This is a genomic window from Nocardioides sp. NPDC000445 (assembly GCF_040300245.1).
Taxonomy (GTDB): domain Bacteria; phylum Actinomycetota; class Actinomycetes; order Propionibacteriales; family Nocardioidaceae; genus Nocardioides.
The window spans coordinates 169391-223707 of record NZ_JBEPDH010000004.1; the positions used below are offsets into that span (position 1 = coordinate 169391).

Annotated in this window: 63 protein-coding genes and 3 tRNA genes (2 of these 66 running past the window's edge); 32 read left to right on the top strand and 34 right to left on the bottom strand. The window is 68.4% G+C overall.

Annotated elements, in window-relative coordinates:
* A protein-coding gene (locus ABT304_RS07220) for an FAD-binding oxidoreductase (protein ID WP_350714007.1) crosses the window boundary here: on the bottom strand, positions 1–540 show its 5' end (the start). 822 nt of this gene lie to the left of the window's left edge; 540 of the gene's 1362 nt are visible here — the first part of the coding sequence; its start codon is at positions 538–540; its stop codon lies off the left edge, out of view.
* A gap of 179 nt (positions 541–719) precedes the next feature.
* Here ABT304_RS07220 and ABT304_RS07225 point away from each other — a divergent pair, with 179 nt between their 5' ends.
* A complete protein-coding gene (locus ABT304_RS07225) occupies positions 720–1502 on the top strand; it encodes a class I SAM-dependent methyltransferase (RefSeq protein ID WP_350714009.1) in 783 nt (260 codons plus the stop codon).
* A 9-nt stretch (positions 1503–1511) separates the two neighbouring features.
* Here the strand turns inward: ABT304_RS07225 and ABT304_RS07230 are convergent, their stop codons facing one another.
* Entirely contained in the window at positions 1512–2525 is a 1014-nt protein-coding gene (locus ABT304_RS07230; protein ID WP_350714010.1) for a tyrosine-type recombinase/integrase, read from the bottom strand.
* Positions 2526–2609: 84 nt separating this feature from the next.
* Here ABT304_RS07230 and ABT304_RS07235 point away from each other — a divergent pair, with 84 nt between their 5' ends.
* A complete protein-coding gene (locus ABT304_RS07235) occupies positions 2610–3608 on the top strand; it encodes an alpha/beta fold hydrolase (RefSeq protein ID WP_350714011.1) in 999 nt (332 codons plus the stop codon).
* Here ABT304_RS07235 and ABT304_RS07240 read toward each other — a convergent pair.
* Both ABT304_RS07240 and ABT304_RS07245 read right to left on the bottom strand, forming a co-directional pair.
* Positions 3589–4011 carry a DUF1304 domain-containing protein gene (locus tag ABT304_RS07240; protein WP_350714013.1) on the bottom strand — a complete coding sequence of 141 codons (423 nt, stop codon included), beginning with the start codon at positions 4009–4011 and terminating at the stop codon, positions 3589–3591. The two genes, ABT304_RS07235 and ABT304_RS07240, sit on opposite strands and share 20 nt — an antisense overlap.
* Before the next feature lie 38 nt (positions 4012–4049).
* The gene (locus tag ABT304_RS07245) at positions 4050–4352 is read right to left on the bottom strand and encodes a DUF1330 domain-containing protein (protein WP_350714014.1); all 303 of its coding nucleotides are present in this window, start codon (positions 4350–4352) and stop codon (positions 4050–4052) included.
* Positions 4353–4380: 28 nt separating this feature from the next.
* Between ABT304_RS07245 and ABT304_RS07250 the strand changes: the two genes are divergently transcribed.
* Positions 4381–4587 (top strand): hypothetical protein, encoded by a 207-nt coding sequence (locus tag ABT304_RS07250; RefSeq protein ID WP_350714016.1) that lies wholly within the window; start codon positions 4381–4383, stop codon positions 4585–4587.
* Here ABT304_RS07250 and ABT304_RS07255 read toward each other — a convergent pair.
* Positions 4584–4940: a TraR/DksA family transcriptional regulator gene (locus tag ABT304_RS07255; RefSeq protein WP_350714018.1), complete on the bottom strand. Its 357-nt coding sequence runs from the start codon at positions 4938–4940 to the stop codon at positions 4584–4586. The genes ABT304_RS07250 and ABT304_RS07255 overlap by 4 nt on opposite strands.
* A gap of 134 nt (positions 4941–5074) precedes the next feature.
* Between ABT304_RS07255 and ABT304_RS07260 the strand changes: the two genes are divergently transcribed.
* Positions 5075–6031 (top strand): SMP-30/gluconolactonase/LRE family protein, encoded by a 957-nt coding sequence (locus ABT304_RS07260; protein WP_350714020.1) that lies wholly within the window; start codon positions 5075–5077, stop codon positions 6029–6031.
* Positions 6032–6033: 2 nt separating this feature from the next.
* On the opposite strand, the gene ABT304_RS07265 is transcribed toward ABT304_RS07260, so the two are convergent.
* Both ABT304_RS07265 and ABT304_RS07270 read right to left on the bottom strand, forming a co-directional pair.
* On the bottom strand, positions 6034–6549 hold the full coding sequence (locus ABT304_RS07265) for a putative immunity protein (protein ID WP_350714022.1): 516 nt from the start codon (positions 6547–6549) through the stop codon (positions 6034–6036).
* On the bottom strand, positions 6546–6947 hold the full coding sequence (locus ABT304_RS07270) for an MmcQ/YjbR family DNA-binding protein (RefSeq protein WP_350714024.1): 402 nt from the start codon (positions 6945–6947) through the stop codon (positions 6546–6548). Before ABT304_RS07270 ends, ABT304_RS07265 begins: the two co-directional genes overlap by 4 nt.
* A gap of 81 nt (positions 6948–7028) precedes the next feature.
* On the opposite strand from ABT304_RS07270, the gene ABT304_RS07275 reads away from it, so the two are divergent.
* Both ABT304_RS07275 and ABT304_RS07280 read left to right on the top strand, forming a co-directional pair.
* Positions 7029–7643, top strand: coding sequence for a GyrI-like domain-containing protein (locus tag ABT304_RS07275; protein ID WP_350714026.1), 615 nt, complete (start codon positions 7029–7031; stop codon positions 7641–7643).
* Positions 7644–7760: 117 nt separating this feature from the next.
* Entirely contained in the window at positions 7761–9134 is a 1374-nt protein-coding gene (locus ABT304_RS07280; RefSeq protein ID WP_350714027.1) for a lipase family protein, read from the top strand.
* On the opposite strand, the gene ddaH is transcribed toward ABT304_RS07280, so the two are convergent.
* The gene (ddaH, locus tag ABT304_RS07285) at positions 9125–9895 is read right to left on the bottom strand and encodes a dimethylargininase (protein ID WP_350714029.1); all 771 of its coding nucleotides are present in this window, start codon (positions 9893–9895) and stop codon (positions 9125–9127) included. The two genes, ABT304_RS07280 and ddaH, sit on opposite strands and share 10 nt — an antisense overlap.
* A gap of 13 nt (positions 9896–9908) precedes the next feature.
* The gene (locus tag ABT304_RS07290; protein WP_350714031.1) at positions 9909–10403 is read right to left on the bottom strand and encodes a GNAT family N-acetyltransferase; all 495 of its coding nucleotides are present in this window, start codon (positions 10401–10403) and stop codon (positions 9909–9911) included.
* A gap of 74 nt (positions 10404–10477) precedes the next feature.
* Between ABT304_RS07290 and ABT304_RS07295 the strand changes: the two genes are divergently transcribed.
* Positions 10478–11104: a class I SAM-dependent methyltransferase gene (locus ABT304_RS07295; RefSeq protein WP_350714033.1), complete on the top strand. Its 627-nt coding sequence runs from the start codon at positions 10478–10480 to the stop codon at positions 11102–11104.
* Here the strand turns inward: ABT304_RS07295 and ABT304_RS07300 are convergent.
* The 5 genes from ABT304_RS07300 to ABT304_RS07320 form a co-directional block, all read right to left on the bottom strand.
* Positions 11101–11571, bottom strand: coding sequence for a VOC family protein (locus ABT304_RS07300; RefSeq protein ID WP_350714035.1), 471 nt, complete (start codon positions 11569–11571; stop codon positions 11101–11103). The two genes, ABT304_RS07295 and ABT304_RS07300, sit on opposite strands and share 4 nt — an antisense overlap.
* A gap of 39 nt (positions 11572–11610) precedes the next feature.
* Positions 11611–12135 (bottom strand): DUF6069 family protein, encoded by a 525-nt coding sequence (locus ABT304_RS07305; RefSeq protein WP_350714037.1) that lies wholly within the window; start codon positions 12133–12135, stop codon positions 11611–11613.
* Between the two features lie 125 nt (positions 12136–12260).
* A complete protein-coding gene (locus tag ABT304_RS07310) occupies positions 12261–14621 on the bottom strand; it encodes an ATP-binding cassette domain-containing protein (protein ID WP_350714039.1) in 2361 nt (786 codons plus the stop codon).
* Positions 14622–14673: 52 nt separating this feature from the next.
* Positions 14674–15096, bottom strand: a complete 423-nt coding sequence (locus ABT304_RS07315) for a VOC family protein (protein ID WP_350714040.1) — start codon at positions 15094–15096, stop codon at positions 14674–14676.
* 5 nt (positions 15097–15101) lie between these two features.
* Entirely contained in the window at positions 15102–15566 is a 465-nt protein-coding gene (locus ABT304_RS07320) for a helix-turn-helix transcriptional regulator (protein WP_350714042.1), read from the bottom strand.
* A gap of 129 nt (positions 15567–15695) precedes the next feature.
* Here ABT304_RS07320 and ABT304_RS07325 point away from each other — a divergent pair, with 129 nt between their 5' ends.
* The gene (locus ABT304_RS07325) at positions 15696–15866 is read left to right on the top strand and encodes a hypothetical protein (protein WP_201451019.1); all 171 of its coding nucleotides are present in this window, start codon (positions 15696–15698) and stop codon (positions 15864–15866) included.
* A 17-nt stretch (positions 15867–15883) separates the two neighbouring features.
* Here the strand turns inward: ABT304_RS07325 and ABT304_RS07330 are convergent, their stop codons facing one another.
* Both ABT304_RS07330 and ABT304_RS07335 read right to left on the bottom strand, forming a co-directional pair.
* Positions 15884–16555, bottom strand: a complete 672-nt coding sequence (locus ABT304_RS07330; RefSeq protein WP_350714043.1) for a response regulator — start codon at positions 16553–16555, stop codon at positions 15884–15886.
* Complete coding sequence (locus tag ABT304_RS07335) at positions 16552–17736, bottom strand: sensor histidine kinase (RefSeq protein WP_350714045.1); 1185 nt, start codon at positions 17734–17736, stop codon at positions 16552–16554. Before ABT304_RS07335 ends, ABT304_RS07330 begins: the two co-directional genes overlap by 4 nt.
* A 133-nt stretch (positions 17737–17869) precedes the next feature.
* Between ABT304_RS07335 and ABT304_RS07340 the strand changes: the two genes are divergently transcribed.
* The 5 genes from ABT304_RS07340 to ABT304_RS07360 all read left to right on the top strand — a co-directional run bounded on the left by ABT304_RS07340 (position 17870) and on the right by ABT304_RS07360 (position 22428).
* On the top strand, positions 17870–18778 hold the full coding sequence (locus ABT304_RS07340) for an ABC transporter ATP-binding protein (RefSeq protein ID WP_350714046.1): 909 nt from the start codon (positions 17870–17872) through the stop codon (positions 18776–18778).
* A complete protein-coding gene (locus ABT304_RS07345) occupies positions 18775–19626 on the top strand; it encodes an ABC transporter permease (RefSeq protein ID WP_350714048.1) in 852 nt (283 codons plus the stop codon). Before ABT304_RS07340 ends, ABT304_RS07345 begins: the two co-directional genes overlap by 4 nt.
* A 149-nt stretch (positions 19627–19775) precedes the next feature.
* On the top strand, positions 19776–20711 hold the full coding sequence (locus tag ABT304_RS07350) for a MetQ/NlpA family ABC transporter substrate-binding protein (protein ID WP_350714050.1): 936 nt from the start codon (positions 19776–19778) through the stop codon (positions 20709–20711).
* The gene (locus ABT304_RS07355; protein WP_350714052.1) at positions 20708–21754 is read left to right on the top strand and encodes a methionine ABC transporter ATP-binding protein; all 1047 of its coding nucleotides are present in this window, start codon (positions 20708–20710) and stop codon (positions 21752–21754) included. Before ABT304_RS07350 ends, ABT304_RS07355 begins: the two co-directional genes overlap by 4 nt.
* Positions 21754–22428: a methionine ABC transporter permease gene (locus tag ABT304_RS07360; RefSeq protein WP_350714054.1), complete on the top strand. Its 675-nt coding sequence runs from the start codon at positions 21754–21756 to the stop codon at positions 22426–22428. Before ABT304_RS07355 ends, ABT304_RS07360 begins: the two co-directional genes overlap by 1 nt.
* Positions 22429–22444: 16 nt before the next feature.
* Here ABT304_RS07360 and ABT304_RS07365 read toward each other — a convergent pair whose 3' ends face one another.
* From ABT304_RS07365 to ABT304_RS07385, 5 genes are all read right to left on the bottom strand, one after another.
* A complete protein-coding gene (locus ABT304_RS07365; RefSeq protein ID WP_350714055.1) occupies positions 22445–23236 on the bottom strand; it encodes a class I SAM-dependent methyltransferase in 792 nt (263 codons plus the stop codon).
* A 47-nt stretch (positions 23237–23283) separates the two neighbouring features.
* On the bottom strand, positions 23284–23583 hold the full coding sequence (locus tag ABT304_RS07370) for a hypothetical protein (protein WP_350714057.1): 300 nt from the start codon (positions 23581–23583) through the stop codon (positions 23284–23286).
* 89 nt (positions 23584–23672) lie between these two features.
* Complete coding sequence (locus tag ABT304_RS07375) at positions 23673–24449, bottom strand: SDR family oxidoreductase (protein ID WP_350714058.1); 777 nt, start codon at positions 24447–24449, stop codon at positions 23673–23675.
* Positions 24450–24456: 7 nt separating this feature from the next.
* On the bottom strand, positions 24457–24954 hold the full coding sequence (locus ABT304_RS07380; protein WP_160023517.1) for a DUF4919 domain-containing protein: 498 nt from the start codon (positions 24952–24954) through the stop codon (positions 24457–24459).
* 119 nt (positions 24955–25073) lie between these two features.
* Positions 25074–26078, bottom strand: a complete 1005-nt coding sequence (locus ABT304_RS07385; protein WP_350714060.1) for an LLM class flavin-dependent oxidoreductase — start codon at positions 26076–26078, stop codon at positions 25074–25076.
* A 729-nt stretch (positions 26079–26807) separates the two neighbouring features.
* Between ABT304_RS07385 and ABT304_RS07390 the strand changes: the two genes are divergently transcribed.
* Positions 26808–27506 (top strand): alpha/beta fold hydrolase, encoded by a 699-nt coding sequence (locus ABT304_RS07390; protein WP_350714061.1) that lies wholly within the window; start codon positions 26808–26810, stop codon positions 27504–27506.
* 25 nt (positions 27507–27531) lie between these two features.
* Entirely contained in the window at positions 27532–28470 is a 939-nt protein-coding gene (locus tag ABT304_RS07395) for a lytic transglycosylase domain-containing protein (protein ID WP_350714063.1), read from the top strand.
* Between the two features lie 142 nt (positions 28471–28612).
* Here the strand turns inward: ABT304_RS07395 and ABT304_RS07400 are convergent, their stop codons facing one another.
* Complete coding sequence (locus ABT304_RS07400; protein ID WP_160023509.1) at positions 28613–29116, bottom strand: GNAT family N-acetyltransferase; 504 nt, start codon at positions 29114–29116, stop codon at positions 28613–28615.
* A 57-nt stretch (positions 29117–29173) separates the two neighbouring features.
* Entirely contained in the window at positions 29174–30202 is a 1029-nt protein-coding gene (locus ABT304_RS07405; RefSeq protein ID WP_350714065.1) for a zinc-dependent alcohol dehydrogenase family protein, read from the bottom strand.
* 139 nt (positions 30203–30341) lie between these two features.
* Here ABT304_RS07405 and ABT304_RS07410 point away from each other — a divergent pair, with 139 nt between their 5' ends.
* The 4 genes from ABT304_RS07410 (at position 30342) to ABT304_RS07425 (ending at position 34847) form a co-directional block, all read left to right on the top strand.
* On the top strand, positions 30342–31868 hold the full coding sequence (locus ABT304_RS07410) for a UDP-N-acetylglucosamine 1-carboxyvinyltransferase (RefSeq protein ID WP_350714067.1): 1527 nt from the start codon (positions 30342–30344) through the stop codon (positions 31866–31868).
* Positions 31869–32011: 143 nt separating this feature from the next.
* The gene (locus ABT304_RS07415; protein ID WP_350714069.1) at positions 32012–32869 is read left to right on the top strand and encodes a glycerophosphodiester phosphodiesterase family protein; all 858 of its coding nucleotides are present in this window, start codon (positions 32012–32014) and stop codon (positions 32867–32869) included.
* Positions 32866–34218, top strand: a complete 1353-nt coding sequence (locus ABT304_RS07420; RefSeq protein WP_350714070.1) for an MFS transporter — start codon at positions 32866–32868, stop codon at positions 34216–34218. The genes ABT304_RS07415 and ABT304_RS07420 overlap by 4 nt, the downstream gene beginning before the upstream one ends.
* Before the next feature lie 242 nt (positions 34219–34460).
* Positions 34461–34847, top strand: a complete 387-nt coding sequence (locus ABT304_RS07425) for an RNA polymerase-binding protein RbpA (RefSeq protein ID WP_008359714.1) — start codon at positions 34461–34463, stop codon at positions 34845–34847.
* 98 nt (positions 34848–34945) lie between these two features.
* On the opposite strand, the gene ABT304_RS07430 is transcribed toward ABT304_RS07425, so the two are convergent.
* The 6 genes from ABT304_RS07430 to kdd all read right to left on the bottom strand — a co-directional run bounded on the left by ABT304_RS07430 (position 34946) and on the right by kdd (position 40436).
* Positions 34946–35422: an FxsA family protein gene (locus tag ABT304_RS07430; RefSeq protein ID WP_350714072.1), complete on the bottom strand. Its 477-nt coding sequence runs from the start codon at positions 35420–35422 to the stop codon at positions 34946–34948.
* Entirely contained in the window at positions 35419–36171 is a 753-nt protein-coding gene (locus tag ABT304_RS07435) for a polyprenol monophosphomannose synthase (protein ID WP_502890301.1), read from the bottom strand. Before ABT304_RS07435 ends, ABT304_RS07430 begins: the two co-directional genes overlap by 4 nt.
* Before the next feature lie 545 nt (positions 36172–36716).
* Positions 36717–37103, bottom strand: coding sequence for a 3-aminobutyryl-CoA ammonia lyase (gene kal / locus ABT304_RS07440; RefSeq protein WP_350714075.1), 387 nt, complete (start codon positions 37101–37103; stop codon positions 36717–36719).
* Complete coding sequence (kamE, locus tag ABT304_RS07445; RefSeq protein ID WP_160023493.1) at positions 37100–37840, bottom strand: lysine 5,6-aminomutase subunit beta; 741 nt, start codon at positions 37838–37840, stop codon at positions 37100–37102. The genes kal and kamE overlap by 4 nt, the downstream gene beginning before the upstream one ends.
* Complete coding sequence (gene kamD, locus ABT304_RS07450; RefSeq protein WP_350714077.1) at positions 37837–39393, bottom strand: lysine 5,6-aminomutase subunit alpha; 1557 nt, start codon at positions 39391–39393, stop codon at positions 37837–37839. The genes kamE and kamD overlap by 4 nt, the downstream gene beginning before the upstream one ends.
* The gene (gene kdd, locus ABT304_RS07455) at positions 39390–40436 is read right to left on the bottom strand and encodes an L-erythro-3,5-diaminohexanoate dehydrogenase (protein ID WP_350714079.1); all 1047 of its coding nucleotides are present in this window, start codon (positions 40434–40436) and stop codon (positions 39390–39392) included. Before kdd ends, kamD begins: the two co-directional genes overlap by 4 nt.
* A 110-nt stretch (positions 40437–40546) precedes the next feature.
* On the opposite strand from kdd, the gene ABT304_RS07460 reads away from it, so the two are divergent.
* Entirely contained in the window at positions 40547–41926 is a 1380-nt protein-coding gene (locus ABT304_RS07460) for a KamA family radical SAM protein (RefSeq protein WP_350714081.1), read from the top strand.
* 38 nt (positions 41927–41964) lie between these two features.
* Here ABT304_RS07460 and ABT304_RS07465 read toward each other — a convergent pair whose 3' ends face one another.
* From ABT304_RS07465 to ABT304_RS07475, 3 genes are all read right to left on the bottom strand, one after another.
* Positions 41965–42423: an Lrp/AsnC family transcriptional regulator gene (locus ABT304_RS07465; RefSeq protein ID WP_457164359.1), complete on the bottom strand. Its 459-nt coding sequence runs from the start codon at positions 42421–42423 to the stop codon at positions 41965–41967.
* A gap of 77 nt (positions 42424–42500) precedes the next feature.
* Positions 42501–43202, bottom strand: coding sequence for a cache domain-containing protein (locus ABT304_RS07470; protein ID WP_350714083.1), 702 nt, complete (start codon positions 43200–43202; stop codon positions 42501–42503).
* Positions 43199–43939 (bottom strand): FadR/GntR family transcriptional regulator, encoded by a 741-nt coding sequence (locus ABT304_RS07475; protein ID WP_160023483.1) that lies wholly within the window; start codon positions 43937–43939, stop codon positions 43199–43201. The genes ABT304_RS07470 and ABT304_RS07475 overlap by 4 nt, the downstream gene beginning before the upstream one ends.
* An 86-nt stretch (positions 43940–44025) precedes the next feature.
* On the opposite strand from ABT304_RS07475, the gene ABT304_RS07480 reads away from it, so the two are divergent.
* From ABT304_RS07480 to ABT304_RS07515, 9 genes are all read left to right on the top strand, one after another.
* Positions 44026–45096: an ABC transporter ATP-binding protein gene (locus ABT304_RS07480; RefSeq protein WP_350714085.1), complete on the top strand. Its 1071-nt coding sequence runs from the start codon at positions 44026–44028 to the stop codon at positions 45094–45096.
* A 26-nt stretch (positions 45097–45122) separates the two neighbouring features.
* The gene (locus ABT304_RS07485; protein WP_350714087.1) at positions 45123–46298 is read left to right on the top strand and encodes an extracellular solute-binding protein; all 1176 of its coding nucleotides are present in this window, start codon (positions 45123–45125) and stop codon (positions 46296–46298) included.
* Positions 46295–47155: an ABC transporter permease gene (locus ABT304_RS07490; protein ID WP_350714089.1), complete on the top strand. Its 861-nt coding sequence runs from the start codon at positions 46295–46297 to the stop codon at positions 47153–47155. Before ABT304_RS07485 ends, ABT304_RS07490 begins: the two co-directional genes overlap by 4 nt.
* Entirely contained in the window at positions 47152–47964 is an 813-nt protein-coding gene (locus tag ABT304_RS07495) for an ABC transporter permease (RefSeq protein ID WP_350714090.1), read from the top strand. Before ABT304_RS07490 ends, ABT304_RS07495 begins: the two co-directional genes overlap by 4 nt.
* Before the next feature lie 24 nt (positions 47965–47988).
* Positions 47989–48897, top strand: coding sequence for a 5'-3' exonuclease (locus ABT304_RS07500; protein WP_350714245.1), 909 nt, complete (start codon positions 47989–47991; stop codon positions 48895–48897).
* A 101-nt stretch (positions 48898–48998) separates the two neighbouring features.
* Positions 48999–49436, top strand: a complete 438-nt coding sequence (locus tag ABT304_RS07505; RefSeq protein ID WP_160023473.1) for an SsgA family sporulation/cell division regulator — start codon at positions 48999–49001, stop codon at positions 49434–49436.
* Between the two features lie 161 nt (positions 49437–49597).
* Positions 49598–50992, top strand: a complete 1395-nt coding sequence (locus ABT304_RS07510) for an OFA family MFS transporter (RefSeq protein ID WP_350714092.1) — start codon at positions 49598–49600, stop codon at positions 50990–50992.
* Positions 50989–51090 carry an MFS transporter small subunit gene (locus ABT304_RS30850; RefSeq protein WP_502890299.1) on the top strand — a complete coding sequence of 34 codons (102 nt, stop codon included), beginning with the start codon at positions 50989–50991 and terminating at the stop codon, positions 51088–51090. The genes ABT304_RS07510 and ABT304_RS30850 overlap by 4 nt, the downstream gene beginning before the upstream one ends.
* Positions 51091–51179: 89 nt before the next feature.
* Positions 51180–51704, top strand: a complete 525-nt coding sequence (locus ABT304_RS07515; protein WP_350714094.1) for a GNAT family N-acetyltransferase — start codon at positions 51180–51182, stop codon at positions 51702–51704.
* A gap of 39 nt (positions 51705–51743) precedes the next feature.
* Here ABT304_RS07515 and ABT304_RS07520 read toward each other — a convergent pair whose 3' ends face one another.
* Positions 51744–52565 (bottom strand): aminotransferase class IV, encoded by an 822-nt coding sequence (locus ABT304_RS07520; RefSeq protein ID WP_350714096.1) that lies wholly within the window; start codon positions 52563–52565, stop codon positions 51744–51746.
* A gap of 168 nt (positions 52566–52733) precedes the next feature.
* Here ABT304_RS07520 and ABT304_RS07525 point away from each other — a divergent pair.
* The 3 genes from ABT304_RS07525 to ABT304_RS07535 all read left to right on the top strand — a co-directional run bounded on the left by ABT304_RS07525 (position 52734) and on the right by ABT304_RS07535 (position 53038).
* Positions 52734–52806 (top strand) — tRNA-Gly (locus tag ABT304_RS07525).
* A 35-nt stretch (positions 52807–52841) separates the two neighbouring features.
* Positions 52842–52912 (top strand) — tRNA-Cys (locus ABT304_RS07530).
* 51 nt (positions 52913–52963) lie between these two features.
* Positions 52964–53038, top strand: a tRNA-Val gene (locus tag ABT304_RS07535).
* Between the two features lie 97 nt (positions 53039–53135).
* Here ABT304_RS07535 and ABT304_RS07540 read toward each other — a convergent pair.
* A protein-coding gene (locus tag ABT304_RS07540) for a site-specific integrase (RefSeq protein ID WP_350714098.1) crosses the window boundary here: on the bottom strand, positions 53136–54317 show its 3' portion. 6 nt of this gene lie beyond the right edge of the window; only the last 1182 of its 1188 coding nucleotides appear in the window; its start codon lies beyond the right edge, outside the window; its stop codon occupies positions 53136–53138.

A 54317-nucleotide genomic window follows, 5' to 3' on the forward strand; every position in this document is an offset into this window, starting at 1 on the left:
GAACAGGTCGGCGTTCTCGGACTCGCTCGCGTGGCGGAGCTGCCCGTCCGCGGTGACGACGTCGGCCGATCGAAGGTTGTCGATCGAGAGACCGAAGCCACGGGTGAGGTAGCCGATGCCGCCGCCGAGGGTGAGGCCACCGACGCCGGTCGTCGAGACGATCCCGCCCGGCGTGGCGAGGCCGTGCGCGTGGGTGGCTTCGTTGAGATCGCCCAGGGTGGCACCGCCACCTACGCGAGCAGTTCGAGCGTCGGTATCGACCTCGACGGAACGCATGGGGGACAGGTCGATCACCACGCCGTCATCGATCGTCCCGTAACCGGGCGCGCTGTGCCCGCCTCCGCGTACGGCCAGCGGCAGGCCGGCGTCGCGTGCGAAGTTCACCGCGGCGATGACGTCGTTGACGTTCGCGGCCGGTACGACAGCGGCCGGGCGACGGTCGATCATTCCGTTCCACACGGCTCGAGCCGTTTCGTAGTCTGGGTCGTCGGGCGCGATGACCCGCGACACTTGTTTGCGAAGTTCGTTGATGGATGTCATGACGCCAGCGTCATCCGCGGCAATGGCGGCAACCAGTCCGGCGACGCCACGTCATCGAGTTCCGGTACACGAGGGCGGTCGCGGGAGAGGGCTCAGGAATGAATGACTTGACATAATGTGCATTATCGGCGAAATATCCAACCGTTGAATCAGGGCCCGAGCGGCTAGGGTTCGCTGCTGTGACAGAAGACTTCGACCCGACCGCGCACAACCGCGTCGCGTGGGACGAGCTGGTCGACAACGACAACGAATGGTCTCGGCCGGTTGGTCCCGAGGTCATCGCGAAGGCACGTCAAGGTGACTGGTCGGTGGTTCTGATCGGCCACGAGCCGATTCCACGTGATTGGTTCCCGTCCGATCTGGCCGGTTCTCGGGTGCTCTGCCTTGCCTCCGGCGGTGGCCAGCAGGGCCCGGTCCTCGCCGCGGCAGGCGCCACGGTGACCGTCTTCGACAACTCGCCCAAGCAGCTGGCTCGCGATGACGAGGTGGCCGCTCGTGACGGGCTGGGCCTTCGTACCGTCCTCGGTGACATGCGCGACCTCAGTGCCTTCGACGACGCCAGCTTCGACGTCATCGTCAACCCGGTGTCGAACGTGTTCTGTCCCGACCTGACGCCGGTCTGGGAGGAAACGTTTCGGGTGCTGCGTCCCGGCGGGACGCTCATGGTCGGCTTCATGAACCCGGACGTCTACATCTTCGACGAGGTGGCGCTCGACCGACAGGAGCTCGTGGTGCGTCATCGGCTCCCGTTCAGCTCGCTCGACCTCTCGCCGGACGACCGGATGCGCGCCTACGGAAGCGGCCCGATCGAATACAGCCACTCGCTGACCGAGCAGATCGGCGGACAGCTGGCTGCCGGGTTCGTCCTGACCCACCTCAGCGAAGCGCCGCACCACGCAGACGCCACGGCGCAGCACCTGTCCGCCTACATCGCAACCCGCGCGGTCAAGCCCCACGAGTGAGCACCGCGCTCAGTCAGGCGGCGGCACAGCCGTCTCCCGGAGCACCTCGCGCGCCGGTGACAGCAGCACGGCGTCGCGGGTGTCTGCAGCGGTCGCCTTGACATAGATCCCGGTGGTCTTGAGGTCCTCGTGGCCGAGCAGCCCCTGTACCGCAGGCACCGGTACGCCCGAACGGATCAGTCCCTTGGCGGCGCTGTGCCGAAACGCATGCGCGGCTTCGCCAGGCTGCTTCGGGACGCCGGCCAGGCGGATCCAGGTCTCGACCAGATGGTTGAGCGCCCCAGGACGCAGCTGCTTGCCCGAGGTCAGCAGGAACAGACTGTCGGCTGCGTCGCGAGCGCCGAAACGGGCCTCCAGCTCGACCAGGTAGAGATCGACCGCGTCGACGGCCTCGGGTGGCAGCGGCAGGTTGCGCTGCTTGTCGCCCTTGCCGATGACCCGCACCAGCGTCTCGCCGTCGGGCTCGCGCCGGATGGAGCCGATGGTGAGACCGCACAGCTCCGCGGCACGTACGCCGGTGGTGACCAGCACCGCGAAGATCGCCCGGTCCCGAGCCGGCCAGCGGCGCCGGTCGGTGCCTTCGCGCGGGGTCGACGCGACCCGCGCCAGGCGGCGGAGCTCGTCGACGCTCCAGCCCGCCGGCAGCCGGCTGGGCCGCTCGGGTGCCTCGATGCGCAGCGTCGGGTCCACCAGCAGGTGTCCCTCGAGCTGCAGCCAGTGGGTGAAGAGCCTCAGCGTCCCGACGCGGCGCTGGCAGGTGGCCGCGGCCGAGCTCTCCCGCAGCGACCTGTAGGCGATGCGTACGTTCTGGTCGGTCAGCGCCGATATCGGGACCAGCGCCAGCACGTCGGCGTCAGGCTCGCCGCCCGCGTCGACGTGCAGCTGCCGGGCCCAGGCGGCGATGTCCTGCCGGTAGGCGTTGCGAGACTTGTCGTTGAGCCCGCGGCGCGTGAGTGTGGCCCGGTCGGTCAGGAACTCCTCGACGACATCGCCGAACATCACACCATCGTCAGGTACGCTCACATCCCCTGATATTACAGTCTTTTCGAACATTTCTGCGATAGGGGGTACTATCGCGGAAATCGGGAAAGGTGGCAGACTCCGGCCGTGGCCGACACCGCTGTGACTCACCGCACCGAACACGTCAACGGAATCGACCTGCACTGGGTGGAGTCAGGGCCGGCGGACGGCCGGCTCGTGATCCTGGTGCACGGGTTTCCGGAGTCCTGGTACTCGTGGCGCCACCAGATCGCCGCGCTCGCCGACGCCGGCTACCGGGCGGTCGCGATCGACGTCCGCGGCTACGGCGGGTCCTCGAAGCCGAGTGCCATCGAGGACTACCGGATGCTGCGCCATGTCGGCGACAACGTCGGCCTGGTGCACGCCCTGGGCGCGAAGACGGCCACCATCGTCGGGCACGACTGGGGCGCTCCCATCGCCTGGACGACGGCTCAGCTGAGGCCGGACGTCTTCACCGCCGTAGCCGGCCTGTCGGTGCCGTTCAGCCCCTCCGGACGCCGCCGGCCCACCGAGGCGATGGCACAGGCCGGCGGTGACGACGAAGACTTCTACATCTCCTACTTCCAGACCCCGGGTGTCGTCGAGGACGAGATCCTGCCCGACGTACGCCGCTGGCTGCTCGGCATCTACTACTCGATCTCGGGCGACGGTGTGCTCGCCGCCTGCGGGGATCCGCGCGGCGCGCTCGGTTTGGTGCGACGCGGCGACCGGCTCTCGGACCAGTTCACCTACCCCGCCGAGTTGCCCGAGTGGCTGAGCGAGGCCGATGTCGACTTCTACGCCCGCGAGTTCGCCGACTCCGACTTCTTCGGTCCGCTCGCGCGCTACCGCAACATCGACCGCGACTGGGAGGATCTCGCGGCCTTCGGCGACGTGCCGATCAGGGTGCCGTCGCTCTTCGTCGCCGGCGAGTACGACGGGCCTGCGATCACCGGCCGGCGCCAGATCGAACGCTTCGACCAGACCCTGCCGGGCCTCACCCGATCGGTGGTACTCCCCCGGTGTGGGCACTGGGTCCAGCAGGAGCGCCCCGAGGAGACCAACCAGCTCCTGCTCGAGTTCCTGGCTAGCTCAGAGCCACGCTGATCGCCAGGGCGACGACGGCGAGCAGCGGGATCACGCCCTGCTTGAGCGCCGCGCCGCGCTTGTCGGGCGAGGAGATGAACAGCACCGCCGCGGCGGCTGCCATCGAGCCTGCTCCGGCGAAGACCAGAGCGGCGCCGACCGCTGCGGAGCAGACCGGGTACAGGACGATGCCGACCGCGGTGACGATGGCGAGGAACAGGTTGTAGAAGCCCTGGTTGAACGCCATCTCCTTGGTCGCCTCGGCCTCTTCGGCGCCGATCCCGAACACCGCCTGCGTCTTCGGGCTCGTCCACGTCAACGACTCCATGACGAAGATGTAGACGTGCAGCAGGGCGGCCAGCGCGGCGAGCACCAGTCCAGCAACGACCATCACAGACCTCTTCCGGGTGGGGTGCTCGAGCACCAGATGAGGCTGACAGTAACCGATCCTCAGACCGATCCTCAGAACCGCACCGGGAACACCTCGGTGCGCGCGACGGCTGCGTCGCGCTCGGCGCTGAGTGCCGTACGCCGCTCGTCGTTCATGTAGGCGTCCAGCGAGGCCTGGTCCGGGAACCGGATGAGCTGGATCTCGTCGGGCTGCCCGGGTGCGTCGTCGGCGAACGCGCGGTGCACCACTTCCCCACCGTGCTCCGAGATCAGCCTCAGGACGCGGTCCTCATAGGCGTGGAGCGCCTCGGCCTCTCCCCCGCGCGCCCATAGGAGACAGCACAGGCGGATCGAGTCGTCGGATTCCCCAGACATGCCGGCTACCGTATCGAAGAGCCCGCGCATGAACGCATACGACATGGGGTACCTGACAGCAATGACGAGCTACGTCCTGGACATGGTGGGCGCCACGGTGGTGGTGCTCCTGGTCCTGATGGTGCTCGCGGCCGCAGCCGGTTTCCTGGTGGCGAGGCTGGAGAGACGGCGCGCACGCCGGATCCACGACGATCTCGTCGGGATGCGTGACCAGCCCGGCCGGCATCGCCGTTAGCGCAGCCGTTCCCTCGGCTTCCCGGCACAGCTGATGCACGCACGCGCGACCGGGCGCGCCTCGAGCCGACCCGCGCCGATCGGCCGGCCGCAGTCCTCACAGGTCCCGTACGTGCCCGCGCGCACGCGCTCCAACGCGGCGTCGATCTCGGCGAGATGCTCTCGCGCCTGGCGTACGAGCGCTTGGACCTGAGACCGCTCGAAGGCGATCGTGGCACCCTCGGGATCGTGCTCGTCGTCGGCGTTGGTGTCGCGTGAGGCCGCGACGACAGCGTCGAAGTCGTCGGTGAGGTCCGCCAGGCGCGCGAGCGTCTGCCGGTGCTCCGCCTCGAGCCGTTCGCGCGGTTGATCCATGTGGCCGACGATAGTTGGACGGTCCCTGCCGCCGAATTGGCGTGGCGCCCGAGTGCCGATCGGGCCAGCATCGACGGTAGGTCGCAGGTCTCGGCTGCCCCTGCATCGCCCGCACCGAGCCACAGGGAGCTTTCATGAACCGACGTCTATCGGCAGCAGCCGTGGCGGTTGCGCTGACCGCGATCTCGGCGATCACCGCGTTGCCCGCCGCCGCCTCCGATCCGCACCTCCCCGACACCTACGTCGTCTCCGAGGAACCCGGGTTCCAGCCCGAAGGCATCGAGGTCACCCCGAACGGAACCATCTACGTCTCCAGCTTCGGCAACGGTGACGTGCTGCGCGGCCATGTGACGAGCACGCGGTTCGAGCGGTTCGCGTCCGGCGCGGCCGCCGGCCGTGCGCAGGCGCTGGGACTGCATGCGGATTCGCACGGCCGGCTCTACGTCGCCGGCAAGACCCAGCTCGACGTCTACAGCGCCGACGGCTCCCTGCTGACGACGCTGCGCCCCGAGTCCGGACCGGTCGGCGAGCCGTACCTCAACGATCTCGTCATCACGCCGCACGCGGTCTACGTCACCGACTCGACGAACGCGGTGGTGTGGCGTGCGGCGCTCGGGGACGACGTCGGCGCGCTGGAGCGGTGGTTCGACGCACGCACGGTGGTGCCGGGATTCCCGCCGGAGTTCATGTACCTCAACGGCATCGACGCCTCCGAGGACGGCCAGACGCTGCTCGTCTCGTCGCAAGGTCTGGAGGCGCTGATCCGGATCGACGTGGCAGGTCGGTCGGGTGAGCTGGTCGACATGGGAGGGCACAGCTTCGGGCCCGACGGCATCGAGCTGCGCGGCTCGACCCTCTATGCCGTGCTGAACTACGCGGCTCCGGGCGGTGCCCAGGGCGTGTACGTCGCCGAGCTCGACGAGGCGCTGCGGCACGGTCAGGTGATCGCCTCCGCCGCCGAAGGGTTCGCCACCCCGACGACGCTCGCCGTGACCCGCGGCCGGGTCCTGGTCGTGAACAGCCAGATCGATGACGGAGCCGGCACTCCCCCGTACACGATCTCCGCGGTCGACGACCCCATCGCCGACTGACCTCAGCAGTCGAAGACCGACCAGCAGATCTCGTTGCGGATCCGCTGGTCGTCGAGGACGAGGTCGCGGATGGGGTCTGGGAGCTGCTCGCGCTGCCAGTGGCACTCCCGGCGTCCGGCCTCGATGGCCTCGCCGGGAGGGGCGGCGTCGCGTACGGCCTTGATGGCGTACGCGGCCGCGCCCAGGTCGTGGGCCGCGACATGGGCGACCACGCCGGCCTGTCCCGCGGAGTAGGCAGCGTTGCGGGCGGCTCCGCGCAAGGGCCGGGCAGCTCCCATGGCGTGACCGCCGAGAGCGCGCGTCTCCATCATCTTGAGCTCACCGCGGCTCCAGGCGCGTGCGGCGTCGATGGCCCGCCGTGGGCGCGGGTCGTCGGGGCACTCCGCCTCGAAGAGCGGGAGGACGTGCTCTGCGCAGGTCGCCGCCCACAGCGCGAGCAGCTGGTGGTCGGTGTCGGTGAGCGTGCCACCGCGGCGGACGGTGATCAGGCGCGGGTCGCGCTCCTTGGCCAGGATCATCGCTCTCCCTCGTTCGCCGGCCCGGTCTCCGGACGGTCCGGTCCGGGGCCGTCAGGATGGGTGAGGTCGTAGGCGGCGGAGACCTTCTTCGGGACGCACAGGCGCCAGGCGTCGACGACGAACTCACACGCCTCGACCGGGTCGAGCGCGGCCAGGGACGACTCCACCCAGTTGAACCGCATCTCCGAGTCGCGGGGCAGGTGAAACTTGTCGGGCGCGCTGGCGACCAACGCGGCACGCTCCTCCTTGGGGAAGCCGAACCCCATCTCGGTCTCGTCCAGGGAGAAGGCGACATAGACGATCGAGCCGACCCGGAACTTCAGCCGGCCGCGTACGAAGACCTCGTAGGACCGCTCCAGGCTCGAGCCGAGCCAGCGGACGTCCGCCACGGTTGCCATGTCCGGAGCGTAGGCGCAGACTCCCCCGACGGCACCCGAGTTTCGCGTCCGCCGGCCTCGACGGCGCGACATCATGGCCTCATGGCGACGAAGGTGGATCTGAAGAAGACGCTCGACAGCTATCGGGCACGTCAGGGTGAGTTCCGGGTGCTCGAGGTGCCGCCACTCCCCTACCTGATGGTCGACGGCCACGGTGACCCCAACACCGCCCAGGAGTACGCCGACGCGCTCGCGGCGCTCTACCCGGTGGCGTACAAGCTGAAGTTCGCCAGCAAGAACGAGGGCCGCGACTACGTGGTGCCGCCGCTGGAGGCGCTGTGGTGGGCCGAGGACATGGACGCCTTCACCCGGGCACGGGACAAGTCGCGGTGGGGCTGGACGGCGATGATCATGACGCCCGACTGGATCACCGAACAGATGTTCGACGAGGCGGTCGCCAAGGTCGGCGCCAAGGACCGCCCGGCGAGCCTGGGCAAGGTGCGCATGGAGACGCTGGCGGAAGGCACCTGTGTGCAGACGCTGCACATCGGGTCCTACGACGACGAGGGCCCGGTGCTCGAGGAACTGCATGAGCGGTTCATCCCCCAGCATGGGCTGCGGATGACCGGGAAGCACCACGAGATCTATCTGGGCGATCCGCGACGGGTCGAGCCCGCGAAGCTCCGGACGATCCTGCGCCAGCCGGTCGTCTTCTAGGCTCCGCGAATCTCGGTGTACAAGTGTGGACTGAAACCCTTGTCACCGTGACGGCGCTCACATTACTCTTCAGTAACTCGGGACGAAGCGGTCCCGCTTACGTGAGGAGAGTCCCCCATGACTCAGCACGCATCGAGGCTGTTCGTGAAGCGTCCCGGCAAGCACGCCGTACGCACCCTGGTGACGGCTCTGGCCGTCGCCGCCATCATGCCCGCCGCCCTGGCCACGCCGGCCGTAGCCGCCGACCAGAGCACCGCCGTCGTCTCTCGCGGAGTCGAGATCCCGGAGTTCTACAACCCGCCGGTGACGCTTCCCGACGCCGACGGAGCGCTTGTACGCACCGAGCCGCTCCCCCTCGGCGTCGGGCTCTCGATCCCGGGCATCGGCTCGCTGCCCGGCACCGCGACCCGGGTCATGTACAAGACCACCGACAACAACGGCGCCCCGGCTGCGGTGACCGGCGCCTACATCGAGCCGTTCGCGGCCTGGAGCGGTGCCGGCGACCGGCCGCTCGTCGTGGTCGCGCCCGGCACCATGGGCCAGGGCGACCAGTGCTCGGCCTCGCTAGGCCTGGAGCGTCCGATCCTCTTCAACGGCAAGACCGTCTCGGTGGGCTACGAGGACATCGGGATCTACCGCCTGCTGGCGCGTGGCGTGGCGGTGATGGTCACCGACTATGTCGGCCTGGGCGCCACCGACCGTCTCCACACCTACGTCGACCGCATCGACGGCGGACATGCCGTCCTCGACGCCGCGCGTGCAGCGCGTGAGGTCCCGGACGCATCGGTGACCACCGGGTCGCGCGTCGCGCTCTACGGCTACAGCCAGGGCGGCGGCGCGACCGGATCGGCCTCCGAGCTCGCCTCGACGTACGCTCCCGACGTCAACCTCGTGGGCGCCTACGTGGGCGCGCCGCCGGCCGACCTGCGCGCGACCGCGGAGGGTATCGACGGGTCGGCGCTGGTGGCTGCTCTCGGCTGGACGATCAACGGTCTGGCACAGTCCAACCCGGAGCTCGGACCGATCCTGGAAGAGAACCTGAACGCGACCGGCAAGGCGGCGCTCGAGGATCTCTCGACGGCATGCGTCGCGGACGGGATCATCGGCTACCCGTTCCGGCGCAGCACCAGCTGGACGACGACGGGCGAGAGCCTCGACGACATCATCGAGCGCGAGCCGGTGGTCCGGGGCATCATCGACGCGCAGAAGCTCGGTCATGTGGCTCCGCGGGTCCCGGTGCGGCTGGCGACCGGCACTCAGGACGACATCGTCCCGCACGCGCAGTCGCGTCAGCTCGCCGTCGACTGGTGCGGCCGTGGCGCCCGGGTGACCTACAAGGCGGTCGTCCTGCCCAACCTCGGCGACGGGCTGATCACCAACCACGTGACGCCGCTGCTGGTCGACCAGACCGATGCGGTCAACTGGGTGACCGACCGGGTCAAGGGCATCGCCACCGGATCCAACTGCGCGACGATGCCGATTCAGCCCTGAGCGGCTCGTAGCCGCACGGACAGGCAGGTGACGCACCCTTCGAGCTTCTCGAACTCGGAGATGTCGACCGGTACGACCGTGTAGCCGCGTTCCTCGAACATCGCCCTGCTCAGCGGTGCCGAGGCGGCCATCAGCAGTGTGCGGTCGTCGAGGACGACCACGTGGGAGCCCGCTTCCTCCGGGACCGGCAGGAACCGGGCTCCCCACACGCTCGGGTCGTCGACCAGCGGCTCGTGGCCGATGACGGTGCCGTCGGGCAGCGCGGTGACGGCCGACTTGAGATGGAGCACCTTCGTGAGGGGGACGGCGACGACCTCGGCGCCGAGCGGTCCGAGCAGTGCCCGGAGCTGGGCGATCCCCTCGGAGTTCGTACGCCCGCCCTCCCCCACCCACACGGTGTCGCCGTGCTTGAGCACGTCGCCGCCGTCGAGAGTTCCAGGAGCCTCGATGTGGGCGATCCGGTAGCCACGCGCGCGGACCGCGTCCTCGGCCGCGTCGATCTCCGGGCGCCGCTCCAGGGCACCCGGCCGGCTGATCACGGCCAGGTCCGCGAAGACGACCATCGTGTCCTCGACGAAGACCGAGTCCGGGCAGTCGTCGGCGGGATCGACCTCGTGGGTGGTCCAGCCGGCGGAGCGCATCGCGGAGACGTACGCCTCCCACTGCTCCTGGGCGAGGCCGACGTCGACCGGGCTCCGCTCGATGTGGGTGACGAGCCCCTCGGCGAGGCGGGGCGAGGGGCGGCGTACGAGAGCGTGCATGGGTGAAGTATCCCTACCCGATCCAGAACCGGAGCTCGTTGCCGAGCTGCTCGTCGAGCACGCCCCCGTTCTTCTCGATCACCCGCCGGGACGGCTCGTTGGAGGGGGCGCAGGTGAGCAGGGCACGCGAGACACTGTGCTCGCGGGCCTTATCGAGACCGAGCTCGAGCATGCGGGTCGCGTGGCCCTGGCGCCGCCACGGCGCGACGACGTGGTAGCCGATGTGACCGCCGTCGACGGCGAGCTCGGGGGTCAGCGTGTGGCGCACGACGAGGGTGCCGAGATAGTGCTCCGCGGAGACGTACCAGTAGATCGTCGACATCACGTCCCAGCGCTCCTTGTCGTGGTCCCGGTCAGCGACGAACGCGTCGAAGTCCGTGCTCGCCGGCCCGAGCCAGTCGGTGTCGGTGCCCCGCAGGAGGCAGTCGGCCTGTTCGCCGGTGAGATAGGAGGTGCGTACGGCCGTCGTCGGACGGACCAGACGAGGTGGTTCGCTCAGCGTGATCATCGCCGGCAAGGCAACCACACGGCATGCTCAGAACGCACAGGGTTTTGACTGGGGCGGCGGCTAGATTGAGCACCATGAGCGAGGACGAGGACCGCAGGATGTTCGAGCCGGAGTCGTGGGAGGAGCGCTACTCCGGCGAGGAGAAGGTCTGGAGCGGCAACCCGAACCCCCAGCTCCTCGCCGAGGTCTCCGAGCTCACACCCGGCACGGCGCTCGATGTCGGCTGCGGCGAGGGCGGCGACGTCATCTGGCTCGCGCAGCAGGGCTGGACGGTCACCGGCGCCGACTTCTCGGCCAACGGTCTGGCCCGGGCGAGGCGGCATGCCGAGGACGCCGGGGTCGCGGACCGTACGTCCTGGTGGCAGGTCGACGCCCGCACCTTCGACGCTGAGGGCCGGCAGTTCGACCTGGTCACGTGCCACTTCCTGCACACCCCGGACGGGAGCATGGTCGAGGTCGCCGGTCGCCTGGCCACCGCGGTAGCGCCCGGGGGCCACCTCCTGGTCGTCGGCCACGCGCCCTCCGAGGTCTTCGCGCGCCATGGCCATCACAACGCGATGTTCCTCGCCTCGGACCTGCTCCCCGGACTGCCTGCCGGGTTCGAGCCGGTCGTCGTCGAGCAGCGCCCGCGCTTGACCATCCGCGACGGCGTCCCGGTCCAGATCGACGACTCGACCCTGCTCGCCCGCCGCGCCGGTTAGTCCAGGCACCACTCGTTTCCCTCGGGATCCTGCATCACGATGAAGCCGTTGCTCATCGGCGGTTCGGGCTCGAAGCGGCGGACGCGGGTGGCTCCCAGTGCCACGACGCGCTCGCACTCCGCCTCGAGGGCGGCCATCCGCTCCTCACCCTGCAGCCCGGGAGCGGCCCGGACGTCGAGGTGGACGCGGTTCTTGGCGGTCTTCGACTCCGGCACGCGCTGGAAGAAGACGCGCGGACCGGTGCCTGTGGGGTCCTCGATCGCCGAGGCGTTGTTGCGCTGCTCTTCCGGCACCCCGACTCGAGCGAGGAACTCGTCCCACGCGTCCAGCGGGTCGCTGCCTTCGGGGACGTCGACTCCCGGTGGGCCCGGATGGACGTAGCCGAGGACGTCACGCCAAAACGTGGAGAGCGCGCGTGGGTCGTGCGCGTCGAAGGTGACCTGGAAGGTTCGGGTCTCTAGTGCCATGGCTCCACCATGACACCGAAATAGGACGGTCGGCGTCCGCTATCGGCGGTGGGCAGGAGCGGGCAGCCCGAGGCCGCGGCGCTCCTCCATCCGCCCGGCGATCATGGGGACCACGATCGCGGCGGCGACGATGTGGGTCAGGCACAGGACGCCGACGAAGGCCAGGTCGAACTCGAAGAACGGCAGCACGTCGGGGACCAGCGAGAGTCCGGTGAGCACGATCATGGTGATCTGGAAGGTCGAGCGGGGCATCGTGGCCACCCGGATCATCACCTCGGCGATGATGATGCCGATCAGGGAGCAGTAGACGGTGAGCATCGGGAACGCCGAGAGCGGTACGTCGCCCATGCTGCTGCCGAAGTCGACCCCGGCCGCCTTGGCGATCACGGCCATCAGGCTGGTGGTGACCGCGGCGATGGCGGTGGCCACCAGCCCGCGCGGCCATACCGGCGCCGGCCGCTCCCGCACCGGAGTCATCTCCACCGCCGGCTGGGCCGGACGGGTCCAAGCGGTGTGCTCGGACTCCCCGGGCGTACGCCTGTGCTCGGGAACGTAGAGGGTCATCGCGGCGGCTCCTTCGTTGATGCTGCAACCAACGCACACTAAGCGCGCCGCTCGCGGCCGACCGCATCCAGATGCCCTCAAACAGGCGTGATTCCCGCCACCTGGACCCGTCCGGCCGCTCGAGCTCAGGCCCCGACGTACGCCGCCAGATGCTCGCCGGTGAGCGTCGACTTCTTGGCGACGAGCTCGGCGGGCGTGCCTTCGAAGACGACCAGGCCGCCGTCGTGACCGGCCCCCGGGCCGAGGTCGATGATCCAGTCGGCGTGAGCCATGACCGCCTGGTGGTGCTCGATCACGATCACCGACTTGCCGGCGTCGACCAGCTTGTCGAGCAGCGCCAGCAGGTTGTCGACGTCGGCGAGGTGCAGACCGGTGGTCGGCTCGTCCAGGACGTACGTCCCACCCTTCTCCCCCAGGTGCATGGCCAGCTTGATCCGCTGCCGCTCGCCGCCGGAGAGGGTGTTGAGAGGCTGGCCGAGCTTGAGGTAGCCGAGGCCGACGTCGGACATCCGCTCGAGGATCTTAGCGGCCGCGGGCACCTTCGACTCCCCCTCGGAGAAGAAGGTGTGCGCCTTGGCGACCGAGAGGTCGAGCACCTCGGCGATGTTGAGCCCGCCGAGACGGTATTCGAGCACCAGCGCCTGGAACCGCTTGCCCCCGCAGTCCTCACAGGGCGAGGCGACCGTCTCCATGAACCCGAGCTCGGTGTAGATCATGCCGTTGCCCTTGCAGGTCGGGCAGGCACCCTCGGAGTTGGCCGAGAAGAGCGCCGGCTTGACCCCGTTGGCCTTCGCGAACGCCTTGCGGATCGGCTCGAGAAGACCCGTGTACGTCGCCGGGTTGCTGCGCCGCGAGCCCTTGATCGCGCTCTGGTCGACGAACTCCACGTCAGCGCTGGCCGGAATGGAACCGTGGATCAGCGACGACTTCCCGGACCCGGCCACGCCGGTGACCACCGTGAGCACACCGAGCGGCACGTCCACGTCGACGTTGCGGAGGTTGTGCGAGGTCGCCCCGCGGATCTCCAGGTGCCCCTTCGGGGTGCGGACGGTCTCCTTCACCGACGCCCGGTGGCCGAGGTGGCGCCCGGTGAGCGTGTCGGCGGCGGCGAGCCCCTCGTAGGTGCCCTCGAAGCAGATCGTGCCGCCGTCGCTGCCGGCGCCGGGACCGAGGTCGACGACGTGGTCGGCGATCGCGATGGTCTCCGGCTTGTGCTCGACGACCAGCACGGTGTTGCCCTTGTCGCGCAGGTCGAGGAGCAGCTTGTTCATCCGCTGGATGTCGTGCGGGTGCAGCCCGACGGTCGGCTCGTCGAAGACGTAGGTCACGTCGGTGAGCGCGGAGCCGAGATGACGGACCATCTTCGTACGCTGCGCCTCACCGCCGCTCAGGGTGCCCGAGGGCCGGTCGAGGGAGAGATAGCCCAGGCCGATCTCGACGAACGAGTCGAACAGGTGCAGCAGCCCCGCCACCAGCGGCGCCACGCCCGGGTCGTCGATGCTTCGCAGCCACTCCGCCGCATCGGTGACCTGCATCGCGCACACGTCAGCGATCGACTTGCCGCGGATCTTCGAGGAGAGGGCCGACTCGTTGAGCCGGGTCCCGCCACAGGCGGGGCACGGCTTGAAGACCGCCGCGGCTTCCACGAACTTCTTGATGTGGGGCTGCAGCGCCTCGACGTCCTTGCTGAACATCGACTTGCGGATCTTCGGGATCAGGCCTTCGTAGGTCGCGTTGATGCCCTCGAGCTTGATCTTGCGCGGCTCGGCGTAGAGCAGGTCATGGCGCTGCTCCTCGGTGAGGTCCTTGATCGGAACCTCCGGCGGCACGACGACCTTGTAGGCGGCCACCATCCACCCGTCGGCGGTGTAGCCGGGCACCAGGATCGCCCCGTCGACCAGCGACTTCGACTCGTCGATGATGACCGCCAGGTCGAGATCGGAGATCGTCCCGCGGCCCTCGCACTCGGCACACATGCCGCCGAGGTAGACCGCGTCCTTGACGATCGTCTTCTCGCCCTTGGGGCCGGTCATCACGCCGCTCGCGCGGGTGGTGGGGATGTTGAAGGAGAACGCGGTCGGACCACCGATGTAGGGGTCTCCGAGCCGGCTGAACAGACTGCGGAGCATCGCGTAGGCGTCGGTGACGGTGCCGAGCGTCGAGCGCGGGTTGGCGCCGAGCCGCTCCTGGTCGACCAGGATGGCGGTGGTCAGCCCCTCCATCGCGTCGACCTCCGGTCGCGGCAGGCTGGGCATGAACCCCTGGATGAAGGTCGAGTACGTCTCGTCGATCAGCCGCCGCGACTCCGCCGCGATCGTGCCGAAGACCAGCGACGACTTCCCCGAGCCCGACACCCCGGTGAACACGGAGAGCCGGCGCTTGGGGATCTCGACCGAGACGTCCTTGAGGTTGTTCTGCCGGGCGCCCTGGACGCGGATCAGATCGTGCGTGTCGGCATCGTGTGCGGCCGTGCTGGGATGGCTCATGGCGGTCAGGCTAGCCGGAGGATTGAACCCGGGCGTGCACATTTTTCCCGGCTCACTTGATCTGCTGGAGACGGACCATGTTGCCCGCCGGGTCGCGGAACGAGCAGTCGCGCATCCCCCAGTCCTGGTCGGTCGGCTCCGACATGATCTCGCCGCCGGCGGCATCGATCCCGGCCTGGATCTTCTCGAAGGCGGCGTCGATGTCCGGGGAGGAGAGCATGAGGCTGGCGAAGGTGCCCTTGGCCATCATCTCCATGACGACCCGGCCCTCGTCCTCGGTGATGTTCGGGTCGGCGAGAGGCGGGTAGAGCACGACGCTCACAGCGGGCTGCGAAGGCGGTCCGATGGTGAGCCAGCGCATCGCCTCGTACCCGACGTCCTTCCTCACCTCGAAGCCCAGCAGGTCGCGGTAGAACCTCAGCGAGGCCTCGGGGTCGGTGTGCGGAAGGTAGCTGTGGCAGATGTTGATGTCCATGCCACTCAGGCTAGGTAAGGATCTGGCCTCGGCGCTTCTTCATTCCTGATCGAACTCCGTCTGATCGGACGGGTGACCTGCTTGGACACGCACGGAGGGATCCCGGCCTGACCGGCAACGGCCCTCTCCCGGTAGATGCTCGGAGACATCCCGACGAGCTCGCTGAACCGGGTGGAGAACGTGCCCAGCGAGGAGAACCCGACCTCGAAGCAGATGTCGGTGACGCTGAGGTCACCGCGCCGCAGCAGCGTCATGGCGCGCTCGACGCGGCGGGTCATCAGATAGGAGTAGGGCGGCTCACCGTAGGCCTTCTTGAACTCCCTGCTCAGATGGCCGGCCGACATGTGCACGCCGGCGGCGAGAGCCTCGACGTCCAGGGGCTGCGCGTACTCCCTGTCGATGCGGTCCTTGACCTTGCGCAGCAGCTTGAGGTCACGCAGCCGCTGTGCCTGGTCGGGCTTCGTCGTCACCTACGCATCTTCCCACGCCGGCGGCCCTCCAATTTGGTGATGCTGCAAGTTGTCGGTCCGACGATGTCGAAATCGCGTGGTGCCATTCGTGGAGTAGGTGAAGGAACAAAACGCGGATAGGAGAAAGTCATGTGGGACACAGCTCAGCACTCCGAGAACACCAACGTACGCAGCTTCCCGATGTCGCACTTCCTGCCGTGCCCGCGGTGCGGCCACGAGGTGCACACCTACCTCGCCTGCAGCGACACCTGCGGCTGTGCCCCGGTCGTGATGCCGGGCAGCGTCCCGCTGGCGGCCTGACCGGATCCGACTTCCGGCTAGATCTTCAGGCCCGACTCGATCGCGAAGACCACCAGCTGGGCGCGGTCACGGGCATGCAGCTTCACCATCGCACGCGAGACGTGCGTGCGGACCGTGTCGGGACTGACCACGAGCTCGGCGGCGATCTCGGCGTTGGAGCGGCCGGTGGCCACCCAGGCGACCATCTCCCGCTCACGCTCGGTCAGATCACCCAGACGCGGATGCGGGTTCGCCGCCCGGCGTGAGGAGCCGAACTCCTCGATCACCCGCCTGGTCACCGTCGGGGCGAGCAGCGAGCCACCGTCGGCGACGACCCGGATCGCGTCGAGCAGCGCGACCGGCTCGGCGTCCTTGAGCAGGAACCCGCTCGCTCCCAGCCGCAGCGCCTCGAAGACGTACTCGTCGAGCTCGAAGGTCGTCAGCATCACCACCCGTACGTCCTTCAACGAGGGGTCGCGGGTGACCTGCTCCAGCAGGCCGAGGCCGTCGAGCACCGGCATCCGGATGTCGCACAGGACCACGTCGGGGTGAGTGCGACGCAGCATCGGCAGTGCCGCGCTGCCGTCGGAGGCCTCGCCGACGACCTCCAAGTCGGGTTCGGCGCCGATCATCGTCGCCAGGCCCATGCGAACGAGGGGCTGGTCATCGACCAGAGCAACCCTGATCAGCGTGTGATCGGTGTTGCTCATGCCAGCCCCTCCGCGCCACCCGCCGAGGACCCAGAAAGCGGGAGGGAAGCCCGCAGCCGGAAGCCCCGTACCTCCGGCCCCGCCTCTAGGGTGCCCCCAAGGGCTTCGACGCGCGACCGCATTCCCACAATTCCCATCCCAGAGCGCCTTTCTTTGCTTGGCATGTCCGATCCCCGCCCGTCGTCGTGGACCGTCACGACCATCTCGGCCTCGGAGACGGCGACCACGGACACCTCGGCTCGCGTCGCGCTGGCATGTCGCAGCACGTTGGTGAGCCCCTCCTGGACCACTGCGTACGCGGCCCGCTCGGCCTCCGCCGACGCCGAGTCCACCTCGAGGCGCAGCGAGACCTCCAGTCCACCGGTGCGCACTCGCTCGACGAGCGCAGGCAGGTCGGCGAGCCCGTGCTCCGGTGCCCGCGGGGCCGAGCCGACGCCGGTCTCGGTGTCGGTCAGCCGGGCCAGCTGCCGACGCAGCAGGTCGAGCGACTCCTTGCTCTCGGCACGGATCGCCTCGAGGTTGCGGCGGGCGGCCTCGGGATCGCGGTCGAGGACGTGCAGCGCGGCACCCGCCTGCATCGCGATCACCGCGAGCCCGTGACCGACGCCGTCGTGCAGATCGGCGGCCATCCGCACGCGCTCCTCGCTGACCACCCGTCGCTGCCGTTGGGCCCGGGCCTCGTTGCGCGATCGCAGCGCGCTCGCGATCGCACCGCAGGCGGCGATGAGCGCCACCTGTCCGAAGGCCTGCCACAGCGAGAGGTCACCCTCCGGGCCACCCCCCTGCGCCCATGGCCCTCGTCCAGGCCCGCCGTCGAGCTGCGGGGTCTCAGGATTCAGCACCATCCCGGTGGCGACCAGCGCCGCAGCCACGACCGCCCAACCGATCCAGCGTCGCGGCGGCAGCGAGAGCGCCACCGCGAAGGTGACCACGGGCACCGCCATGAAGACCGGGCCCTCGGCGTAGCCCGCGGTGAAGTACGCCCCGGCACACAGCCCGCTGACCGCGAGCATCCAGCCGCGAGGCCGCTGCAGGAGCACCGGGAGGATGGCGACGAGGGCGAGCAGTGCCCCGATCAGGGCCGGCCCGCGGCTGTCGGTGCGGACATTGCTGCCCAGCGAGCCGACCAGCACCACCACGACGACCAGCCACGGCAGCCAGTGGCGACGGATCCGGGACATGGACCTGACCCTAGTTCGCGCGGCCGCGCGAGGCGTACGACAAATCCGGCCAGCCGCCTACGCAGATCTGCGTAACCGGGAGCATCGCCGACGCCGATGCCAGCCCGGGGGCGGTCACGAGAGCGTGAGAGGCATGAACGAACTCGTGGTTGAGACCGACGGGCTGACCAAGCGGTACGGCGACAGGCTCGCCGTAGACCGGGTCAGCATGACCGTCATGCGTGGCGAGGTGTACGGCTTCCTCGGCCCCAACGGGGCCGGCAAGACGACCACCTTGCGGATGATGCTCGGCCTGATCCGGCCCACCGCCGGATCGGCCAGCGTCCTGGGCCGTCACGCCGGACGACCCGAGGTCACCGCCCGCATCGGCGCCCTGATCGAGGGTCCCGGCTTCTACCCCTACCTGAACGGCCGCGACAACCTGCGCACGATGGCGCGCTACCAGGGGCTGCCGAACACCGAGGTCGACCGGGTGCTCGAGATGGTCGACCTCGCCGACCGGGCGAAGGACGCCTTCAAGGGCTACTCGCTGGGGATGAAGCAGCGCCTCGGCGTCGCCGCAGCGATGCTCGGCTCACCGGACCTGCTGGTGCTCGACGAGCCCACCAACGGGCTCGACCCGGCCGGCATGGCCGACATGCGGGCCCTGGTCGTCTCGCTCGCCGAGGCCGGTCAGACGGTGATCCTCTCCAGCCACATCCTCGCGGAGGTTCAGGAGATCTGCGATCGCGTCGGTGTCATCAACAACGGCCGCCTGCTGCGCGAGTCGACCGTCGCCGATCTACGCGGCGGCGCGACCCTACGGGTCCGGGCCACCCCCGAGGACGCCGCCCTGGCTGCCCTGATGCGGATGGCCGGAGACGAGGGCGTACGCCGGATCGGCAACGAGACGCTCGAGGTCGACCTGCCCGCCACCGCGACCCCCGAGGTCGTACGTCATCTGGTCGCCCACTCCATCGATGTCCACGAGGTCACCGTCGCGGAGCGCTCCCTGGAGGACGCCTTCTTCGAGATGACCAGCAACAAGGAGCTCGTGTCATGAACGTCAGAGGCTGGATGAACAGCACTACCGCCGAGCTGCTCCGCCTGCGCAAGTGGTCGGCGATCTGGGTGATCGTCGGTGCCTGGCTGGCGCTGTCGCTCTCCTTCGGGTACGTCTTCAACTACGTCGCCTACAAGACCGGCGACGACAACTTCGCGGGCGACGGCGCCAGCAACGCCCAGCTCCTCTCCGAGCTGATGCCGAGCGCGATCCCGGACGTCATCGTCAGCGGCCTGCCGATGTTCGGTGGTGCCCTGGCGATGGTGGTCGGAGCGCTGGTGGCCGGCAACGGGTTCGGCTGGGGCACCTGGAAGACCGTCTTCACCCAGGGGCCGAGCCGGCTCGCCGCCGTGGGTGGCTCACTGACCGCGGTGACGGTCTTCATCTTCGCGATGATGACCGCGACCCTGGCTCTGTGCGCGGGCGTCTCGGTGGCGATCGCTGCGACCGAGGGCGAGTCGATCACGATGCCGGCCCTGAGCGATCTGGCGCAGTCGTTCGGCTCCGGGTTCCTGGTGCTGGAGATGTGGGCGCTGCTCGGGTTCCTCGTCGGTGTGCTCGCCAAGGGGCCGGCGCTCGCCGTCGGACTGGGCCTGGTCTGGTCGCTGGTGGTCGAGAACCTGCTGCGCGGCGTCGGCAGCCTGCTTCCGGGCATCGAGACCGTCACCGACGCCCTGCCAGGCACCGCCGGAGGCTCGTTGGCCGGTGCGATCATCGGCGGTCCGAACGGCACCCCGGGAGTCCTCGACGCGATCTCCGGCGAGCGGGCGCTGATCACCGTGGCCGCGTACGTCCTGGTCGCAGCGGTCGCGGCGGTGGTCGTGATGAGGCGACGCGACCTCGCGTGAACGGCGCCTAACACACCTCGAGGCATGTCGATGACATGATCTCGGGGTGTGGCCGTGTGCGCGGATGTGATCCTCGTTAAGTCTACTGTGTTGGTCGACAACAACCGCGTTGTCCCAGCACTTTCGACTTCCAGAAGAGGTTCCCACCCGTGTCCTCCAGCACGCCTGAGCCCACCCCGCTCATCGAGGCTCCCAAGTCCAAGCTCCCGCTGATCATCGGGATCGTCGTCGTCGCCGCCATCGTGATCGGCGGCCTCGCCTTCTTCCTCACCCGCGACGACGAGAGCAGCGAGCTGACCAAGGTCAGCATCGGCGTCGTCGGAGCCGACGACCCCTACTGGAAGACCTTCCAGGACGCCGCTCGCGAGGAGGGCATCGACCTCGAGGTCAAGAACTTCGGTGACTACAACCAGCCCAACCCGGCGCTGTCAGAGGGCGAGCTCGACCTCAACCAGTTCCAGCACATCATCTTCCTGGCCGACTACAACGTCCAGAACGACGACGACCTGGTGGCGCTCGGCTCGACGGCGACCTATCCCCTGGGTCTCTACTCCTCGAAGTACACCTCGCTCGACGACATCAAGGCCGGCGAGACCGTGATCGTCCCCGACGACGAGACCAACCAGGCCCGCGGTCTGGTGCTGCTGCAGTCCAAGGGCCTGATCGAGCTGACCGACGGTGGCACCCCGTTCAGCACCGTCAAGGAGGTCGACACCGTCGCGTCCAAGGTGAAGGTCCGGGCGGTCCAGGCCTCGATCACCGCCTCCTCGCTCCCCGACGTGGCAGCGGCGATCATCAACAACGACTTCGTCGAGGACGCCGGCCTGAAGTTCGAGGACGCGCTCGCGACCGACGACCCCGCCGACCCGAAGGCGCTCCCCTACGTCAACATCTTCGCCGTACGCGCCGAGGACAAGGACAACGCGACCTACAAGAAGCTCGTCGAGATCTTCCAGACCAACGAGGACGTGCAGCAGGGGGTCTACGAGACCTCCGGCAACACCGCCGAGCTGGTGAAGATCCCGGTCGAGGACCTGCAGAAGTCGCTCGAGGACACCGAGAAGCAGGTCAAGGAGCGTCAGTGACGCACTCGGCCACCGTTGCGGAGCCGCTGGTGCGGCTCCGCAACGTCACCAAGACCTACCCGGCAGCGAAGGGTCGCGACGAGGTCCATGCCGTGGTCGACGTCGACCTCGACATCGCCGCCGGTGACGTACAGGCGATCGTCGGCTACTCCGGGGCCGGCAAGTCCACCCTGGTGCGGCTGCTCAACGGCCTCGAGCCGGCCACCTCGGGCTCCATCCAGGTCGGTGGCACCGAGCTGGTCGGCCTGCACGAGCGGCAGCTGCGGCCGATCCGGCTGGGCATCGGGATGATCTTCCAGCAGTTCAACCTCTTCGAGTCGCGTACGGTCTGGGGCAACCTGGCCTACCCGCTGCAGATCGCCGGCATCGACAAGGCCGAGCAGCAGCGCCGGATCTCCGAGCTGCTCCACTTCGTCGGGCTCCCCGACAAGGCCCACACCTACCCGCGCAACCTCTCGGGCGGACAGAAGCAGCGTGTCGGCATCGCCCGCGCGCTCACCACCAACCCGTCCCTGCTGCTCGCCGACGAGGCCACCAGCGCGCTCGACCCGGAGACCACCCACGAGGTGCTGCGCCTCCTGAAGCGGGTCAACGAGGAGCTCGGCACCACGATCGTGGCGATCACTCACGAGATGGAGGTGGTCCGCGAGCTCGCCGACCACGTCGCGGTCATGGAGAACGGGCGCGTGGTCGAGTCCGGTGCCGTCTACGACGTCTTCGCAGGCCCCCAGCAGCCGGTGACCCGGCGCTTCGTCGGCACCGTCGTCGACGACGAGCCCGCCGCCGACGCGCTGGTGGCGATGAAGTCGCGCCACCCCGGCCGGTTCGTGAAGCTCGAGCTGCGCGAGGGCGGTCCCCGCCAGACCGACATCTTCGCGGTCCTCCTCGAGCGCGGGATCTCCTTCGAGCTCGTCTTCGGCGGCATCGAGGAGATCCAGGGTGTCACCTTCGGCAACCTGACCCTCGCCCTGGACGGTCCTGCGACCTCGGTCGACGAGGCCGTACGCGAGCTGGCCGCCCTCGTCCCCGCGAAGGAGCTGTGATGCTTCTCCCCACCGATACCCGGCTCGGCGAGCTGTGGCCGGACATCTGGCAGGCAACCGGCGAGACGCTGCTCATGGTGGCGCTGACGATGCTGATCGGCGGCACCCTGGGTCTGCTGCTCGCGCTCGGCCTCTACCTGACCCGCAAGGGCGGGCTGTACGAGAACGCCGTCGTCTCGGTCGTCCTCAACGTGCTGGTCAACTTCTTCCGGCCGATCCCGTTCATCATCTTCATCGCCGCCGTCCAGCCGGCCGCTCGACTGGTCGTCGGCACCGGTATCGGTATGCCGGCGGTGGTGTTCTCGCTGATCCTCGCCGCGATGTTCGGCATCGCCCGGATCATCGAGCAGAACCTCGTGACCGTCTCGCCGGGAGTGATCGAGGCCGCCCGCGCGATGGGTGCGAGCCGGGCCCGGATCGCCGCCACCGTCGTCCTCCCCGAGGCGCTGGCGCCGATCATCCTCGGCTACACCTTCGCCTTCGTGGCAGTCGTCGACATGTCGGCGGTCGCCGGCCTGATCGCCGGTGGCGGTCTGGGCAGCTTCGCCCAGACCTTCGGCTACAGGCAGTACGACCCGACCGTCACCTGGGTCTGCGTGCTCATCCTGGTCGCGCTCGTGCAGGTCATCCAGCTGCTCGGCAACACGCTCTCGGCGCGGATCCTGCGCCGCTGAGGATCGGCGTCGACCCTCAGGCGCGAGCCAGGATCTCGCCGTGGAGGACGGAGAACCAACCGTCCTCCGCCTCGGCCCACGACCGCCACCCGTCCGCGACCCGGGCGAGGTCGGCGGTCGTGGCGTCTCCGGAGTCGACGAGCTGGCGGGCGACCGCCGAGTCGGTGAACCGATCGGCCCACATCCCGCCCCACCAGGCCCGGTCCTCCGGGGCGGAGAAGCACCAGGTGCTCGAGGTGGCCTCGATGTCGTCGAACCCGGCAGCGCGCGCCCAGGAGACCAGCCGCCGGCCGGCGTCGGGCTCACCGCCGTTGGCCCGCGCGGCATGACGGTAGAGACGCAGCCACTCGGTCAGCTCGGCCGACTCCGGCCACCAGACGAAGGCCGCGTAGTCGCTGTCTCGCGCGGCCACGATGCCCCCGGGCTTCGTCACCCGGCGCATCTCCCGCAGCGCCCGCACCGGGTCGTTCACGTGCTGCAGCACCTGATGGGCGTGAACCACGTCGTAGGTGTCGTCCTCGATGCTCAGCGCGTGCACGTCCTCGACCCGGAAGTCGACGTTCGTGACTCCCCCGGTCTCGGCGGACTGCCGGGAGAGCGCGAGCTCGGGCTCTCCGATCTCCGTGGCGGTCACTTGAGCGACGCGGCCGGCAAGATCGAGCGTGATCGTCCCCGGACCGGCACCCACGTCGAGCAGCCGCTGCTCAGGGCTCAGCCGGGGCAGCAGGTAGGCAGCGGAGTTCTCCGCCGTACGCCACCTGTGCGAGCGCAGGACCGACTCGTGATGGCCATGGGTGTAGGTCGACATGCATCGACTCTACGCGTGGAATCCCGATAAATGAGACGGCGATATCACTATGCGGGCATACGCGGGAGTGCGGAGTCGGCGCAGCCGAGCCGTCGTCGCGCCCAGAGCATGCCGCCGACGAGCCCGCCGAGGAGCAGCGTGTTGAGCACGATCACCACGCCGGTCTCGAACGGCGCCGCGCCGCCGCCCGGCCGCGCGTCCTCGGGCGGCACCTCGTGACGGTCGAACACGACCTGCCCCTGGTCGGAGGCCCGGGGCTCGTCGGCCCGCGCCGCGCTGAGCGCCGCGGAGGCGAGCACGAGGGCAACGATCCCGGCGAGCAGAATCCGCAAGGTGCGACTCATCATGGTCCCGAGCGTGCGCGCCAGGGTCGTCAGGAACCCGACGCACACCGTCCCTACCGGCAACAACCCGGTGAACAATCAGGAGGCGACGATCAGGTCGAGATCAGCCGATTGAACACCCGGTTGGCCCAGCTCGGAGTGACTCCGGAGAGGCCGAGCAGGACGCGCGCCTTGGTGCCGACGCCGCGGTGGACGCCACCGAGGAGGCCGTGACCGCTGGTCGCGGCGGCGTAGACCGACTCCGCGACATCGTCGGGCGTGAGCGAGACCTTGAGGCGCCGCAGCGCCGGGAAGTCATGACCCCACACCATGGAGGTGTCGGCGAAGAGCGGCCACAGGGCCGTCACTGTGATCCCGTCCCCGGACCACTCCAGGTCGAGAGCCTCGGAGAGGCCGCGTACGGCGAACTTGGTGGCGGAGTAGATCGCCATCCCGGGCTGGCCGTAGATGGCCGATGCGGAGGCGAGGTTGACGACGTGGGACCCGGGGCGGAGGAACGGGCGCGCGAGGTGGCAGCCGTTGACCAGGCCCTTGACGTTGACGTCGATGATCGCCTGCTGCCGGGCCAGCGGCAGGTCGGCGAACCTGCCGATCTGGATGATGCCGGCGTTGTTGACGAGTACGTCGAGGCTGCCGCCGCTCACCGCGACGAAGCCCTCCAGGGCGGTCTGCCAGGACACCGCGTCACGTACGTCGAGGGTCCCGGTGACCAGCTCCCCGGCGAGCGGCTCGACCTCGGTCGCCAGCGATGCCAGGCCGTCGAGGTCGATGTCGTAGGCGCCGACCAGCCATCCCTCACGGGCGAAACGGAGCGCGGTCGCCCGGCCGATGCCGGCGGCCGCGCCGGTGATGAGTACGGATCTCGGCACGCCGCGGTCAGGCCCTGGCGAAGTCGTTGCTGGTGTCGAAGAACCAGACCGTCGAGTCGGTGCACACGATCCGGTCGAGCTTGCCGACCGCGACCTGTGAGCGCGGCGTCTTGCCCGAGGCCAGCACCACGTCGTAGGCGTCGCTGGTCCGCAGCACCGACCACGGCTCGGACTCGGTGCCCTCTCCGGTGCTGATGATGCTGTCGAGTGCTGACTGGGCCAAGATCGACTCGCGCTGAGCCTGCTCGAGGTTGCCGAGGCCGCGCTGGGCGTCGGCGAGGGCCGCGTGGGCCGACGGGCTGAAGATCGCGCCGGGCATCAGCCCGTGGACGGCGGCGATCGCGCCGGCGTAGTCGCCGACCGACATCATCGGGGCGATCATCTCGGTGATCTCGAGATCGGGCCGGAAGTTCGGAGCTTCCAGGATCGCCTCACGTAGGGCTCTCAGCGACTCCGGGCCCGGATCGCGAAGATAGACGTCAAGCAGCTCAGCGTACGTAGCCAACAGGGGTCCCCCTTGAATAACGGTCGCCGTGCACGGTAGCCAATGGTGCGGCCACGTGGGGCGGTTGACAACGATTATGCGCCCTTTTGTGACCCGGAAGTTGCGCGGTCCGCAGGTTTCTACCGCCAGCCCAGATCAGGGGCTACGTGGGTCAGGATGCTCTCCAGGGCATGTGCGTTGTAGTCGACGCCGAGCTGGTTCGGCACCGTGAGCAGCAGCGTGTCCGCGGCCTGGATCGCCTCGTCCTCGGCGAGCTCCTCGACCAGCACGTCGGGCTCGGCGGCGTACGAACGCCCGAAGATCGCGCGGGTCTGGTCGTCGATGTTTCCGATCTGGTCCTTGGTCTGCCGGTCGAGGCCGAAGTAACGCCGGTCCTCGTCGTTGACGAGGGCGAAGATCGAGCGCGAGACCGAGACGCGCGGCTCACGCTCGTGGCCGGCCTCCTTCCAGGCTTCGCGGTAGGCCTCGATCTGTTCGCGCTGCTGGATGTGGAACGGCTTGCCGTTCTCGTCGTTCTTGAGGGTCGAGCTCTGCAGGTTCATGCCGAGCCCCGCGGCCCAGCGTGCGGTCGCCAACGAGCTCGAACCCCACCAGATCCGGTCGCGCAGCGTCTCGGAGTAGGGCTCGACGCGGAGCTTCCCCGGCGGGTTGGGGAACATCGGCCGCGGGTTGGGCTCGGCGAACTGCACCCCCTCGATGATCTTGAGGTACGTCTCGGTGTGAGCCCGGGCCATGTCGGCCTCGGAGGCTTTCTCGCCGGGGTCGTAGCCGAAGTAGCGCCATCCCTCGATGACCTGCTCAGGTGAGCCGCGGCTGATCCCGAGCTGCAGGCGCTCGCCGGAGATGAGGTCGGCGGCCGCCGAGTCCTCGGCCATGTAGAGCGGGTTCTCGTAGCGCATGTCGATGACACCGGTGCCGATCTCGATCTTCGAGGTGCGGGCGCCGACCGCGGACAGCAGCGGGAAGGGCGAGGCGTACTGGCGGGCGAAGTGGTGGACCCGGAAGTACGCACCGTCGATTCCCAGCTCCTCGGCGGCGACCGCGAGCTCGATCCCCTGGATCAGCGCGTCCCGTGCCGACTGCGTCTGCGAGTAGGGCGACGGTGTCCAGTGGCCGAAAGACAAGAATCCGATGTTCTTCACGACTAGTAGAACTCTCAACCGACCCGCGAGATTCCCTCAGGGCGGTGGCCGACGCCGACCATTCGGGGTCAGCCAGGGCAGCTGGGACCTTCGCCTCTAGGTGTTCTGCACTCCGGAACCGGCCTCCGAACTGACGCCACCTTGTGGGTTGTGACCTGCAGGTCTGCGTTCTGTTTTCATTCCGTCAACACGCGAGAGCGCGTTCGCGGGCGTTGTAAAGCGGACGCCCACGCGGCATCAACAACAGCCCCTTATGAGTTTATCTATCGGTCGACCGAATAATCATATCGGTCGACTGACCAGGGAAAACAATGTCTCGGCGTGTTGTCCGAGCTCTTCCGAAGTCGCGGATTATCGTGTTACATATCAGGCAGCTTCACCGATAAAGACCGACCAACATTCTCTGGGGGATGAATTAATTATGTGGGACACCGTTGAGGTGCAGAGCTTCACGCTTTCTCACGACATGCCGTGCCGCGACTGCGGTCACGCTCGTCACCGCTTCTTGCCGTGCGACTCCGACTGCGACTGCCGCGCCCACGAGGTCGCGGAGCTACTGGAGGTCGCCGGCGCTCGCTGAACGACCTGACGTCAGCTGTCTCGGGCGTCCAGAAACGGTGACCACCGCAGTCGCGGTGGTCACCGTTCTTTTGTTCGAAAGATTTGTGGTGGCGGAAGCAGATCGTCCGCAATCAGGCAGAGGATCGTTCCATGGACATCGTTCTCGTACCCGGCCTCTGGCTGGACGCCTCCTCCTGGGACCTCGTCGTCCCCCATCTGACCGAAGCCGGTCACACTCCGCGGCCGCTCACCCTGCCCGGCCTCGAGTCGGCCGAGACCGACCGGTCCGACGTGCACGTCGCCGACCAGGTCGCCGCCGTGGTGGCCGCCATCGACGAGTCGGCTGCGCCGGTGATCCTCGTCGGACACTCGATGGGCTGCGCAGTGGCCGGCGCCGCCCTCGATGCACGCGTCGACAAGGTCGCCGCCGTGGTCTACGTCGGCGGCTGGCCGGCCGAGCCGGGCATGATCCCGGCCAAGAACTTCCCCACCGACGGTGCCGACCTGCCGCCAGTGCCGTGGGAGGAGTTCGACGAGGCCGACGTACGCGACCTGGACCGAGCCACCTTCGAGGCGCTGCTGCGGCCCTCCCCCGCCAACCTGACCTCCGAGCCGTTCGAGTTCGGCGACGAGCGTCGCTACTCGGTCCCGGCGGTGTTCGTCTGCCCCGAATACACCGCTGCCGATCTGAAGGAGTGGATCGCTGAGGGCACCGAGTCGGTCGCTGCCATCCCGAAGCACAAGGACGCGACCTTCGTCGACCTGCCCACGGGGCACTGGCCGCAGCTGAGCAAGCCGGCCGAGCTCGCGGCCATCATCGGGCAGAGCGGCGGTCGCAGCGGCGCGTAGTCGGCCGTCGGGTAGCGTCGAACACGTGCGCACTCGGCTCGCTGCCCTGGCCACCGTCACAGCCCTGGCGCTCGTCGCCGGCTGTGGCGGTGAGCCGTCCTCGGATCCTGCCGGCAGCCCGTCGGCGTCGCCGCGAGTCCCGTCCTCGAGCCCAGTCCCCTCGCCGACGACGGTCCCTCTGGACGATGCGTCGGTGCCACTCTCGGACCGCCTCACCCAGGCGATGGCGACGGTCGCCGCTGGAGAGCCCGGAGCCGAGGACGTACGCGAGGCCGCGCTGTTCGAGCAGACGACCGCCCGCGACCTCGCCCGTGGGTCGAAGGCCAAGGCCGACGAGGTGCTGGGTGCGCTCGGCCGTGCCGACCGCGCCCAGCTCCAGTCGGACATCGCCGCGGCGCGCGAGCTCATGGTGATGACCGATCCCCAGCCCGAGCTCCCGGACTGGAAGATCCTGACACCGCCGACGCCGGACGAGCTGCGCCCGCTCTACCGCAAGGCGCAGCAGCAGACCGGAACACCGTGGGAGTACCTCGCCGCCGTCCACCTGGTCGAGACCCGGATGGGCCGCATCCGCGGCACCAGCACCGCGGGCGCCCAGGGCCCGATGCAGTTCCTGCCCTCGACCTTCGCCCAGTACGGCGCCGGCGGCGACATCAACGACCCCGCCGACGCGATCATGGCCGCCGGCCGCATGCTCGCCAACAACGGCGCTCCCGGCGACATGGCCGCCGGCCGCATGCTCGCCAACAACGGCGCTCCCGGCGACATGGCCGGCGCGCTGTGGTCCTACAACCACTCCGACCGCTATGTGGCGGCCGTCAGCGCCTACGCCGAGCAGATGAAGCGGTCCCCCGCTGCGTACCACCTCTACTGGCACTGGCAGGTGCTCTACCGCCACCAGGACCGCACCATGCTCCTCCCCGAGGGCTACCCCCAGAAGAAGCCCGTACGTATCGCCGACTGACCCGCCGAGACGTCACCCCGGTCGTTCGAGACGTCAGGTACGTCGGGCGAAGAGTCAGTGCCTGACGTGTCGACCGTCCTGCGTGACGTCTCGGCCGACGCAGCTGACGTGTCGACCGACGTATCTGACGCTTCGGCAGGTGCTAGTAGGGGCGCTCGACGGCGTACTGGACAAGGCCGACGTCCTCGCCGCGGTAGGTGTCGGAGCCGTGGCGGCCGGTCTCGATGAAGCCGGTCGCGCCGAAGAGCTTCTTGGCCCGGGTGTTGGTCTCGTGGGTCTCGGCCCAGATCCGGGTCAGGTCGAGGACGGAGAAGCCGTAGGTGAGCGCGGTCTTGATGGCGCGCTGACCGAGACCGTGGCCCCACCGCGAGCTGGGGCCGATGGCGATACCGAGCTCGCGCGTGTCGGGGGCCAGGCCGTGGAGATCGGCATAGCCGACGACCTCCTCGTCGAGCTCGACCGCGAGCCTGATGAGCTCGGGCGGTGGGGCATCGATCAGCCGGCGCCAGTGGCGGAGGTGACCGTCGCGGTCGCGCTCCGGCCAGCCGTTGGCCACCCGGAACTCCTCGTCGTGTGCCCAGTCGGCGAAGACGTGTTCGTCACCCGGTGACAGCGGGCGCAGGCGCATGGTGTCGGTGCGGGGCATCGACCGAGTCTCTCAGATGAGGCGCTCGGCCGATCCCCCGCCCGGGATCAGCGTGGATCAGTAGGTGAGCTGGACCTTGGTCGCGAGGCGCTCGTCCATGAGGCGGTAGCCCTCGGCGGCCTCCGCGAAAGGCAGGGCCTTGTCGAAGACCAGACCGGGGTTGATCGTGCCCTTCAGCGTCAGACGCAGGAGGTCGGGGAGGTAGCGGCGTACCGGCGCCATCCCGCCCTTGAGGCCGACGTTGGTGCGGAAGAGCGCGTTGACCGGAAGGTTGACGTCGTGCGGGACGCCGACGAACCCGACGGTCGCACCCGGGCGGGCCACCTTGGAGGCCGTCTTGAAGGACTGGTCGGTGCCCACGCACTCCAACACGTAGTCGGCCCCGACGCCGCCGGTGAGCTCGCGTACGGCGGCCTCGCCCTCCTTGCCGCGGGCGGCGACGATGTCGGTGGCACCGAACTTCTTGGCGATCTCCTGGCGGGCCTCGTGGCGCGACATCGCCACGACCCGCTCGGCGCCGAGCTGAGCGGCAGCCAGTACGCCGCACAGGCCGACCGCGCCGTCGCCGACCACGACCGCGGTGCCGCCCTGGGCTCCGTTGCCGAGACCTGACATGACCGCGGCGTGCCAGCCGGTGGCCATCACGTCGGTGAGCGCCAGCAGGTCTGGGTACATCGACGGGTCCGGCGTCTCGTCGAGCTTGACCAGCGAGCCGTCGGCCTGGTTGACGAGGGCGTACTCGCTCTGTCCGCTGACCGTGAACCCGAGGTTCTCGCAGACCGACTGGACTCCTGCCAGGCAGTGCGGACAGGTGTTGTCACAGTGGTCGAAGGGGACGATCACGAAGTCGCCGGCCTTGAAGTCGCGTACGTCGGCACCGACCTCCTCGATCACGCCGATGCACTCGTGGCCGATGGTGCGGGGCTCCTCGATGTCGCCGTTGGAGCCGCGGTAGTTCCACAGATCGGAGCCGCAGATGCAGGAACCCACGATTTTGACGATGGCGTCGGTGGGCTTCGCCAGAGCAGGATCGGGTACCTGGGTGAAGCGGATGTCGCCCACCCCATGGATAGTCGTCGCGCGCATGGTGGCATCCTGTCACCCGGCGTAAAGAGATGTTGCACACGGTGGCCGTTCCACGAGCCAGGCAACAGCCCTGAAACGAAACGCCGACACTTCGCGGGGAATCCAGGCTTATCTCATATATGAGTTACGGTGGTGCACCATGACCGACGGATACAAAGGTCGTATCGGGAACCTGATTCGCGATGCGCGCAAGCACAAGGGTTTGACCCAGGCACAGCTCGCTGACCTCCTCAACACCAGCCAGAGTGCGATCAACCGCATCGAGCAGGGACAACAGAACCTGTCCCTGGAGATGATCGCCCGGGTCGGTGCCGCTCTCGACTCCTCCCTCGTCGACATCGGCGCCGGCCCCACGCACCTGCGCGTCACCGGCCCGACGACGCTCTCGGGTGAGATCACGGTCAAGACCTCGAAGAACGCCGGGGTAGCCCTGCTGGTCGGCTCGCTCCTCAACCGGGGCCGTACGACGCTGCGCAAGGTCGCCCGCATCGAAGAGGTCAACCGGATCATCGAGGTGCTCAACTCGATCGGCGTGCAGACCCGCTGGCTCAACGACGACAACGACCTCGAGATCGTGCCGCCGAAGGAGCTGCGCCTGGATGCCGTGGACGAGGTCGCCGCGCGGCGTACGCGCTCGGTGATCATGTTCCTCGGTCCGCTGCTGCACCGCCTGGACACCTTCGAGCTGCCCTACGCCGGCGGCTGCAACCTCGGCACCCGGACCGTCGAGCCGCACTTGTCGGCCCTGCGCCCCTTCGGCCTCGAGGTCAAGGCGACCGACGGCGCCTACCACGCGAGCGTCAACCGGGAGATCCAGCCGGGTCGCCCGATCGTGCTGACCGAGCGTGGCGACACCGTCACCGAGAACGCCCTGATGGCTGCCGCGCTGCACCCGGGCACCACCACGATCCGCAACGCGTCGTCCAACTACATGGTCCAGGACCTCTGCTTCTACCTGCAGAAGCTGGGCGTCGAGGTCGAGGGCATCGGCACCACCACGCTGCGCGTCACCGGCCGCGAGGTCATCGACGTCGATGTCGACTACGCGCCGAGCGAGGACCCGATCGAGGCGATGTCGCTGCTGACCGCCGCGATCGTGACCGACTCCGAGATCACCATCAAGCGCGTCCCGATCGAGTTCATGGAGATCGAGCTGGCGACGCTGGAGGAGATGGGCTTCAACTACACCCTCTCCGAGGAGTACCTGGCGCTCAACGGCAAGACCCGCCTGGTCGACATCAACACCAAGCACTCGGTGCTGCACGCTCCGTTGGACAAGATCCACCCGCTCCCCTTCCCGGGCCTCAACATCGACAACCTGCCGTTCTTCGCCGCGATCGCCGCGGTGGCGCAGGGTCAGACGCTGCTGCACGACTGGGTCTACGAGAACCGGGCGATCTACCTGACCGAGCTCAACAAGCTCGGCGGCAACGTCACGCTCATGGACCCGCACCGGGTGATGATCGAAGGGCCGACCCACTTCTCCGGCACCGAGATCGTCTGCCCGCCGGCGCTGCGTCCCGCCGTCGTCGTGCTGCTCGCGATGCTCGCCTCCAAGGGCACCTCGGTGCTCCGCTCGACCTACGTCATCGCCCGCGGCTACGAGGACCTCGCCGAGCGGCTCAACCAGCTCGGCGCGAACATCACCGCCTTCCGCGACATCTGAGCAACGATCCCTCGAGTCGGCGCGTCATGACGCGCCGACTCGACGGGATTTTCGGTCAGGATGAGCCGACTGGGCGCGCTTGTTGGATCGTGGCGACATCTGAGCCCGCGGGCTCATGTGATCCGGCCCTCACGGGTGGTTAGATGCTCCCCGTGAGGGAGCAGCAACGACGCATACGCGCCTATGCGCACCGTGGCGGAGCGCTCCATCCCGACCTCGTCGGGATGGAGAACACCATGGAGGCGTTCCGGCATGCGGTGAAGCTCGGCTACACCCATCTCGAGACCGATGTGCATGTCACCCGCGACGGTGTCCTGCTCGCCTTCCACGACGAGGCGCTCGACCGGGTGACCGACGTCAGCGGGCTGATCGCGGAGATGACGTACGCCGAGGTGCAGGCCGCCCGGATCGGGGGCCTGCACGGGGTGCCGACCCTGGCGGAGCTCTTCGAGGCTTTCCCCGAGGTCACCTTCAACATCGATCTCAAGTCCGACGGCTCGGTCGGTGCGCTGGCCGAGCTGCTCGCGGCGACCGGCCACGAGGACAAGGTCATCGTCGGCTCGTTCTCGGGGCGCCGGATCAAGGAGTTCCGGCGTCTGACCGAGGGTCGCGTGCGGACCTCGGCGAATCCACGAGAGGTGCTGGCGTACGTACTCGCTCCCACCGCGGGGATGGCCAGGCGGCTGGCGGGCGGACAGTTCGACGCCCTCCAGATCCCGCACCACCAGCGTCTTCTCGGCCCGCTGTCCATCCGGGTGGCATCGCGCGGCCTTGTCCGTCGAGCCCACAAAGCCGGCAAGGAAGTCCACGTCTGGACCGTCGACGAACCGGCTGAGATGGAGCGGTTGATCAAGTGCGACGTCGACGGGCTGATGACCGATCGCACCGACGTGCTGAAAGCGTTCCTGGAGGAACGCGGGCTGTGGGAGGCTGTGCCGTCTCGGGTCGAGCCCACCGATGAGGCCGAGTCCGAAGAGAATGACGAGGAGCCCGAGAAGTGACCACATCAGCCGGGATCGGCGACTTCACGCCGGTCGAACGGACGCGGGAGCAGAAGGGCTGGTTCTTCACCGACTGGGCCGTCTCCGCCTTCCAGACGACGGTGGCCGGCGTGCTGTTCGCGCCCTACCTGATCGAGATCGCGAAGGCAGCCGCCGTCGACAACCGGATCGAGGTGCTCGGGCTCTCGATCGCGCCCGGTGCGCTGCCGTCGTTCGTCATCACGTTCTCGACGATCCTGTCGGCGCTCATCTACCCGCTGGTCGGCGCGATCGCCGACCGCACCTCGCGCAAGCCGGACCTGATGGCCGGATTCGCCTGGGCCGGTGCGCTCTGCGCGGCGCTGTTGTTCTTCATGACCGGGGACAACTGGTTGTTCGGCTCGATCATGTTCATCATCGCCAATCTGTGCGCCGGCGCGGCGGTGGTGGTCAGCGACTCGATCCTGCCGCTGATCTCGACCGAGGATGAACGCGACCGGGTCTCCTCCATCGGCTGGGCCTACGGGTACGCCGGTGGCGGGCTGCTGCTCGCGATCAACTTCCTGCTCGTCACCTTCGCCGACCCGCTCGGGCTCGGCACGGCGCTGGCGGTGCGGATCTCGATGCTCTCGGCGGGGCTGTGGTGGGCGGGGTTCATCATCATCCCGTGGCGCCGGATCCGCCGACGCGAGCCGGCCGACGTCGAGGACGTCTCCGGTGGTGTGGTGGCGCGCTCCTTCGGGCAGCTGTTCGTGACGCTCCGGGAACTGCCGCAATATCCGGTCGCACTGACCTTCCTGCTGGCGTACCTCTTCTTCAACGACGGCATCCAGACGGTGATCAGCTCGGCGTCGATCTACGGGGTCGAGGAGCTCGGGTTCGAGACCGGCACGATGCTCGGCATCTATCTGCTGGTGCAGTTCGTGGCGGTCGGCGGGGCCGTCTTCTTCGGCCGGCTGGCCAAGAGCTTCGGCGCCAAGCGGGTGATCCTCGGCGGCCTGGGTGGCTGGATGGTCATCGTCGTCGCGGCCTACTTCGTGCCCGAGCAGACCCTGGTGCCGCTTCTGGTCGTCGCGGTCGGGATCGGCCTGGTCATGGGCGGCACCCAGGCGCTGGCCCGGTCCTACTTCTCGCTGTTCATCCCGGCCGGTAAGGAGGCGGAGTACTTCAGCCTCTACCACGCCATGGACCGCGGCACCTCCTGGCTCGGAACTCTGGTCTTCGGGCTCGTCTACCAGATCACCGACTCCTACCGGCCGGCGATCCTGGCGTTGATCGCCTTCTTCGTCCTCGGTGGCGGGCTGCTCGCGTTGGTGAACACCGCGAAGGGCATCGAGCAGGCGGGCAACCGGGCACCCGAGCGGGTGTGAGAGCGCGCTCAACAGCTGGCGGTTTCAAGACACCGATCGCTCAGGACTTTCTCAGGGGGATCCGCAGGTCAGGCGGGCCCTGTGTCGAACAACACGGCGAGGATCTCGACAATTCACGGAATCATCACCTCCTCTGTACCGTTGACAGTGTGAAGAGGCCTGACCGGCCTGCGTCATGAGTCCGCAGACCGCTTCGCTCTTCAGCTCATTCAACGGGGGACGATCGACTCAGGAGGTGCTTCATGGCCGAGCGCACGTTGCGCGGCGCCCGACTGGGCGGACAAAGTTTTGAGGACGAACGCGGGATCGAGTTCGCGGGTCGTCAGCAGGTGGCGTACCGCTGCCCGCAGGGTCACGACTTCGAGATCACGATGTCGGACGAGGCCGAGGTTCCGGCCATCTGGGAGTGCCCGCGCTGCGGCATGGAAGCTCTCAACCTCTCCGGCGCCAAGCCGGAGGAGAAGGCCGAGAAGCCGGCGCGTACGCACTGGGACATGCTCCTGGAGCGGCGCTCGGAGAAGGAGCTCGAGGACATCCTCAAGGAGCGCCTCGACCTGCTTCGTGGTGGCGAGATCGGCCCGGCTCACCTGCACCGCAAGGGACCGGGGAAGAAGAAGGCCAACGCCTGATCTCACGCGAGACGTCACGTACGCGAATCGAGTGGTCACTTCGGTGACCACTCGATTCGCTTTTGTGACGTCTCGGCCGACGTAGGCGACGTCTCGCGCTAGGAGGCGTCCTTGTCGATGACCTCGCCGGCGACGATGTCGTCGTTGCGCGGCCGGGGGCCGGCACCGAACGTCGACGGCATGGTCGCCGTGACCAGGCGCCTCTGCACGACCTTGGCCAGGATGCGGCGGAAGAACGGCCGGGTGAACGGCAGGATCAGCACGATGCCGAAGATGTCGGTCACGAACCCGGGGCTGAGCATCAGCGCCCCACCGAGCAGGATCAGCGCGCCGTCGGCGATCTCGTTGGACGGGAGCTTGCCCGAGGAGAGCGCCGTGGACAGAGCCGACCAGGCTCGGGAGCCCTCGCGGCGCATCAGCCAGGCACCGAAGATCGAGTCGGCGACCAGCAGCAGGATCGTCCACCACACGCCGATGACCTGGCCGACCTGGATGAGCACGAACAGCTCGGCCAGCGGCATCACCAGGAACAGCAGCACCAGCACCCAGGAGAACCGGCGGCGACGCGTCGTCATCGACGGCCTCCCACGAAACGGTCCAGCCCGAATCGGCGCAGCAGGCGAAGCAGCTGGTCGCGGCGTTCGGCCAGGCCCCAGCGGGTCACCCGGCGCATCGACTCGGCGGCCACCGTCGGGCTCATCTTCGACTCGCCCCGGACCCGCTCGATGAACTGGATCGGGACCTCCTTGACGGTCAGGCCGGCGCGCAGCGTACGCGTCACCATCTCGGTCTGGAAGACATAGCCGGTCGACTCGACGCTGTTCAGCTGCAGCTTCTCCAGCGTCGTACGCCGGAAGAGGCGGTAGCCCGCGGTGGCGTCGTGGACGCCGATGCCGAGCAGGAGCCGGACGTAGAAGTTGCCGCCCACCGACAGCAGGCGTCGCGACAGCGGCCAGTTGACCACCGAGCCGCCGCGGATCCAGCGGGCACCGATCACCAGGTCGGCGGAGGTGAGCGCCTCGAGCAGCAGGTGGAGCTCCTCCGGCTGGTGCGAGCCGTCGGCGTCCATCTCCCCCACGACGTCGTAGCCCTGCTCGAGGGCCCAGCCGAACCCGTGCAGGTACGCAGCCCCCAGCCCGGCCTTCTCGGTGCGGTGCAGCACGTGGATCTGCTCGTCGTTGTCGGCCAGCTCGTTGGCGATCGTGCCGGTGCCGTCGGGCGAGCCGTCGTCGACGATCAGCACATCGACGCGGGGCTGTGCCTTGCGTAGCCGCCCGACGATCCAGGCGAGGTTGTCCGCCTCGTTGTAGGTCGGGATGACCATGACCGCCCGGCCGATCTCGGTCCAGGGTGGAAGCTGCTCGTTCGTCACGTACGCCGGCCTTGTCAAGGAATGGGGGTGGAGATCACAGGATATCCGCCCACCGGTTGATCCCAAGATCCCCGATCGAGCGGGACAGATCGATCGGGACAGTGCGATGGCGAGGCGATCACAGACAGAGCGCGGGAGGAGCAAGACGTTCTTCGGGCCGTTCCGATCCCTGCTGGCGACAGGGGGACGATCGTTGTCTAAGGGCGCCTTGGCCCTCCCGCGTTGCCCTCGCGGCCGTTGACCGCGCCCACGAAAACGCGTCGAAGGCATGCCTGGCTCGACACCCCCCGACCCGATTCGTCGAGCGCCGGTCCGCCGACCGCAACTCTGCATGGGCGAACGTTGCCACCATCACCCGCTGGCTCCGCAGAAGTCAACACGGCTCTGACCTGCGGAAACATATGTTTTCGCAGGTCAACCACAGCCTGCGGAGCGCGAGAAAGTGAAGAATTATCGTGGAACGTCGGCGTGTCGCCTGCGCGTACTCGTTACGGCGCTCACGGAACGACGACAGTACCGCGCGCGGAGGTGGCCAGGAGCGGCACCCCCAGGATCTCGGCTGCCCCGGGACGGGCCTCGGTCGCGGCTCCGCGGGCCACGACGTACACGGCGAACTCCATCACCCGGGACCGGGTCCCGGCCTTGATCAGCTCGCAGGTGATCTCCAGGACGTCGCCGGCACGCACGGGTGCCTTGAACTGCACGTCGTCGTAGGAGGCGAAGAGACCCTCGTCGCCGTCGGTGAGGATGCACATCTCGGTCGCGACGTCGCCGAACAGGCCCAGGCTGTACGCCCCGTCGACCAGGTTCCCGGCGTAGTGGGCGTGGGAGTAGGGCACGTAGCGGCGGTGGACGACCTTGGTGCCGATCTCGGGACTGCTCATGCCGCGGGCTCCTTCGAGGTGGTGCGGTGGACGAGGTAGGAGGCGACCTCGGCGGGAGTGGTGCCGCGGCCGAAGATGCGGTCGACGCCGAGCTCGGCGGTCATCGACTCGTCGAACCGCGGACCGCCGGCGACCAGGAGCGGCCGCTCCCCCGCAGGGTAGGCCTCGCGGAATGCCGCCGACATCTCCCGGGTGTTGAGCAGGTGCGCGTCGCGCTGGGTGACGACCTGGGAGACGAGCACGGCGTCGGCGCGCCGGGTGACGGCGGCCTCGACCAGGGAGGGCACCGAGACCTGGGCGCCGAGGTTCACGACCTCGATCTCCTTGTAGTACTCCAGCCCCTTCTCCCCCGCGAACCCCTTGATGTTGAGGATCGCGTCGATCCCGACGGTGTGGGCGTCGGTGCCGATGCAGGCGCCGACGACGACCATCGGCCGCCGCAGCGTCTCCTTGATCACCGCGTTGGCCTCCTTGGGCGTCAGCAGCGGGAAGTCACGCTCGACGACCTGCACCTTGTCGGTGTCGACGAGATGGTTCACCTGTCCGTAGACGACGAAGAAGGTGAAGTCGTCGCCCATCGGCTTGGAGTGGACGACCATCGCCGGCTCCATGCCCATCTTGTTGGCCAGCTGCAGCGCCGCCCCGTCGGCGACCTTCGAGTGCTTGATCGGCAACGTGAAGGAGAGCTGCACCATCCCGTCCCCGGTGGTGTCGCCGTACGGCCTGATGATGGTCATTCCTCACCCTCCAAGATGGTGCTCGCCGGGTTGTAGTACGCCGAGGACTTCTCGGCGACGCCCTCGAGGCCCTTGCCGGCGTCGGCGGGGCGCTTCATCAGGCCGAAGGTGCCGTCCGCGATCGCGTCGAGCAGCCCGTTGGGCTCGTCGATGATCTTCCCGAGCAGGTCGATCGATTCCCCCAGCACCTCGCGCGCCCGGTTGGCGATGAAGCCGTCGGGGGCGGGGTGGAAGTCCTCGCCGAGCTTGCCGGCCGACTCCATGACGTACCGGACGTTCTGCAGGGCCAGGTCGCGGTCGGAGAGCCACGGCGTCACCACGGCTTCGGTCATCATCCCGACCAGCAGGATGCCCTGGTCGGTCATCGCGCCCGCCAGGTTGAAGAATCCGTCGAGCAGGTAGCCCTTGAAGATGTCGCCGGTCATGTGCCGGGTCGGCGGCATCCACTTCAGCGGGGCGTCGGGGAAGATCGTCTTCGCCAGCAGCGCGTGCGCGAGCTCGAGACGGAACGAGTCGGGTACGTCGGGATTGATCTCGAAGGCGTGGCCCAGGCCCAGCTGCCAGTCCTCGAGACCGGCTTCCTTGGCGAAGTACTCGTTGAGCAGCTGCGAGGTGGTCACCGTGTGCGCCGCCTCGACCGCGTCGGCGGTGGTCAGGTAGTTGTCCTCGCCGGTGTTGATGATGATCCCCGCCCGCGCGTGGATCTGGCGCGAGAGCCGCTGGTCGACGAACGTACGCACCGGGTTGATGTCGCGGAACAGGATCCCGTACATCGAGTCGTTGAGCATCATGTCGAGCCGCTCCATCCCCGCCAGCGCGGCGATCTCGGGCATGCAGAGCCCGCTCGCGTAGTTGGTGAGCCGCACGTAGCGGCCGAGCTCACGGCTCGTCTCGTCGAGCGCGGCCCGCATCAGCCGGAAGTTCTCCTGGGTCGCGTACGTCCCGGCGAACCCTTCCCGGGTGGCACCCTCGGGCACGTAGTCGAGAAGCGACTGGCCGGTCGAGCGGATCACCGCGATGATGTCGGCGCCCTCGCGCGCGGCTGCCTGCGCCTGCGGGATGTCCTCGTAGATGTCGCCGGTGGCGACGATCAGGTAGATCCACGGCTTGCGGGGTGCGTCGCCGATCTCGGCGATCATCCGCTCACGGGCCACCCGGCTGGCGTCGAGGCGGGCGATGCCGACCCCGACCGCCTCGCGGGCGTGCTTGGCGGCCAGCTCGGCCTCGGCGCCCTCGGGCAGGTGGAAGGTCACCTGTCCGGCGGCGGCCTCCTCGGCGAGGCGGGCCAGATCGTTGTCGTAGGCGCTGAGCGCCTGCCACACCGGCAGGGCGACGCCGTGCTCCAGCCCGATGTCGGCGCGCACCGCGTCGACCAGGTGGTTCACCCATGGGGTGCCGTCCGGGTCGGCGCCGGCGAGCCCGGCCAGGCGCAGCGTCGCTCGCTCGACGGCGACCGTGGTGTGCTTCTTGGCCATCTCGACGATCGGGTCGCCGACCTTCGCGGCCAGCGCGCGGGCCTGGGCGATCGTGCGTGGGTCCAGTTCGAGTCTCACAGTTCCAGTCTTCCTTCGAACAGTGCCCGGACCCCGGCATTGGCGCGGAGAAGATCCAGGGCGTAGGAGGCGTGCCCGGGGACGTAGCCGTTGCCGACGAGCATCGTGACGTCGGCGGCGAGGCCCTCGGCGCCGAGCGCGGCGGCGGAGAAGGAGGTGGCCATCGAGAAGAAGATGACGGTGCCGCGGTCGGCGGTGGCGAGGATGGCGCCGCCCTCGCAGCCGGGTACGTCGACGCAGACGACGGTGACGTCGGCTGGTCCGCCGGCCTTGGTGACCGCGTCGCGCAGCGCGACCGGGTTGCGGGCGTCGGCGATCACGACCTCGTCGGCCAGGCCGGCGTCGCGCAGCCGCTCGGCCTCGGCCTCGGTCGGGACGATGCCGATCAGGTGGCCGGCTCCCGCGTCGCGGGCCGCGGCCAGCGACAGCGATCCGGACTTGCCGCCGCCACCGATCACCGCGACGACACCGCCGGTGTAGCGCTCCGAGACGACCCGCCGGGTCAGCGCCGGGGCACCGCACACGTCCATCACCGACAGCGCAAGCTTGGGGGTGAGGTCGTCGGGCAGGACGGCTGCGATCGAGCGGCCGAAGAGGATGGCGTAGCCGTCGCACGGCACCTGCTCGGAGTCACCGCCCCAGCCGGCGAGCCCGTCCTCGATCACCAACGGCGTCAGCGTCAGCGACACCAGGGTCGCGACCCGGTCCCCGACCTTCAGTCCCAGCGGCGATTCGGGTCCGACCTCCTCGACGACGCCGACGAGCATGCCGCCCGACCCGGTCACCGGGTTCTGCATCTTGCCGCGCTCGGCGACGATGCCGAGCACCTCGCGGCGTACGGCCTCTCCGTCGCCGTCGTGTGCGGACTCGAGCTGCCGGAACGAGGCGGCGTCGAGGTTCAGACGCTCCACCCGGATCCGCACCTCGTCGGGCCACAAGCTCTTGCGGGTGTCGAGTCTCCGGGCGGCCTGGGGCAGCGGCAACGAGCCGCCCACGGGCTCATCGAGCACCCGGTGCAGGCCTGTCGGGTCAGAAGTGGTCATCGTCGTACGCCTCCTTGCGTCCATCTCACGGCGGACCCTACCAGCGGTTGCGGGAAGAATTACGGCCGATGGTTGCAGATGCCGCAGGATCTCCCGCTATGGTGGAGAACATGACGGCAACCATCGAGCCTACGACCCGAGACGGACAGCCCTACGCCTACCAGCGCGTAGAGCTGGTCGAACCCGACTGGACCCGGTTCCCAGGCTGGGCCGACATCACCGAGGAGCAGTGGCGCGACGTGCAGTGGCAGCGCGTCAACTGCATCAAGAACGTCCGCCAGCTGCGCGCCCTGATGGGCGATCTTCTCGACGAGCGGTTCTACGCCGACCTCGAGAAGGACATGGCCGAGCGGGCGACGATGTCGATGCTGGTGCCGCCGCAGATGATGAACACGATGGTCCCCTCCGGCGCGGACGCGGGTGAGGAGTTCACCGCCGCCTTCTACGCGGACCCGATCCGGCACTACATGATCCCGGTCTTCTCCGACCGCCGCACCGACTGGCCGTCACACCCGCAGGCGAGCCGTGACTCGCTGCACGAGCACGACATGTGGGTCGCCGAGGGTCTGACCCACCGCTACCCGACCAAGGTGCTCGCCGAGCTGCTCTCCACCTGCCCGCAGTACTGCGGCCACTGCACCCGGATGGACCTGGTCGGCAACTCGACCCCGGTCATCGACAAGCTCAAGCTCACCGGCAAGCCGGTCGACCGCCACGAGGCGATGCTCGAATACCTCCGCAACACCCCGCAGGTGCGCGACGTGGTCGTCTCCGGCGGCGACGTCGCCAACCTGCCCTGGCCGCGGCTGGAGGACTTCCTCACCAAGCTGATGGCGATCGACAACATCCGCGACATCCGGCTGGCCACCAAGGGCCTGATCGGCCTCCCCCAGCACTGGCTCCAGGAGCCGCTCCTGGAGGGGATGAACCGGGTGACCACCATCGCCCGTGAGCGTGGCGTCTCGCTGGCGATCCACACCCACGCCAACCACGCCAACTCGGTCACTCCGCTGGTCGCCGAGGCGTCCAAGGCGCTGCTGGCGGCCGGGGTTCGCGACGTACGCAACCAGGGAGTGCTGCTGGCCGGCGTCAACGCCGACAGCCACAGCCTGCTCGACCTGAGCTTCCGCCTGCTCGACGGCGCGCAGATCATGCCCTACTACTTCTACATGTGCGACATGATCCCCTTCAGCGAGCACTGGCGGGTCTCGGTCGCCGAGGCGCAGCGGCTGCAGCACGACATCATGGGCTACCTGCCCGGCTTCGCCACCCCGCGCATCGTGTGCGACGTACCTTTCGTCGGCAAGCGCTGGGTCCACCAGATCGCCGACTACGACACCGAGCGCGGCATCTCCTACTGGACCAAGAACTACCGCACCTCGATCGAGGCCTCGGACCCCGAGGCGCTGACCAGGACCTACGAGTACTACGACCCGATCCACACCCTGCCCGAGTCGGGCCAGGAGTGGTGGCGTACGCACTGGGAGTGACCCGAGCGTGACTGGGACCCGGCGCTGGGCGCCGGGTCTCAGTGCGTCATGGTGGGGCGGTTCTCGTAGTAGGTGTACATCGCGATCGTGGTGCGCGTGGACACGTTGGCCACCGAGCGGATCCGGCCGAGCAGCTCCTCGAGCGCCTCGGGCGTGGCGACGCGCACCTTGAGCATGTAGGACTCGACGCCTGCGATGGACCAGCAGGCCTCGACCTCGTGGAGGTCGGCGACGCGCTCGGGGCAGTCGTCGGGCTGCGAGGGGTCCATCGGCTGCACCGCGACGAACGCGGTCAGCGGCACCCCGATCGCGGCGTAGTTGACGGTGGCGCCGTAGCCGGTGATGAGACCACGCTGCTCGAGCCGCTTGACGCGCTGGTGAACCGCCGAGGTCGACAGGCCGGTCGCCTTGCCCAGGTCCGTGTAGGACATCCGGCCGTCCTCCGCAAGAAGCTGGAGGATTTTACGGTCGGTGGCCTCGATCTCAGGTGCAGTCACGGCGACAGCGTACCCATAACAGCAATATCTCCGCCGCAACGTCCAAAAAAGTAGTTGATGTCGAAAGATTTCCGGCTTCAGCGGGGCCATCCGGCGAGCGTCTTCAGCTCGCCGTGACCGTCCGCAGAAGGCTGGACGACCGACAGCAACCGCCCGTCGACGGCCTCGTCGCGGACGGCGTTCATGACCTCGCCGGTGGCCAGGTGCGGGTCGGCGGAGACGACGACCCGGCCGTGCGAGCTGACCAGCGTGGCACCGACCTCGCGCAGGCCGGGCAGCAGCATCCGCTCCAGCGTCTCGACCGAGGTGTCGGCGCCGGCGACGCCGACCATCCGCCCGCCCGCGTAGACCGGCAGCGTCGTGGTCATGACGTACTCGTCGGTGCAGACGAAGTCGACGTAGGGCCCGGCGAGGTGCAGCGCTCCGGTGCGCGCCGGGATCCGGAACCAGGGCTGGCGGGTGTAGTCGAGGACCTCGCCCGTCGCCGGCACCACTGCGTCCCCGAGGAAGTCGCGGCCGGCACCCTGCCACCAGGCCAGGTAGTGCCGCCGGTCGACGAGCGCGTCCGGGGCGACGACGAACCCGCCACCCAAGAGGATCGGGTCCTCGAGGAACGCCAGCGTCCCCGCCTCGACCTGCGCGATCAGCTCGTCCGAGGTGACCGGTCCCGCGGCGAAGAGCGCGCCGACCTCGGCGCGCACTCGCTCGAGCTCGATGAGGATGGAACCGAAATGCTGCTCGATCCGGACGGCACAGTCGGCCGACACATCGGTGTTCACGGTCGTACCACCTCATGGATCTCGGTCAGACGTTCAACGGCGTGGGTCACGTGGTCGCGTACGCTCCCCCGCGCCGCAGCGACATCGCCCGTCTCCAGCGCGGCGACGAGCGCCCGATGCCGCGCGGCGGATGCCTGACGGAAGTCCGATTCGCTCAGCGGCACTCGCAGCAACGTACCGAAGTCGGCCTCCTGCCGCACCACCTCCCGGGTGAGGCGCGCCGACTGGGTCAGCGCCGCCACGGAGAGATAGAGCTCGCTCTCCGCGTCGCGCCACCGGCCTACGTCGTCCTCGCCCATCGGGATCAGCAGGTCCTGGAGGTCCTCGACCTCGTCAGGGGCCGCTCGTTCGGCCGCGAGCTCCGCACAGCCGGTCAGCACGACCTGATAGAGACTCGCCCGGTCCCGCAGCTCCACCCGCGACATGGTGGCGAGCCGCCCCTTCACGACGTCGCCGGGATCGGGAGCGCGCACGAACGAGCCGCCGCCGCGGCCTCGGGTCGTCACGACCAGGCCCTGTGCCCGCAGTGACACCAGCGCCTCCCGGGCGGTCACCGTCGCCACGCCCAGCATTTGGGCGAGCTCCTGCTCGCTCGGTAGCCGGTCGCCGTCGGCGAGCACGCCGGAGCGGATCGCCTCCGCCAGTCGGTTCTCGACACGTACGGCTCTGCCTTCGTCGCCGATCGGCGCGAAGATCGCCGACCGGGCGCGCGAGGTCATCGCACGGGCGTTGGCCACGATCGGGCTCCTCCTTCGAGTGGGTTTACAAAGAACTTACGCAGATACCCTTTAAAATCTAAGATCTGGTTCCATATGATTCAGCAATGGGACCGACCGAATCTCCGCAGATCCAGCTCGAAGCTGTGACCAAGGCGTACGGCGACGTGATGGCTGTCGACGCCCTCGACCTGACCATCGGCGATGGCGAGTTCTTCTCGATGCTCGGGCCCTCCGGCTCCGGGAAGACGACGGTGCTGCGCCTGATCGCAGGCTTCGAGCACGCCGACTCCGGCACGATCCGCCTCGGCAGCGAGGACGTCACCGCCCTGGCGCCCTTCGACCGCGACGTCACCACCGTCTTCCAGGACTACGCGCTCTTCCCGCACTTCAACGTGCTCGAGAACGTGGCATACGGCCTGCGCGTGCGCGGCGTCCCGAAGGCCGAGCGCAGCGCCCGGGCACGCGAGGCGCTGGAGATGGTCCGCCTCGGCCACGTAGCGAACCGGAAGCCGACCGAGCTCTCCGGCGGTCAGCGGCAGCGGGTGGCGCTGGCTCGCGCCATCGTCGTACGTCCACGGGTGCTCCTCCTCGACGAGCCGCTCGGCGCGCTCGACCTCAAGCTGCGTGAGCAGATGCAGGTCGAGCTCAAGCAGATCCAGCGCGAGCTGGGGATCACCTTCGTGTTCGTCACCCATGACCAGGAGGAGGCACTCACCCTCAGCGACCGGATCGCGGTCTTCGACAGCGGCCAGATCGTGCAGCTGGGCACGCCGAAGGAGATCTACGAGCGGCCCACCTCGCAGTACGTCGCCGACTTCGTCGGTACCTCCAACGTCTTCGACGAGCAGGCGTCGAAGCGGATGCTGAAGATGGACGGCGCCTTCGCGCTGCGGCCCGAGAAGATCCTGCTGTCTCCGGAGACCGCGAGTGCCCCGCTCGGCGCGATGACCGCTGCCGGCGTGATCACCGAGTCCATCTACATCGGCACCGGGCACCGGGTCCACATCGAGCTCGAGGACGGCACCAGGCTGGTCGCCCTCGAGCAAAGCCGTGGCTCGCTGCACCCGGATGCCTCCGAACCAGAGTCTCGGGGCGACCGCGTGGTCGCCTCCTGGTCGCCGGGCGACCTGGTCCCCCTGGGCACCGATTCGTCCCGTGCCGTGCAACACCGATGAGCCAGAGAACACCAGAGAGGTTGACCATGCGAAACATCCGAACCAGACACACCATCGGGGGCGCCCTCGCGGCCCTGTCCCTGATCACACTGAGCGCCTGTGGCGGCGACGACGGCGACTCCTCGACCGGAGCGGTCGAGAAGCTCGGCGAGAACGAGGGCGAGGTCTCGATCCTGGCCTGGCCCGGCTACGTCGAGGACGGCTCGACCGATCCCGAGGTCGACTGGGTCTCCGGCTTCGAGGAGGAGACCGGCTGTCAGGTCACCGCGAAGGTCTACGGCACCTCGGACGAGGCCTTCAACCTGGCCAAGTCAGGTGAGTACGACGTCGTGGCCGCTTCCGGCGACCTCACCCTGCGCATGATCGCGGCGGGCGAGGCGGCCGAGGTGAACACCGACCTGATCCCCAACTACGAGGGCGTCTACGACTTCCTCAAGGACCGCGAGTGGAACACCGTGGACGGCAAGAACTACGGCATCCCGCACGGCTACGGCGCGAACCTGCTGATGTACAACACCAAGGACGTCAACCCGGCCCCGACCTCCTGGAAGGCGGTCTTCGAGGACGCGCCGAAGCACAAGGGCCAGGTCACCGCGTACGACTCGCCGATCTACATCGCCGACGCCGCGGTCTACCTGATGGCGCACCAGCCCGACCTGGGCATCGAGAACCCCTACTCGCTCGACGAGAAGCAGCTCGCCGCGGCCGTCGACCTGCTCAAGTCGCAGCGGGCATCCGTCGGTGAGTACTGGTCGGACTACACCAAGACGCAGGCCTCCTTCGAGACCGGCGACACCGTGGTCGGCACCACCTGGCAGGTGATCGCCAACCTGATCGACCCGAAGAAGGCCTCGGTCGAGGCGATCCTCCCCTCCGAGGGCGCGACCGGGTGGAACGACACCTGGATGATCTCCTCGAACGCGAAGTCCCCCAACTGCGCCTACGCCTGGCTCAACCACATCTCCGACCCGGAGATCAACGCCCAGGCGACGGAGTACTTCGGCGAGGCGCCCAACTCGGACAAGGCCTGCGAGTTCGCCTCCGAGGGCCACTGCGAGACCTTCCACGCCGGCGATGAGGAGTACGCCGAGAAGATCTGGTTCTGGAACACGCCGATCGAGAAGTGCCTGGACGGCCGGACCGACGTGAAGTGCACCGACTACCAGGACTGGACCAAGGCCTGGGCAGAGATCAAGGGGTGACCTTGAGCTCTGTCAGCAGCACGCTCAGCAGGAGGCCGGGGATCCGCCTCGGCCTCCTGCTGGCCGCACCCCTCACCTGGCTGGTGCTCGTCTACGTCGTCGCCCTCGCCGCGCTCCTGGTGACGGCCTTCTGGACGATCGACTCCTTCACCAACGAGCTCGAGCGCACCTTCACCCTCGACAACATCCGTGAGATCACCGGCGAGGCGCTCTACCGGACCGTCACGGTGCGCACCATCGGTGTGGCGCTCCTGGTGACGCTCATCGACTGCCTGATCGCGCTGCCGGTCGGCTTCTACATGGCCAAGGTCGCCTCGCGGCGCTCACGCCACCTGCTGGTCATCGCGTTCCTGACGCCGCTGTGGGCGTCCTACCTCGTCAAGGCGCTGGCCTGGCGCTCGCTGCTGTCCAACGGCGGACTGCTGGACTGGGCCGGCGGCCTGGTCGGTCTCGGTACCCCGGGATTCGGCCTCACCGCGATCGTGCTCACCCAGGCGTACATCTGGCTTCCGTACGTCATCCTGCCCGTCTACGCGGCCTATGAACGGGTCCCGGACTCGCTGCTCGACGCCGCCGGCGATCTCGGCGCCCGGCCGGCGCTGACGTTCCGCACGGTGGTGCTGCCGCTGGTCGTCCCGGGACTGGTGGCGGGCTCGATCTTCTCGTTCTCGCTCACCATGGGCGACTACATCACGGTCAACATCGTCGGTGGGGCGAACCAGATGCTCGGCAACCTCGTCTACATCAACTCGGGATCCAACCTGCCGCTGGCCGCTGCGATCGCGCTGATCCCGATCGTCGTGATCATGATCTACCTGGCGTTGGTACGCCGCACCGGAGCTCTGGAGAACCTATGACCATCTCGAGATCGACCCGGCGCCTGCTCGCCGTGATCACCGGCCTGGTGCTCGCCATGCTGTACGCACCGCTCGCCCTGGTCGTGGTGAACTCGTTCAACACCTCCCAGGCGCTGACCTGGCCTCCCAGCGGCTTCACCACCCAGTGGTGGCAGCGGGCGGCGGTCAACCCGGGAGCCCACGACGCGATCCTCACCTCGCTGACGGTGGCCGCGTGCGCGACCGTGGTGGCGCTCCTCCTCGGCACCCTGCTCGGCCTGGCGATGCAGCGCTACTCCTTCTTCGGGAAGGACACCGTCAACCTGCTGGTGGTGCTCCCGATCGCCCTGCCCGGCATCGTCACCGGTATCGCGCTGTCCAACGCGTTCTCCTCGATCCTCGGCGTACGCCTGGGGTTCTTCACGCTCGTGGTGGCCCACGCGACGTTCTGCATCGTGACCGTCTTCAACAACGTGCAGGCGCGGTTGCGGCGGATGGGCGGCAACCTCGAGGAGGCCTCCGCCGATCTGGGGGCGGGGATGTGGACCACGTTCCGGCTGGTCACACTCCCCCAGCTGCGTTCGGCGCTGCTGGCCGGCGGGCTGCTGGCGTTCGCGCTCAGCTTCGACGAGATCATCGTGACGACCTTCGCCGCGGGCCCCGGCGTCACCACGCTTCCGGTCTGGATCCTGACCAACCTGTTCCGCCCCGGCCAGGCGCCGATTGTCAACGTGGTGGCGGTCGTCATGATCGTCGTCTCGGTCGCGCCGATCTGGCTCGCGCAGCGACTCTCGTCCGACCCGGCCGACACGACGCGGGCCATTCACTAGGCTTCACTCGTGCCTGAACCTCGAATGCTCCTGCTGGACACTGCGTCGCTCTACTTCCGCGCCTACTTCGGCGTGCCCGACATCCGAGCCGAGGACGGCACTCCGGTCAACGCCGTCCGCGGCCTGCTGGAGTTCATCTCCCGGCTGGTCAACGACTACTCCCCCACCGACCTGGTGTGCTGCTGGGACAACGACTGGCGACCGCAGTGGCGGGTCGACCTGATCCCGTCCTACAAGTCGCACCGGGTCGTGGAGGAGCTCGAGACGGCGCCCGACGTCGAGGAGGTGCCCGACCCGCTGCAGGTCCAGGTGCCGATCATCCGCGAGGTGCTCGCCGCTGCCGGGATCTGCGTCATCGGCGCCGACGGCTACGAGGCCGACGACGTGATCGGCACCCTCGCGACGGGTGCGGGGATGCCGGTCGACGTCGTCACCGGCGACCGCGACCTCTTCCAGCTCGTCGACGACGCTGCCGGCGTACGCATCCTCTATCCGACCCGGGGCGTGAGCGACCCGGATCTGGTCGACGAGAAGTGGGTGCTCGCCAAGTACGGCATCAGCGCCGGGCAGTACGCAGACTTCGCCACCATGCGTGGCGACACCTCCGACGGACTGCCTGGCGTGAAGGGCGTCGGCGAGAAGACGGCCGCCAAGCTGCTCGAGCAGTACGGGGATCTCGAGGGGATCATCGCCGCCGTCGCCGACCCGACCACCTCGATCACCAAGGCGCAGCGGCAGAAGTTCATCGACGCCGCCGGCTATCTGGCGGTCGCGCCGAAGGTCGTCGCGGTCGCGCGGGACATCCCGCTGGACCGCACGGGCACCGCTCTGCCGAGCGCTCCGGCCGACCAGGCACGCCTGCGCGAGCTGGCCGCGACGTACAACCTGACCTCCCCCGTCGCCCGTCTGGAAGCCGCTCTCGCGCAGGTGTGACACAGGTCTCCACAACTCGATTCAGAAAGTTCGTAGAAACGGCATCATCAGCCGCGTACGTCTCCGTCTCCTTGGCAAGACCACCAAGAAGGAGCGGACGAATGAGCGACATCAAGCACCCGGCAGTGCAGCAGGACATCAAGATCTCGTGCCTCGACCCCTGGGGCCGGACCGTGGAGGTGCCGACGACCCTCGGCTACCGCGAGAACGACCCGTACGCAGTGAGCCTGACCTTCCACTCCGGTGCCGGTGACGTCGAGTGGGTCGTGTCCCGAACGCTGATGCTGCAGGGCCTGGCCGCCCCCGCCGGTGAGGGCGACGTGAAGATCTACCCCAGCATCGACGAGGACGCCAAGGCCGTCGCCGTCTTCGACTTCAGCTCCCCCGACGGCCGCCTGATCGCGACCGCCGACTCGCGAGAGGTGCAGATGTTCCTCGGCAAGTCCTTCTCGGCCGTCCCGGTCGGCTCCGAGAGCCAGCACCTGGATCTCGACGCGCTGATCGCAGACCTGCTGGACAGCTCCTTCGACGCTGAGTAGGCACTCCGCCCGCCTGCTCATTCGTTCACGAACCCTCCCGTCCCGGACTCCCCGGGGCTGGAGGGTTCGTTCATTTCGCTGGCCGGAAGCAATCGCTCGCCGTTGCCACGTCAACTGTGGTAGTGATGTGCGTCACCCGCACCACCACCTCGGAGGTCACAGTGCTGCCAGCTTTCCTTTCTCGCGAGCGAACGGTGGCCGGTCCCGGCTTCAGTCGCTGGCTCATCCCGCCCGCCGCCCTCGCCGTCCATCTCTGCATCGGCCAGGTGTACGCCACCAGCGTCTACAAGACCGCCCTGGTCGAGCACTTCGACACGAGCCAGACCGCGATCGGGGTGATCTTCTCGATCGCGATCGTGATGCTCGGCCTCTCGGCGGCGGTGATGGGCACCTGGGTCGACCGCAACGGACCGCGTGCGGCGATGACCGCGGCCGCGGTCTTCTGGTCCTCCGGCTTCTTCATCGGCGCCCTCGGCATCGGCACCGGCCAGCTGTGGCTGGTCTACCTCGGCTACGGCGTCATCGGCGGTATCGGACTCGGCATCGGCTACATCTCGCCAGTGTCCACGCTGATCAAGTGGTTCCCGGACCGGCCGGGCCTGGCCACGGGCATGGCGATCATGGGCTTCGGCGGCGGCGCGATGATCGCCAGCCCGCTGAGCGGCCGGCTGCTGGCGATCTACGACCCGTCCTACACCGGTGACGCCAGCACCGTCCCCGACGGCCACGCGGTGATGATGCTCTTCCTGACCCTCGGCGTGCTCTACCTGGTCTTCATGTCTTTCGGCGCAGCCACGGTCCGAGTCCCACCCGAGGGCTGGACGCCGGCGGGCTGGGACCCGGCCAGCGTCAAGGAGAAGAAGCTCGTCACCACGGCCAGCGTCTCGGCCAACAACGCGATCAGGACGCGGTCGTTCTGGCTGGTGTGGATCGTGCTCTTCTGCAACGTCACCGCCGGCATCGGCATCCTCGAGCAGGCGGCTCCGATGATCCAGGACTTCTTCCGCACCGACGGAGTCTCCTCCGTCAGCGCGGTCGCGGCCGGCGGCTTCGTCGGGCTGCTCTCGATCGCCAACATGAGCGGCCGGTTCATCTGGTCCTCGACCTCCGACGTCATCGGTCGCAAGCCGATCTACATGATGTATCTCGGGGTCGGACTGGTGCTCTATCTCCTGCTGGCGACCATCGGTGACACCTCGATGGCGCTGTTCGTGCTGCTCGCCGTCGTGATCCTGTCCTTCTACGGCGGCGGCTTCGCCACCGTCCCCGCCTACCTGCGCGACCTCTTCGGCACCTTCCAGGTCGGCGCCATCCACGGCCGGCTGCTGACCGCCTGGTCGGCCGCGGGCATCGCCGGACCGCTCATCATCAACGCCTTCCTCGACGCGCAGGGTGAGCCCGGCACGCTCACCGCGGCCGCCTACCGACCGGCTCTGCTGACCATGGTCGGCGTCCTCGCGGTCGGCTTCATCGCCAACCTGCTCGTCCACCAGGTGCACGAGAGGCACCACGAGCCGACCGTCGATCCGTCGCCGGCCGAGAGGAGCGCAGCATGAACCCCAAGATCGTCGCCGCCTGGGCGCTGGTCGGGATCCCGCTGACGTACGGCGTGATCGAGACGCTGCGCCGGGCGGCGCAGCTCTTCACGGGCTGACGCTTCTCGTCCGACGGCGTTGTACGCGCACGAAAGGCGCTCGAAGAGCGTTCGAAGCGTCGGCGAGACGCTGCTAGCGTCTCATGACCATGAACACGACCCGGGTGGCCGAGCCCGACGACCTTCCGTTGCTCAGCAGGATCGAGGCGGCTGGGGACGCCATGTTCGTCGACTACTTCGGGCACGACCCGGGCTGGCCGCCACCGACGGAAGGAGCGGTACGTGCCATCGAGCCGGGGTTCCTGCTGGTGGCGGTGCACGGCGCAGACGTGGTCGGCTTCGCGCACGTTCTCGAGCTCGACGGACACATGCACCTGGAACAGCTGGCGGTCGATCCGGCGTCCCAGGGGCGCGGACACGGGCGTGCTCTGGTGGAGGCGGCGATCGGGCGGGCCGCGGCCACTGGGGCACGCAGGATGACGCTCATGACCTACGCCGACGTGCCCTGGAACGCGCCGTTGTATCGCCATCTCGGGTTCGTCGAGACCGAGCCGACCGAGCCGTACCAACATCGGCTGATCGAGACCGAACGGCAGCTCGGCCTGGAGCAGGAGGGGCGGCGGGTGCTCATGGAGATCGCAATGGTCGCGCCACCCCACGCTCCCGCCACCTAGGCAGCGGACAGGCACCCGCAGCGGGGCGCCTTGGGAAGCCTAGAGGCCGAGCAGGCTCGGCTCGTTCGTACGCCACGCCTCCTGCGCCGCCTGGGTCACCGGGCCGTGCGGGAGAGTGCGCGTGCCCCACTCGGTCACGGCCTGGACGTCGCGCAGGCTGGAGGTGAGGAAGACCTCCGTGGCGTACTCCTCGACCTCGGCCAGGGGCTCGTCGGTCTCCTCGGCACCGAACCACTCCAGCACCAAGGCACGGGTGATCCCGGCGAGCGGGCCGCTGGAGAGCGTCGGAGTCTTGAGCGCCCCGTCGAGCACGTAGAAGATGTTGCTCCCGGTGCCCTCGCACAGATCGCCCACGGTGTTGGCGAAGATCGCCTCGCTGGCCCCGTGCTTACGGGCCTCGGCGAGGGCGATGACGTTATCGGCGTACGACGTCGTCTTCAGGCCGGTCGTCGCGCCGTGCTCGTTGCGGCGCCACGGCACGCTGACGACCTTGGTCTCGGTCGGGCTGGGCTCCGCGTCCTCGAGGCCGATGATGATCGTGGGCGCCACCTCCGCGCGCCCGGACCCGAACGGCGCCGGCCCGCCCGTGACGGTGATCCGCAGCCGTCCGTACGCCGTCGGGGTCGCCCCGAGCACGGCCTCCACCCCTTTGGTGACGAGTCCGCGGTCGAGGGTGGGCAGGCCGAGGCCGCTCGCGGAGCGCTCGAGGCGGTCGAGGTGAAGGGCGAGCGCGAACGGCTGGTCCTTGATCACCTTGAGCGTCTCGAAGACGCCGTCGCCGACCACCAGACCGTGGTCTCTGATGGAGACCGCCGGGGCGGCCGGGTTGTCGAGAAGCTGACCATCGATCCACGCGCGCATGTGGCAACTCTAAAACGTCCCTGGTCAGAGCCGGGAAAGCGCGCCGGAGTGATCCCCGAGATGACAGGTGAATGACACGCAGGTGACCCCGGATTTGGCCTCCGGCAGCGGCTCCGATAATGTTCTTCTCGTCGCCAAGGGCACGGGAAACCGGGCCTGAAGCAGCAAGCGGACGTAGCTCAGTTGGTAGAGCGCAACCTTGCCAAGGTTGAGGTCGCGAGTTCGAGCCTCGTCGTCCGCTCGGAGTAGGTCTCCACCGGAGGCATTGCCTCCAGCGGTGGGTTGGCCGAGAGGCGAGGCAACGGACTGCAAATCCGTGTACACGGGTTCAAATCCCGTACCCACCTCGAAGCACCACCCTGATATAAACTGAAGCAGCACCAAACTGAATACAGCACGGACGATTGGCGCAGCGGTAGCGCGCTTCCTTGACACGGAAGAGGTCACTGGTTCAAACCCAGTATCGTCCACCACGGAAGCCGGCCCCTGAACTGCGGAAACGCACGTCAGGGGCCGGTTCCATTTGACCGTATCGAATGTGTGTTCGACGCTGCCTGACAAGGTGCCTGACTAACTGGCTCCGGGACGATCTTCTTTGCCTGGCTTGCCGAATACGGCGTCCATCGCCTGAGCGCCGGTCTCCATCACCGGTCGCAGCTCGTGACGGTAGATCAGCTCAGTGACCTTGCTTCCGCCGGTGGGACCGACGAGGCGCGCGATCTCTTCGACAGATACCCCGTACTCGGAGAGCAGCGAGACGAACGAATGACGCTGCTCGCGAGGCGTCCACTCCTTCGGCTCGATCCGGTCGACCTTCCCGAGAGCGCGCCGGAAACTGCGGCGGACGTTCGCGGCGTCCAACGCGGTCCCGACGGTCGTCGTAAACACATGGTCGTTCTCGACCCAGTTCTCTTTCGCAAGACGGTTCCACCGCGCCTGCCGCACTCGGTGTTCATAGTGCACGACGGCGACCTGCTTTGGCAGAGCAAGAGTTCGCTTGGACTTCCGGGTCTTGGTCTCCCCTCCCTCTCGGTCGGAGCGCCACACAAACACGTGCGGCGGCATCGGCGGATCGGCGTCAGGGTCGCCGGCGAGGTTCACGTGATCCCACCGGAGCGCGCGGACCTCCTCTGTTCGCGCTCCGGTGAGCAGGGAGACCACGATGTACGGGTGCATCGTGTCGCACTCCGTCGCGGTCAGGATTGCCTTTGCCTGAGCGAGAGTGAGGGACTTGGACGGGCGGCCTGCTCGTCCTCTTGGCAGGTCGACCAGATCGGCAACGTTCCTATCAACCATGCCGTGGATCATCGCGCGCCGAATCGATTGGCGCAGCAGGCGGCGGACCTGGCGAAGGCCGTCCGTGGCGAGCACCTCGGCCCTCCCTGCGAGCCACTCGTCCAGGTGCTGAACGGTAAGGCGCTTGAGCTTCTGACCGCCGATGTACGGGACGATGTGGGTTTCACAGATGATCCGGTTCTTCTCCCGGGTCTTCTCCCCCCGCCCGGCTCCCTGCCCGTACTGCAGCCAGTTCTCTACAGCCTTCCGCACCGTGTAGTGACGAGCCTCCGGCACCAGACCCCTCCGGTACTTATCGACGGCAGCCCGCATGTTGGGGAGTGCTTCGGTCTCGCTCTTGCCGGAACCGCTGCGGACGATGCGCTTGCCGTTGGCGCTGTAATGACGGTGGTCTCGGCGATGTACCGCTGCCGGCCGGACACCACCCTCTCCGCGACCCCGGCGCTCCTTCTCTTC

Bases quoted from the DNA above. Each gene is read 5' to 3' on its own strand.
- ABT304_RS07245 (WP_350714014.1), bottom strand. From the start codon at position 4,352: ATGTCTGGGGAATCCGACGACTCGATCCGCCTGTGCTGTCTCCTATGG.
- ABT304_RS07250 (WP_350714016.1), top strand. From the start codon at position 4,381: ATGAACGCATACGACATGGGGTACCTGACAGCAATGACGAGCTACGTC.
- ABT304_RS07255 (WP_350714018.1), bottom strand. From the start codon at position 4,940: ATGGATCAACCGCGCGAACGGCTCGAGGCGGAGCACCGGCAGACGCTC.
- ABT304_RS07260 (WP_350714020.1), top strand. From the start codon at position 5,075: ATGAACCGACGTCTATCGGCAGCAGCCGTGGCGGTTGCGCTGACCGCG.
- ABT304_RS07265 (WP_350714022.1), bottom strand. From the start codon at position 6,549: ATGATCCTGGCCAAGGAGCGCGACCCGCGCCTGATCACCGTCCGCCGC.
- ABT304_RS07270 (WP_350714024.1), bottom strand. From the start codon at position 6,947: ATGGCAACCGTGGCGGACGTCCGCTGGCTCGGCTCGAGCCTGGAGCGG.
- ABT304_RS07275 (WP_350714026.1), top strand. From the start codon at position 7,029: ATGGCGACGAAGGTGGATCTGAAGAAGACGCTCGACAGCTATCGGGCA.
- ABT304_RS07280 (WP_350714027.1), top strand. From the start codon at position 7,761: ATGACTCAGCACGCATCGAGGCTGTTCGTGAAGCGTCCCGGCAAGCAC.
- ddaH (WP_350714029.1), bottom strand. From the start codon at position 9,895: ATGCACGCTCTCGTACGCCGCCCCTCGCCCCGCCTCGCCGAGGGGCTC.
- ABT304_RS07290 (WP_350714031.1), bottom strand. From the start codon at position 10,403: ATGATCACGCTGAGCGAACCACCTCGTCTGGTCCGTCCGACGACGGCC.
- ABT304_RS07295 (WP_350714033.1), top strand. From the start codon at position 10,478: ATGAGCGAGGACGAGGACCGCAGGATGTTCGAGCCGGAGTCGTGGGAG.
- ABT304_RS07300 (WP_350714035.1), bottom strand. From the start codon at position 11,571: ATGGCACTAGAGACCCGAACCTTCCAGGTCACCTTCGACGCGCACGAC.
- ABT304_RS07305 (WP_350714037.1), bottom strand. From the start codon at position 12,135: ATGACCCTCTACGTTCCCGAGCACAGGCGTACGCCCGGGGAGTCCGAG.
- ABT304_RS07310 (WP_350714039.1), bottom strand. From the start codon at position 14,621: ATGAGCCATCCCAGCACGGCCGCACACGATGCCGACACGCACGATCTG.
- ABT304_RS07315 (WP_350714040.1), bottom strand. From the start codon at position 15,096: ATGGACATCAACATCTGCCACAGCTACCTTCCGCACACCGACCCCGAG.
- ABT304_RS07325 (WP_201451019.1), top strand. From the start codon at position 15,696: ATGTGGGACACAGCTCAGCACTCCGAGAACACCAACGTACGCAGCTTC.
- ABT304_RS07330 (WP_350714043.1), bottom strand. From the start codon at position 16,555: ATGAGCAACACCGATCACACGCTGATCAGGGTTGCTCTGGTCGATGAC.
- ABT304_RS07335 (WP_350714045.1), bottom strand. From the start codon at position 17,736: ATGTCCCGGATCCGTCGCCACTGGCTGCCGTGGCTGGTCGTCGTGGTG.
- ABT304_RS07340 (WP_350714046.1), top strand. From the start codon at position 17,870: ATGAACGAACTCGTGGTTGAGACCGACGGGCTGACCAAGCGGTACGGC.
- ABT304_RS07345 (WP_350714048.1), top strand. From the start codon at position 18,775: ATGAACGTCAGAGGCTGGATGAACAGCACTACCGCCGAGCTGCTCCGC.
- ABT304_RS07360 (WP_350714054.1), top strand. From the start codon at position 21,754: ATGCTTCTCCCCACCGATACCCGGCTCGGCGAGCTGTGGCCGGACATC.
- ABT304_RS07365 (WP_350714055.1), bottom strand. From the start codon at position 23,236: ATGTCGACCTACACCCATGGCCATCACGAGTCGGTCCTGCGCTCGCAC.
- ABT304_RS07370 (WP_350714057.1), bottom strand. From the start codon at position 23,583: ATGATGAGTCGCACCTTGCGGATTCTGCTCGCCGGGATCGTTGCCCTC.
- ABT304_RS07390 (WP_350714061.1), top strand. From the start codon at position 26,808: ATGGACATCGTTCTCGTACCCGGCCTCTGGCTGGACGCCTCCTCCTGG.
- ABT304_RS07400 (WP_160023509.1), bottom strand. From the start codon at position 29,116: ATGCCCCGCACCGACACCATGCGCCTGCGCCCGCTGTCACCGGGTGAC.
- ABT304_RS07405 (WP_350714065.1), bottom strand. From the start codon at position 30,202: ATGCGCGCGACGACTATCCATGGGGTGGGCGACATCCGCTTCACCCAG.
- ABT304_RS07410 (WP_350714067.1), top strand. From the start codon at position 30,342: ATGACCGACGGATACAAAGGTCGTATCGGGAACCTGATTCGCGATGCG.
- ABT304_RS07415 (WP_350714069.1), top strand. From the start codon at position 32,012: ATGCTCCCCGTGAGGGAGCAGCAACGACGCATACGCGCCTATGCGCAC.
- ABT304_RS07425 (WP_008359714.1), top strand. From the start codon at position 34,461: ATGGCCGAGCGCACGTTGCGCGGCGCCCGACTGGGCGGACAAAGTTTT.
- ABT304_RS07430 (WP_350714072.1), bottom strand. From the start codon at position 35,422: ATGACGACGCGTCGCCGCCGGTTCTCCTGGGTGCTGGTGCTGCTGTTC.
- ABT304_RS07435 (WP_502890301.1), bottom strand. From the start codon at position 36,171: ATGGTCATCCCGACCTACAACGAGGCGGACAACCTCGCCTGGATCGTC.
- kal (WP_350714075.1), bottom strand. From the start codon at position 37,103: ATGAGCAGTCCCGAGATCGGCACCAAGGTCGTCCACCGCCGCTACGTG.
- kamE (WP_160023493.1), bottom strand. From the start codon at position 37,840: ATGACCATCATCAGGCCGTACGGCGACACCACCGGGGACGGGATGGTG.
- kdd (WP_350714079.1), bottom strand. From the start codon at position 40,436: ATGACCACTTCTGACCCGACAGGCCTGCACCGGGTGCTCGATGAGCCC.
- ABT304_RS07460 (WP_350714081.1), top strand. From the start codon at position 40,547: ATGACGGCAACCATCGAGCCTACGACCCGAGACGGACAGCCCTACGCC.
- ABT304_RS07480 (WP_350714085.1), top strand. From the start codon at position 44,026: ATGGGACCGACCGAATCTCCGCAGATCCAGCTCGAAGCTGTGACCAAG.
- ABT304_RS07485 (WP_350714087.1), top strand. From the start codon at position 45,123: ATGCGAAACATCCGAACCAGACACACCATCGGGGGCGCCCTCGCGGCC.
- ABT304_RS07495 (WP_350714090.1), top strand. From the start codon at position 47,152: ATGACCATCTCGAGATCGACCCGGCGCCTGCTCGCCGTGATCACCGGC.
- ABT304_RS07500 (WP_350714245.1), top strand. From the start codon at position 47,989: ATGCTCCTGCTGGACACTGCGTCGCTCTACTTCCGCGCCTACTTCGGC.
- ABT304_RS07505 (WP_160023473.1), top strand. From the start codon at position 48,999: ATGAGCGACATCAAGCACCCGGCAGTGCAGCAGGACATCAAGATCTCG.
- ABT304_RS30850 (WP_502890299.1), top strand. From the start codon at position 50,989: ATGAACCCCAAGATCGTCGCCGCCTGGGCGCTGGTCGGGATCCCGCTG.
- ABT304_RS07515 (WP_350714094.1), top strand. From the start codon at position 51,180: ATGAACACGACCCGGGTGGCCGAGCCCGACGACCTTCCGTTGCTCAGC.
- ABT304_RS07520 (WP_350714096.1), bottom strand. From the start codon at position 52,565: ATGCGCGCGTGGATCGATGGTCAGCTTCTCGACAACCCGGCCGCCCCG.